Genomic DNA, 47,721 nt, shown 5'->3' on the forward strand with positions numbered 1-47,721 from the left:
CGATTAACAACTACTCCATTTTAAATTATTCAAAATAATTAGATTTATCAAATTTTAGATCAAGGTTGTCTTGAGTTCTTTTCATTCCATCAATTGAACCAAATATTACTCTTTTTACAACTGATAACTGATAACTGATAACTGATAAATGAAATGGCTGTTTTGTTGCTCATAATATTTGACTGTATTAAAAATAAAGTCTAAAGTTTGTCTGCTTTTTTAGGGTTCATCTCAATCTTTCCAAAAATACTTTTTTCCTCCATACCTTTTGCCAGTTAAGTCTTTCCTATAATTTTTAGGCTTTTTTAAAAATTTAGATGCGCCCGAAACAATTATCAGCAAGGTTTATAAAAACGATTAACAACTACTCCATTTTAAATTATTCAAAATAATTAGATTTATCAAATTTTAGATCAAGGTTGTCTTGAGTTCTTTTCATTCCATCAATTGAAGCAAATATTACTCTTTTTACAACTGATAACTGATAACTGATAAATGATAAATGAAATGGCTGTTTTATTGCTCATAATATTTGACTGTATTAAAAATAAAGTCTAAAGTTTGTCTGCTTTTCTAGGGTTCATTTCAATCTTTCCAAAAATACTTTTTTCCTCCATACCTTTTGCCAGTTAAGTCTTCCCTATAATTTTTAGGCTTTTTTAAAAATTTAGATGCGCCCGAAACAATTATCAGCAAGGTTTATAAAAACGATTAACAACTACTCCATTTTAAATTATTCAAAATAATTAGATTTATCAAATTTTAGATCAAGGTTGTCTTGAGTTCTTTTCATTCCATCAATTGAACCAAATATTACTCTTTTTACAACTGATAATTGAAGCAAATATTACTCTTTTTACAACTGATAACTGATAACTGATAACTGATAAATGAAATGGCTGTTTTATTGCTCATAATATTTGACTGTATTAAAAATAAAGTCTAAAGTTTGTCTGCTTTTTTAGGGTTCATCTCATCTTTGGAAAGAGACTTTTTTCCTCCATACCTGTTCCCAGTTAAGTGTATCCCTAAAAGGGATAATTTTTTGGCTTTATTCAAAATTGAAATGCACCCTTTTTTATAGCGTTTCCCAGAGTCATAATATACATCTATTTTTATTTTTATTCTATTCCCTGTTCCCTGTTCTATCATTTTGAAAAAATAGTTTTACGAATAATAGAAGCGATGAAAATATTTTATAGGATATGTCTTTTTGACAAAAAAGGTAATTTAAAACCTAAAAAATGGTATTTAAACCATTCATTCTGACTCCTGACTCCTGACTCCTGACTCCTAAAAAATTCCCTAGCTATTTGTAGCAAACATTTATCAAATTGGTATTCCCTATTCCCTATTCCCTATTCCCTATTCCCTATTAAAGATATTAACTAAACTGTTTCTGATATAAACGAGTGTAAAGTTCACCCTTTTCCAATAACTCTGTATGAGTACCCGACTCTAAAATTTCACCATTTTCCATAACCAAAATTCGATTAGCACGTCGCACAGTTGCCAATCTATGAGCAATAATAAATACAGTTCTACCTTCCATCAATCTTTCTAAAGCTTCTTGAACTAAAGATTCAGATTCATAATCTAGAGAAGAAGTCGCTTCATCTAATATTAATATCCTCGGATTTTCCAATACCGCACGAGCGATCGCTATCCTTTGTCTTTGCCCCCCAGATAAATTAACACCCCTTTCACCTACCCAAGTTTGATAACCTTTCGGCAACTTAATAATAAACTGATGAGCATTAGCAACTTTAGCTGCTGCTTCTACAGAATCAATTTTATAATCTACTCTACCAAAAGCAATATTTTGTAAGATAGTTCCAGAAAATAAAGTCACCTCTTGAGGAACAATTCCAATTTGTCTTCTCAGAGTTTTAAGAGTAACATCTTGAATATTTATCCCATCAATTAATATTTTCCCAGACTGAGGATCGTAAAACCTAGGAAGCAGATTTACAAGTGTAGTTTTACCAGCTCCAGAAACTCCTACAAAAGCAATTATTTCTCCTGAATTTACTAACAAATTCAGATTTTTTAAAATTGGTTTTTCAGGATAATAAGAAAAACAAACATTCCTATATTCTACCTTTCCCTCTACAGGAGGAAGAGAAATTGCGTCGGGTTTTTCAATAACTAATGGTTGAATTGTTAATAATTCAAAAACTCTGTCGCAAGAAGCTTCCCCTTGTTTAAATTCACTATAATTACTTGTAGTTAAAGAAATCGGATCGATCAACAAAGCAACACCCGTTACATAACTAATAAAACCTTCTCCAGTCAAATTTCCTTGAGATATTTGCCATCCTCCCAGGAAAAACAAAAAAACCACACTCATTGCTTCCAAAAAACCCACCACTACAAACTGGAGTGCCTTAACCTTTTCCGCCATGTATTTTGCTTGTCGGTTTTGTTCAGCTTCCACAGAAAATTGAGAAACTTGATATTCCTCAGCAGCAAAAGCTTGAACTATTCTAATACCATTAAATACTTCAGTTATCAGAGCAGATAAATTAGAAATGCGATGTTGACTTTGGTGAGAAAAAGAAAGTAACAACTCTCCAAACCAACCAATTAATAATGCCAATAAAGGTGCAACTATCATAGTTGCCAGAGTTAATTGCCAGTTGAGATAGACCATATAACCTAATACAACTATTAACTGCAAAATGCAAGGAACAAATTGGTGAAAAAACTTATTAATAACCTCTCCAGTTCGGTCAATATCTTCCGTAATCCGATAGGAAAGATCCCCAGTTTTTGAGTTTTCAAAGTAACTAATATGAAGTCTTTGTAGGTGAGAATAAACTTGTTTGCGCAAATCTAAAGCAATAGTTAAAGCTGCTTTTGCCATTAGGGTATCTTGACCATATTGTACAGTACCCTTAATCAGAAAAATAATAGCTGCTAGACCCGCAAGTTGAGTAATTGCTCCTACATCTCCCCTGCCGATATAACCAGCCATTTCACCCATTAACCAAGCCAAAATAGGCCAGAAAATAGTAAAAACTAATGTACAGGTCAATGCCTTGACAATTGTTGGCCAATAGTCATAAATATAGGGTAAGAGTTTCCAATAATTAGAGCTAGATTTCCAGATCCCAAGCTTAATTTGATTTTTCAAAATATTCTAAAATTTTCTATATTAAAGATAAAAAAACTTGCTTTTAGTGATTTAGCATGATAAAACCATTTTAAGTCATGTCTGATGAAAGTTTAGTCAAGTCTGATAGTCCATATTTTTGTGGAGTAAAGGCCAATCAAACTTTCTTTGACAGTTTTACCGACAAATAGGGTTTAAAGCCTTAGTAATTGCTGATGTCTTTGACCAAGGAACAAAGGGTTTGCCCTTTAACCCTGTAGTGGTTGATCCACTGCGAATAACTAAGCTATCAGGTTTTTGAGTAAGTTTGAGTAAGTTTACTTGAGCGGTAGTAAATCTACTAAATCTAAATCCGGAAAATAATTTTTACATCTGAATTAATTTAATGTCCCGCTGCAGAGACATCTTAATTTTTAAAGATGTAACTATTCATCAGGTAAAATCGTGTTTTGTGGTAGTTCATTTAATTTGACTAAACAGAGGAATTTATGGAAACATTAGCATTTTCCCACTTAGCCTACAACGCAGAAAACACTGAGAATCAAGAGCTTAGTGTTTGTGTAGACTTCAAAAAACTATCTAGTGTTGGCGCAATGGGTTTACTATCTGCTGCTACTGTAGTTGGAGCAATGAGCTTCACTGCTGATTCTGCTTCTGCTTATGGTGGTTATAGCTATGGTAGCTCTGGTGGCTATGGTAATTATGGTCGTTATGGTCGCTATGGTCGTAGCTCTGGTCACTACTATAAAAAAGTTAAAGTTGTTAGTCGTTCCTACAACCGTTCTTATGGTAACTATGGTGGCTACGGTCGCTACGGTCGCTACGGTCGCTATGGTAGTGGCTACGGTGGTGGCTACGGTGGCTATGACTGCTACTAAATTGACTAACCAGAAATCTAATCAAAGCGCTCAAGTCGCTTAAATGGTTAGTCCAGCCTACTTTTTTAAAGTAAACGTCCCAATCGGTCAAATCAATTCAAAATTCAAAATTATCAATTCAAAATTATTACCTCTGTCCAAAGTCAAAGCCTTGAAACAAAGAAAATCTTTTTTGATTTTTTTCGTTCTCAAGAATGAGGCTTTAATCCTTGATTAAACAATTATTCAATAACTTGGCAGCCCAAATTTTTGAACTTGGAATTTTGAATTTTGAATTCAAAAATGGTCATAATACCTTGGGGTGCGCCGCCAGTCCTGGAGCTTCTGTTGTTCGGCATTAAACAGGTAAAGAGATTTGAAAAACCAGTGTGTCGAGCAGCTCTCTAAAAAGCCAAAATAACTGGGCGAGGCCAACTTTACACATTTTGTGCAAAACGGGACCCACCGAAGTCCAAATTTTTGCATAGCCAGATTTTTTGAGGTGTATTAATATACCTCAAAAACATCTTATTTTCTTTAGGAAATATAGACAATTACTTGTTTTAAGCACATTTTTTCTAAGAGTTATGGAAACACTAGCATATTCTCATCTAGCTACGGCTGAAGAAAGTTCTACAATTGAACCCACTTTTGAAGCAATCAACTGGAAAAAGTTTTCCAGTCTAGGTATGATGGGTCTCCTATCAGTCGCTACTATTTTAGGTGCCCTGAGCGCAACTGCTAATAGTGCTGCTGCTTGCCACCATACCTGTCGTGGTGGTTATGGTTATGGTCGTGGCTCACACGGTAAGAACTATCATCGTCCCAAATATCGCCATGCTTCTTATCGTCATGGTCGTCGCCGTCGTGGATCTTATCTTCACTATGGTAGCCGTGGACATAAAGTAGCTAAGTTGCAACACGAACTAGGACTTATGGGATATTTCCATCATCATCGTGCAACTGGTTATTTTGGTCCTAAAACTAAGCGTGCAGTTAAAGCATTCCAACGGGATGTAGGCTTAAGACCGGATGGTATTGTTGGACCGCGTACTATGGAAGCTTTAGGTTTTTAACTTCCCTGGCGGGAAGTCCCGCGCTCTCCCGTTGGCAGAGCCTAGCGGCAGCTATTAGGGGAGCGTCGGGATGAAAGCCAGGGTCAACGCTTAGACGTCTCCACAAATAAAATGTTCCGCTCCCCTTGACAAGCAGGAGGTATTTTATTATGATACTTATAGTTAGTCTCAGATCAACGAACACAGGGGGAGGACATCACCTCTGTCAAAACAGCGGTCAGGGTTTCCCAGGCTGAAGAATCCCTATTTTTCCCGTAAGGGCAACGTCGGGAGTATGTCAAGATTCCTGATTGGAAGTCCTAATCTTGAACTATCGCAGACAAACTCAGAAACCGGGTTTTTTCGTAGATTTCTATTATAAAAACAAGGATCTATGATCAAAACCCGGTTTCTTTGCATACTCTCTTTACTGTCGCAGGACTAAAACAGGACAATGGGAATATCGGACAACTCTTTCAGCAACCGATCCTAATAAAAATCGACCAATACCAGTATGTCCGTGGGAAGGAATGACAATTAACTCCACTTTTTTTTCCTGAGCATAGTCTAAAATTTCTGGACCAGGAGTTCCGATCGCCACACTGAAATTAATACCCTTATATTGAGGTCCTGAGAATTTTTCTTGAAATACCTTTTCAACGTGCTGTTTGCGACTCGGATCGTCTACAGTATCCCACCTTACTCCTGGTTCGACAGGGTTAAGACGAGGCAAAACATGAAGCACCCATAAATGAGAAGTATTTGTAACAAATTCTAGAGCAACATTAATTGCCTCAATAGATTCGTCGGAAAAATCTATTGGTACAAGTACGGAGTTTTTAGGAAATATACTCATGGCATTTATTTATGTAGCAGGGAACAGGGAACAGGGAACAGGGAACAGGGAACAAGGAACAGGGAATAGGGAATAGGGAATAGGGAATAGGGTTTGAGGATTTAGAAATGTCCTAATCATTGCTTCGACTGCTATATATCAATTAACAAGTATAGTAGTCGCTATTACTATTAGGACATTCTCAAGCCTCTCAAATTTAATCACAGCAAGAATTTAATTTTTAACTTCTGACTTTTGACTTCTGACTTCTGACTTCAGCTAGGACATTATTAAGCCTCTCAAATTTAATCACAGCAAGAATTTAATTTTTAACTTCTGACTTTTGACTTCTGACTTCTGACTTCAGTTATACCATTTCTCCTTTACTCAGACGCTCCATATAATTTTGTAAATCTTTTGCTACCTGACCACATAAAAAATAACCACCCAAAATATTTGGAAAAGCCATTGAAAGTAAAGTAGCATCACTAAAATTAATTACAGAAGATGGGTTCGATACCGAACCGATAAAAGCAGCAACCAAAAACAAGATTTTGTAAATAATTAATCCCTTACCACCAGACAAATAATCCCAACAACGTTCGCCATAGTAACTCCAAGAAATCATGGTGGAAAAGGCAAAACAGAAAACAGCGATCGCTAATAAAATAGGAAACCATCCCAAAACAGTACCAAAAGCTGCAGAAGTTAACTCCGCTCCTTTCTTCGCTTCCCGCAAAGCAGCAAACTCTTCAGCATTATATACCTTAGTAATGACAATCACCAAAGCCGTCATATTGCAGACAACAATAGTATCAATAAACGGTTCTAACAAGGCAACCAAACCCTCACGAATAGGTTCATCAGTTCTAGCAGCAGAATGAGCGATCGCTGCCGAACCTACACCAGCTTCATTAGAAAAAGCGGAACGTTGAAACCCTTGAATAATCACACCAATAATCCCACCTTCTACTGCTTGAGGAGCAAAAGCACCAGAAATAATAGTAGCGATCGCCCCTGGAATTTCGGTAATATTAGCCAAGAGAATAAATAGAGAAGCTAAAACATAAAGTAGACACATTAAAGGTACAAGAGTACCTGCTACCATACCAATACGCTGAATACCTCCAATAATTACTAACCCGACTAAAACTACCAGCACTAAACCATAAACCCAACTAGGCAAACTTGGTAAGACAGTAGCAACTGCACCGTAAGACTGATTTGCCTGAAACATATTAGCGCCACCGAAAGCAGCAAAAATACACAAGACAGAGAATATTACAGCGAGAACTCTGCCTAAAGTTCCCTGCCCCATTTCTGCTAAACCTGTGGATAGGTAGCGCATTGGTCCGCCAGAAATAGTGCCATCAGATTGAATAATGCGATATTTTTGAGCCAGGGTACATTCTACAAATTTACTGGTCATGCCAAAAAAACCAGCGATCGTCATCCATAAGACAGCACCAGGTCCGCCGACACTCACAGCTAAAGCTACACCTGCTATATTTCCTAATCCTACTGTTCCCGATAATGCTGTTGCCAAAGCTTGAAAGTGAGAAACTTCTCCTCGATCTTCGGGGTTATCGTATTTACCTCTAACTATATCGATGGCGTGTTTAAAAGCACGAAGATTGATAAATTGCATCTTGATAGTAAAGAAAATTGCACCAATAAGCAGCCATAAAACGATTAAAGGAAAACCACCGATACTAAAGAAGAGGATGTTAAATATTACATCTACAAAATTTGAAAAAGTTTGATCGATGCTATTGATGAAACTATCTCCTATTTCTGGTTCTTGTGCTAAAGTAACAGTTGGTATTGATATAAATAGGAATATATACAACCAAGTTGGTATTTTCATTTTTAATTCTACCTACTAATTATTTTTTTCAACTAAATACTTATAACATGAAACTCTAAATTTTTCAGACTTGTAGTTCCACTGAATCAGTTTGAAGATGAAGGAAAAGGTTAAAACGTTTTTGGAAAGATGAGACATCTCCAGAAAAGAGGGAATAGGGAATAGGCAATGGGCAATAGGGATAAGTAATTCATAATTTATGGATAATAATTGATTTTATTTTTAATTTTTGAAGATGTTTATTCATGCTGAAGAGTTGGAAAGTTTAGGAGAAGATTTGTTATATCATGTCCGGTTGAATATTGATAATTAGAAGCTCTCGTAGTTTTGCTCTAGCAAGAAGATAGATATTTCATATCATGTCCGCTGGTATCGTTGGTGTAAACTCAAGGGTGAATTTTGCCGGAAATTTAAGTTTTTTTCTGGCTCTTAAGTATTCCTGCCAGTTAAGTGTTCCCTCCTCCCTCCTCCCTGTTCCCTCCTCCCTGTTCCCTGTTCCCTGTTCCCTGTTCCCTGTTCCCTGTTCCCTGTTCCCTACCTTTGCTATACAATACCGATGCTACTGGACATGATATCAATTGTTCAGAGGTATACTACAAACAAAAACTTTTTTATAACTAATTATCTGTACATGATATAGCAATCAGGAATGATATCATGTCTGCTGGTATCGGAGAGTGTAAACCAAAGGGTAAATATCTACAGGAAATTTAAGTTGTTTCAGGGTTAATACCCTTAATTACTCGATAACTAAAGCTTTCATCCCAAATTTCTGAATTCTAAATTTTAAATTCTAAATTCTAAATTCTGAATTCTTATCCTTTTACAATACTGATGCTACCGGACATGATATGAGATGCGAGAAAAAAGGTTGTATTAATTAACCACAATACAAAAAGACGGTGTAGATAATTTAGTCATCTATATAGATGACTAAAGGTAGCTGATTATTATAGTTAATTAATGAGACTTGATATAATACCATTTCTCAGGTATTCTTGCTACATCTCCTTGAGCAGAGGGAGTAGTAGGGATGTTACAAAAGAGCATCCGTACAGAGTAGGGAGTATGGTCCAAAAATATCTTATATCTTCATTTAATGGCAACAAATTGTTAAAAACATCGCTCTTACTGATTTATTAGTTAATAACTGAAGTTTTGAGCAACTTCTTGCATTATTTTTGTGAATTGATACAAGATGGGGTTTGGAGACCAAACCCCTACGATAAAATAGACTTGTCGCTTTATAACTTAAAAAATCCTCAAAACCATTGATATGTAAGGATTATAGCTATAAATGAAATAAAAAACCTGAAATTATTACTCTACCTGAGTTTGAGCGATTTTTTCCCTCTATTTAGTGACAAGTCTAATATTCAAATTCTTATAAATCAGATCAAATCCTTTTAATTGGACATAAAAAAAATCTCATATCTTCATAACTACGTTCATCTTTATGATTCTTTCTCCTCCTGAGGACCTACGGACGTTGCTTGAGCATTAATGCGTTACATGTCGCGTAGCGTTAGCGGAGCGAAAGCGTCAGCAATACGTCCCTACCTCCTGACTCCTAAAGACTTAAGGAATCTATAACTGTTTAAGCGGATTTGATATCACAACTGATTGCTATATTAGATGTCAATAGTCTGGAAGATGTGGAAAGTTGGTTAAATTAATAATTAATTTGCTGAAATCATTTCTCCTGTTTGTAAACGTTTCATATAATTTTCTAGATCGGTTCCCACTTTCCCACAGAGGAAATAAGCACCGAGCAAACAAGGAAAAGCAAGAGTTATTTTCACAGCATCAGCGAATTGAATTACTGCTTCTGGTTTAGTAACTGTACCAACAAAAATAGCTATTAAGAACAAGATTTTATATATAATTAGACTCCGGTCTCCAAATAAATATTGCCAGCTAACTTGACCATAATAACTACTAGAAATCATAGTAGAGAAGGCAAACAAAAATATACATAGTGTCAAAATAGAAGGAAACCAGGGAATGACAGAAGTAAAAGCAGCTAAAGTCAGTTCAGAACCACCAAAATTAGCAAATTCTGGATTATTGTAAGCTCCAGTAATAATCACCACTAAAGCAGTCATGTTGCAGATAATAATAGTATCAATAAATGGTTCTAGTAACGCGACAATACCTTCCCGAATAGGTTCATCAGTTTTCGCTGTAGCATGAGCGATCGCAGACAAACCCAATCCCGCTTCATTAGAAAAAGCAGCACGACGGAATCCCTGGACTAACGCCCCAACAAAACCACCTGCCATAGCTTCGGGAGCGAAAGCACCGTGAATAATACTAGCTAAGGCATTAGGAATAGCGGTAAAGTTAGCCAAAATCACCCACAGAGCAGCCAAAAAGTAGATGCCACACATTGCAGGTACGATAGCAGCAGCAACTCCAGCAATACGTTGGATACCTCCAATAATTACTAATCCCACTATTAATACTAGAACCAATCCATAGCTCCAAGTTTTTTCGGCAACAAATGGTAGCATATTAGCAACGACGACTTGAGACTGGTTAGACTGAAATATACTAGAACTACCCAATGCCACCAAAATATTGAAAAATGCGAACATTCCTGCTAAAACTTGACCTAATTTTTTTTGCCCTATATCTGCCAAACCTGTTGACAGGTAATACATCGGCCCTCCAGCGATCGTACCATCTGGGTTAACAATACGATATTTTTGAGCTAGGGTACACTCAATAAACTTGGTACTCATCCCTAAGAAACCGGCGATCGTCATCCAAAAAACTGCACCCGGTCCTCCTAAACTAATAGCAACGGTAACTCCGGCAATATTTCCTAGTCCCACGGTTGCAGATAGGGCAGTAGCGAGAGCTTGAAAATGGGAAACTTCACCTGCGTCATTTGGGTCATCGTATTTGCCCAAAATAACATCAATGGCGTGTTTAAAGGCTCGAATATTAATAAACTGCATTCGGATAGTAAAAAAGAGACCACCACTAATTAGCCACAGTACAATAAGTGGTATGCCTCGATCGCCTCCAATACTATAAAAAATGATCGCATCTATATTTTTTAATAAATCAGAAAAATTAGCAGAAATCCAATCTAACATTTAGTTTAGTCGTTCCTATTTTCAAGAAGCAGTTAGCGGTTAGCATATTGCTCTACAAGACTACCGTCTACAGCAGAATTTTTTTTGAGACGCCCTTGTTTGCGGAGCATTTTGGAATGGAGAGGAGATTTCAACTCCGAAACCATCCAGCGCTTGGGGTATAAGGGGATTTTAACTCAGAGCTGCTAAAAGTTGATAGCCAGTTAAAGTCAAGTATTAGTTGATTTTAGCACTTAAAGATTGTTGTTAAAGTTGATTTTAAAGACTTTTTTTAAGGTTCATATTCTAGAGTAATGGGCATAGTTAATATCGCTAGGGAATAGGGAATAGGGAGTAGGGAATAGGGGGAAATAATTGATGTTATTTTTTTTGCGCTCACCATTGGGATTGAAATAATGAACCAAATTTCAATCCCAATGGTGAATTAGACATCTCCAAAAATTAAAATTCAAATCAATTCTCACCCATAAATTATCTATTACTCCCCTCCTGGGAGGGGTTAGGGGTGGGTTCTTCCTGTTCCCAGTTAAGTGTTCCCTGTTCCCTCTTTTCTGGAGATGTTTATTGATATCAAATCCGTTTAATTGCACATACAATAATCCCATCTACAGGATTCGAGAATAGTCTAGGCAGTTGAGTTTCTTTCTGATTGACACGCCCTAGAAATAAGTGGTTGAGTATTTTCTACTAACTGGACTTAAACAAAATCAACCCAAAAAAAAACGATCAAATATAGACAGGCAAAGGCTTTTATGTCAAAAAGGCATAAATCTTGAATTACCAACGGTTCTAGCCATTTTCAGGGCAGCGACGTAATTCCCTTATCTAGAGAGACTTTGAGGCATTTTTCCGACCAGAAAATGTTGAAGTACCACTAACTACTGACTACTGACTATTGACTACTAAATTGATAGTGAGGTTATTTAACCGACTTTGATATGATATCAGACCTAAAAAATAGATACTTGTAATCATGTTATAATATAATTATGTACGCATCCACATTCTATTTCTAAAGTTCACTGTAATTTATACAGCATCAATAGGATCATAAAGCAGTTAACTTTGTTACAAATTCTCATAATTATAGTTATTTTAATTATTTTCATTGAAGAAAATTAAAATAAAAAACTCAGGAAGAAACCATCTAATTTTGTATTAAGCAATACAGCCAATTAGAGAGTAAAGCTTTGAAATGGATATTGTTGTTTGTCTTTAAACGAATAACTAAATGTTAATTAATTATTAAATAATTATTTAGTTATGTAAATACTTAAAGATAAATCTTAAGGAATTAAATGTAATTTAGGACTGCAATCTTTCTGAATTATTGGTTGACAAAAAGTGTAAAATATGGTATATAACCAATACTAGGTGCTTTGTTAATATTGAATTAAATTGTTAGTAAATTGAGGAATTCTGGTATAAAATAACACGTGCATTGTATCTCATCAACCATTTACAGCCGACAAACTATATAATAGAAAAAAACACTATGAAAATTCTACTTCCAGAGAATTCAGGTAAGCATCAACTCGAATTATCAGTCCCCATTAATAAATCAGAGATGTCAGATAAAATGCAACAAATGAGTTTAACAATTGCTGAATCCCTACATGAAGAAGCTCAAAATCAAGAGGATTATAGTACGAATATATCGGCTGTAACTATTCCAGTATCAGAAAATCAACAAGATGTAGATGATGCAGTGGGAGCATTATTTAAACAAATGTCTCGTTATCCTCTTCTAAGTCAAAAAGAAGAAATAGAATTAGCCAGGCAGATCCAAGAGTTAGTCATATTTGAACAACTGCCAGAGCGACTGGCAAATGACTTAGGGCGAGTGCCTACAAAAGCTGAAGTAGCAGCAGCGGCAGGTTTGACAGAAGTACAACTAGAGAGTCGCTTACATCAGTGTCGGGCAGCCAAACGTCGAATGATTAGCTCTAATCTCCGTCTAGTGGTTTCCATTGCCAAGCGTTATCTAAACCGAGGGGTGCCTTTTCTAGACTTGATTCAAGAAGGAGCATTAGGACTAAATCGTGCCACGGAAAAATTTGACCCAGAAAAGGGTTATAAGTTTTCTACTTACGCCTATTGGTGGATTCGTCAAGGAATAACACGCACCATTGCTAATCAAGGACGTACTATTCGTCTACCAGTTCATGTAGTTGAACAGATTAACAAACTTAAACGAGTTTACCGCGACTTAAGACGGAGTTTAAATCGTATTCCTAGTGACACAGAAATTGCTAAAGCGCTAGAAATTTCTCTCCAACAACTGCGTAACCTCCAGCAAATTCGTCGGAAAACTCTCTCTCTCAATCATCGTTTGGGTACTGACGAAAATACTGAACTTTTAGATTTCTTAGAAGACAATGAAAATACTACTCCTGAAGCGCAAATGAATGATATGATGATGCGCCAGGATATCTTGGAGGTATTAAATCATGTTTTAAGCGATCGCGAGCAAGATGTCATCACTCTCCGGTATGGTTTAATGACAGGAGAACCTCATACTTTAGATGAAGTAAGTCGGATGATTAATCTCTCCCGCGAACGAGTACGACAAATTCAAGCTAAGGCAATGCGAAAGTTGCGTCGTCCTCAAGTAGCTGAACGTTTAAAAGGATGGTTAAATCGTTTTTAATCGAATTAAGATAATATAGCTTTAAGCATTCAGCTATCAGCTATCAGCTAAAGTTAAAAGTATTAGCTGTAAAGGATTTCAATTTTATCAATAGACATCTTTAGAAAAGAGGCAGTAGTGGAAATAATTGATTTGGTTTTTGATTATTGGAGATGTCTAATGTCCTAACACTTTTTGTAGTGCTATAGTAGTTAAATTATGTCCCTAGATGAATTAAAGCTGCGTGCTGCGACGCCAGCAGATGTACCTGTACTGTTTGAGTTAATTAAAGCTCTAGCTGAGTATGAAAAATTATCTCATGCTGTTACAGGTAATGCTGCTTCTTTGGAAGCTCATTTATTTGGTGAACCTGGTAGTGATAAGTCTAATTATCGTCCTATTGTTGAAGCTATTATTGCTGAATTGGCAGATAAACCCGTCGGTTTTGCTCTATTCTTTCATAACTATTCAACTTTTCTCACCCAACCCGGAATTTATATAGAAGATTTATTTGTGTTACCTGAGTACAGGGGGCGGGGTATAGGGAAACGACTGGTAAGTTATGTGGCACAGTTGGCAGTATCTCGAAACTGTGGGCGTTTGGAGTGGAGTGTTTTAGATTGGAATGAACCAGCGATCGGATTTTATAAACATATTGGTGCGTCAATTTTAGAGGAGTGGCGTATATGTCGTGTTACTGATAATTCTCTGAGTAATTTAGCATCTGGACTTTCTTGAGTAGGGAATTTAATAATTAATAATTAATAATTAACAATTAATAATTACCTCTTGTGTAATAGAGGGATTGGTTAAAAGGATTTTTTTTCTTCTCTTGGTTGATTGGATATGGTTAGGTAACCCATCCCTCGACTGCTCATTGCTATAAAAGTATGAATAATTAACACGCTCCTGAAGTGCTAATTATCAAAAAGGTAATTCTGCTAATTATTTAATCAGGACTAAAGCGATGCGAACCCAGAAACCCGGTTTCTCGTAGATGTTTATTGTCAAAAATAACAATTTCTCGTAGAAACCGGGTTTCTTTGCGTAAGTCCTATTAATAATTGATGTTTCACCTAAAATCATAGTAATAGCAACTGCTATATAAGATTTCAGAGCAAAATTCAAAATTTAGTACCGCTATAAAAATCTGAATTCTCAGGGAATTCAGATTTTTTTGTGTGTAGTGGTTAAATCTATTCAACTTGACTATTGTTAAGAAAATAGGTGAAAATGTAATGAGATAAAGTTAGTAAAAGAATATGGCACGCGGAGAACAAATATATACTCTTAGAGAATTTCTAAATATAGATGGTGTGTACGAACATCATGGTATTGACTATGGCGATGGAACAGTTATTCATTATCGCAAAGGAACAGAAACTATTGAACGAACTTCTAAAGCATATTTTACTGATGGGAGAAAAGTTTATGTTAAGCGTTACCCACTTCGTTATATTGCCGATACAGTTATTCAAAGAGCAGAAAGTAGATTAGGAGAAAAAAAATATAATATTCTTTTTAATAATTGTGAACACTTTGCCACTTGGTGTATTACTGGAGTTAGCTATAGTCAACAAGTAAAAAACTTTATTCCTCTACTGGATAATATTAATGTCGAGCAAATATCAGAACCAATTAAGGAAGCAATTTTAGGAGTAAAAACTCAGGTAGATACTAATGAATTGGTAAGTCAAGCTTTAGCAGATATTAAAGTAGCTTGGGAAAATATTCAACCTGAATATAAACAAACTTTAGAGGAAATAGATAACTGGCAAAAAGTTGCAGTGGCATCCCTCAAAAAAAACCGGGAAGATTTAGCTCGTGCTGCCTTAATTCGGAAGCGAAAACATCAAGAATATGCTGATGAATTAGCAGCTAGTTTGCAGAAATTGGCAACTATGACAGAAACACTTTTGCGCAGTCAAAATTTAATTGGTAAAAATTAGACATCTCCGAAAAAGAGGGAACAGGGAACAGGGAACAGGGAACAGGGGGGAATAAGTGATAAATTATCAATTATCAATTATAGTGCTACGCATTAAGGTTAGGACATTTATAAATCCTCAAATCCTTTGACAGTTTACTATTCCCTTTTCCCTTTTCCCTTTTCAAGTAGCGCTATACTACTGCAGAATTTCCTGAACTTTCTCAACCGTCAAACCAAGAGTTTCAGAAACTTCCTCCAGACTTAAACCCATTGCCAACAACCGAGAAATAGCATTCCTTTGCACAAGCAACCCCATTTCAACTTCAGATTCAGCACGTTCAGCTCTGACTTTTTGAATTTCTGCTTCAGATTCAGCACGTTCAAGTTGAGATTCAGCACGTTCAGCTCTGACTTTTTGAATTTTCTCACCTTCTTTTCCTGTTAACAGCAGATTACCTTCTGCATCCCACCAACGCAACCACAACATATATTGATTTTCGTAATTACCTTCCCAAAGTCCTAACTCTACTCCCAATTCTTCAATGGGATAGTGACCTCGTTCATTTGGTGACATTTGCTGATAACGCCCATTTACTAAGCGATAAACCTCTAGACGACCGCTAATAATTTCGTAAATCCCGTAATAAGGAATTTGGATTCTCTGTTCGTACACCCAAAACTTTCCTGGTTTAATTTTCTTTCCTTCAGATGTTTGGGATAGAGGGGTTCGATCTCTTTCTTCTGCACCATCTCCTGATGCCAGTTCTAATGCAATAAATGGTGGCACTTTTTCTCTGGGGAGAACGTAAGAGCGACGATATTCACCATCCAGTAGAGGGGGTACATTGGGAACATAAAACCAATCTGGGCAGACTGCACCTTGTTCGGGAGGCTCGGTTTTCCGCCAATAGATGCCACAGTCTTGTCCGATCGCGTATTGTCCGTCAGGATGAATGCGCTGCAAAACAGGAGTAATGGAGTCTGTCAGAATAATGCTTTGGGGATGCTCTTGAAAGTTTTTCACAAATGTACCGTCTGACTCTGGCAGTTGGGTATGATCGGGGAAATCAATTTGATTATTGGTTTCCGTTGTACTATCTGACTTTGGCAGTTGGGTGTCAGGAAAAGACTGTAGTAGTTCAGTTGGAATTTTTGTTTCTGTCATTACTAACTTATTTTTATTTGATATGTTGTTTGATTATAGTAAAAATTTAGCTGTCAGTAGCAATATCGCTTTTATGGTTTATCCTTGAAGCATCCACCAGTTTTTGACGAGATTAAACAAATCCTAAAACTTTTATAGACAGCTATTCACCATGATATGATGCTCGACATGACAACAAAATTTTTCAATGAAAACAGACAGTATATTTTACAGACTATTTTTAGAGATGCCTGGTGTTTACTTTCAACTCATTGGTAAATCTCCGACTCTAGCAAATTCTTACAAGTTTCGCTCAGTCGAAATCAAACAAACAGCTTTTCGTTTGGATGGTGTATTAGTTCCTAACACTCAGTCTTCTGATACTCCCATCCATTTCGGTGAAGTACAAATGCAAAAGGATGAAGCATTTTACCGTCGATTTTTTGGTGAAATATTTCTGTATTTGAGTCAATACGAAGATGCCAAGTATTGGCACGGATTAGTAGTGTTCCTCAACCGCAATATTGAACCAAAAGATACCCAACCCTATCAAGCTCTATTAAATAGCAGTAACGTTACTGTAGTTTACCTGGAAGATTTGGGAGAGGAAGCTTACGATAACTTGGGTTTGGGTATAGTCAAGTTAATAGTAGAGGATGAGACAAAGGCAGTACAACAGGCAAAAATTTTAGCTGCCAAAGTAACGACAGAACTAGCACAAGAGACTGAACGGGAAAAAGTGCTAGAATTAGTCAAAACAGTTATTTTGTACAAATTTCAAAATTTAGCACCAGAGGAGGTAATAGAAATGTTAGGGATGGATGATTTTAAAAAATCTCGACTTTATCTAGGAATTAAGCAGGAGGGGAGAGAAGAAGGTAGACAAGAAGGCAAACTTTTAACAGTTCCTATGTTTTTAGAACTGGGGTTGACTATTGAAGAGATAGCACAACGGTTGGATTTAACTGTGGAGCAAGTTCAACAAGCTGCTCAAAGTCAGTCTAATTAATAGGAGGTATATAGAAATGTTCAGTATAGAGGAATTTCAAAAATCTCGACTTTATCTAGGAATTAAGCAGGAGGGGAGAGAAGAAGGTATAGAAGAGGGGACATTATTAACTAAGTTGCAAGTAGTTCCCATGTTTTTAGAACTGGGGTTGACTATTGAAGAAATAGCACAACGTTTGGATTTAACTGTGGAACAAGTTCAACAAGCTGCTCAAAATAATGAATAATTAGAGACAGTTTTGATTGGTTAGAATTAACGATCGCTCCTTTCCTCTTAGAAAAAAAGCGTCGCTCCTCAAACTTGGTTGGTTTGACAGGAGCGATAATGCTCCGCACCGCTTGCGCGATCGCTCTCAGAGAAAGATTATTTGAACGGAAAAGCAAAAAAAAGGCTTTTTTCCTATTGTCGCCTAACTTTATACACAAAATAATTTCAATTCAACTTTTCCATTGGTTCTATTTTCGGGTTAATAATTTTTGTCATCTTACCAAATTTGATACCTAAACTAATCTTCTTTCCTTCACCAAAAACATTTGTTACCAACCCCACGCCAAAATTTTCGTGCATCACTTTATCCCCAATTTGCCAACTTTCTGTTTGATTACTTACCGCTTTTTTCACAACACTATTTTGAGTCTTTTTACTCTGACGTTTTGACCGATAAATTGCCTTTTTCATAGCATTAGTATTAACTAAATCTGCCGGTAATTCTCCCAAAAATTGAGATGGAATTGTGGCATCTCGCGCTCCCCAAAGTTGTCGTCTTTCAGTGGCGTAAGAAAGAAATAATTGTTCTTGCGCTCTGGTAATTCCTACATAACAAAGTCGTCTTTCTTCTTCTAAAGATAAAGGGTCATCTATACTCCGAAAATGAGGTAATAAACCCTGTTCTAAACCCACCATAAATAACACCGGAAATTCTAAACCTTTAGCCGAATGTAAGGTCATTAATGAGACAGCTTCTTGCCCATCTTGGAGGTTATCTAAATCGGAAGCTAAAGAAGCATTTGCCAAAAAACTTCCTAAAGTTGTATCTTCATTATCTTCTTGAAACTGAGCCACAGCACTACATAACTCCCCTAAATTTTCCAGTCTATTATCTGCTTCTTCCGTACCCTGTTTTTTCAAGTCTTCAGTATAACCAGAAGTCTCCAAAATTCCCTCAACAATTTCCAGAGCAGTCAAATTTTCTACCTCATCTTGCAAATGTTGAATTATCTCAGCAAATTTATTGACAGCTTTTGATGAACGACCTGCCAAAGCATTAACTGAAGCTTTATCATTAATAATTTCCCACAAAGGTATTCCCATCTGGGAACTAGCATTTAATAAACTATCAATAGTCGTCTTGCCAATTCCCCTTCTCGGAGTATTAATAATTCTGAGCAAACTAACAGTATCGGCAGGATTCGCAATGACTCGTAAATAAGCCAAAGCATCCTTAATTTCTTTCCGGTCATAAAATCTTAAACCGCCAATTATCACATATTTAATATCATAATGAATCAAAGCTTCTTCCAAGGGGCGTGACTGAGAATTCGTCCGATAAAGTACAGCAAAACTGCCTAAATCTAACTCTGGGTTTTGGTCTGTAATTTCCTGAATTTTACTACAAACGAATTCAGCTTCTTCTCGCTCACTTTCTGCCTCATAACAATAAATTTCTTCCCCTAAACCCCTGGTTGGTTTGAGAACTTTATCAATACGTTGAGTATTATTTTCAATCAATTTATTTGCCACTTCCAGAATATTTTCCCGCGACCGATAATTTTCCTCCAACTTAATCATTGTCCGGGTATCTTCATCAGGCAAACCATCACCAAAATCATTCTGAAATTCCAGCAAAATTGTATAATCTGCCATGCGGAAAGAATAAATAGATTGGTCTACATCTCCCACTACAAAAACAGAACGATTTTTCCAGTTATTAAAATATCTAGGGTCTTCACCATTAGTAGCTAAATATCTAATAAAATTATATTGAGTCCGATTAGTATCTTGATATTCATCCACTAAAATATGATTAAAATGTTGATGCCAATAAGCTAATACTTGCTCATTTTGCCGAAATAATTCCACAGGTATTCTGATTAAATCGTCAAAATCTAGAGCATTATTCGCAGCCAAATTATCTTGATAAATTCCATAAACTTCAGCAATTACCCTACCCCGATAATCTGGCTCCGCTCTTTGATATTCTAGAGGAGACATTCCTTTATTTTTAGCATTACCAATAGCATATCTAACAGAACGTGGATTAAATTTTTTATCATCCAAATTTAGCTGTTTAGTAACAATTTGCTTGACTAAACTTTGAGCATCACTTTCATCAAAAATAGAAAAATTTTTATCCCAACGACGTTTTTTTTCATCCTGATATTTATTAATATCAAACCGCAAAATCCGAGCGCAAAGACTATGAAAAGTTCCCATCCATAAATGCTTAGTAATATTTTTGTAGACTTGCGATCGCAACCTGGTTTGTTCTTCCTGTGTCAATGCAGAAAAAGGTTTACCATATTTAGTTTCCGCCTGTTGTTGAGCAAAAAGTCTCTCAATGCGATCCTTCATTTCCCGTGCAGCTTTATTTGTAAACGTCACCGCCAGAATATTTTCCGGGTGTACCCGATGATGACGAATCAGATGGGCCACACGATAAGTCAACGCCCTAGTTTTGCCCGAACCAGCACCCGCCACAACCAACATTGGTCCGCAGAAATGTTCTACTGCTTGGCGTTGAGATAAATTTAGCTGAGTCAGAAAATCAGTAGTTTGCATAGTTGGATGTTATTATAGATCGGTTGATATATTGCATATTATCACCAAATAGTAAAGGAGTAATGAGTAAGGAGTAATGAGTAAGGAGTAAGGAGTTAGGAGTAGGGAGTTAGGAGTCGTAGGGGCGAACGGCCGTTCGCCCGTACAGGAGTTAGGAGTAAGAAAGGAAATGAAAATGCATAAATTTTTAAATTCGTATTCATGCTTAATATCATGTCCGGATAAGAACGTGATAGAACTCCGTTCCGCTTTCGCTGCGCGACATGTTTGCGTAGCATTCCCTATAAGAAAACGCGACCAAAAAACTTTCTCCTCCTTATAACTTACAGCGCTTTTCTTTCTTGATGAACCACATCGTCACAACCAAAACCCCGTAGGGACGTTCCATGGAACGTCCCTACTGTGGTCTACCGTGCGGGAAAACTGCTGTAAAATTCCCTCCTCTTCCCTCATTTCTCCTGTACGGACGTTGCTTGAACATTAATGCGTTACATGTCGCGCAGCGTTAGCGGAGCGAAAGCGTCAGCAATACGTCCCTACCTCCTGACTCCTCCATTTTTATTTATAACTATTCAACCGGACATAATATAACATATTTTAGTTGAGGATTTTTGAGCGCGATTACTGTATAACCGGATTTTATATAATTTACGGCTAAAAAAACCAAACTACAAACAAACATTTTATGGTAGTGGTGTACAAGTAGTGATATCCTAAAAAAAGTCAAATTTTCAAGGGAATATGATTTCTTTGAAACTAAGAATTGAAGCTACTTTACTGTTCCCAGTTAAGAGTTAAGTGTTCCCTTTCTCGACAATAAATCACAATCATCAAAGGACTACCCATTTTATCGATCGCGCTATTATTCGGAAATTTTGGAGATAGGTATAGCACTACGCATTAAGGGCGCGGACATTTCTAAATCTTGTTTGCGCAGCATGACCTAGGAAAAGCCTTTAAAAGTCTGCTGTTCTTAGTTTTGTGTTCCCTGTTCCCTTTTCAAGTAGCGCTATATTTTTTTGGAAAAGCTGAAAGCTTAAAAGAAAAGCGTAGTCAAATCTCAAATAATGATTGACTACGCTAAAGATTTAATTTTTAACTTAAACCTCAGTTTTTACCCTGAGTTCTGGTGTTACCTAAATACTAGATAAATCTAGATATTATACACGGGTACTACCAAAGTTCACATTAGGAACATTTTGACCACCAAATGTGGCAATCACAGCTGTGTCACCAGGAGCAGGAAAAGTTTGAGTAAATATTCCTGCCTGCTCTGGGTTTAGGTCTTGCCGCACTGTGTAAGCATTATCTGCTAAGTTTGAGAAACTGTAATTACCGTTGATATCACTAGCAACAAATATTTCATCAGCATCTCGAACAGAGTTGTTATTCTGATCGAAGTAAACAACTATACCACCAATACCAGGTTCACCAGCATCTAGGAAACCATTAGCATTGAGGTCTTCAAAAGTTATCCCACTAATACCACCAGTACCTGTAGGTGGTGCTATTGGTGGTACTGGTTGCGGGTTAGTGCTATTACCAAAGTTGATAAAGTTAGCATCATCTCCTGCAAACAGCGTGACAGTTGGGTCTGGAGTCGTTTGGAATAGACCAGGTGGTGGCACTTGTAGAACTGTGTAAGTACCTGGTGGCAAATCATTAAAGTCGTATACTCCCAACGAATCTGTGATTGCAGTACGTTCCTCATTATCAAGGATTAAGTTACTGTTGCGGTCAAGGAATACAGTAACACCAGGAATACCATTATCTCCTGGATCTATGAGACCATTACCATTAATATCGTTGAAAACAAGACCACCGAGATCGACAACAGGAAGCACAGCTTTTGGCAGATTTGTGGGATTGTTGGCAAAGTTAACAAAGTCAGCGTTATCCCCTGCTGCCAAGGTAACTACAACAGGAGCTGGAGTAGTAGAGTCAGTAAAACCAGGTCGTGCTTCCTGACGAACAACATAAGTTCCTGGATCTACATTAGGGATCTCATAGCGACCAAATTGGTCAGTTAAACCAAATCGTTCGCCAGCATCTCGTTCGCCGTTTTCATTAGCATCTATGTAGATGGTAGCATCAGACAATTGAAGTTCACCTGGATCTGCCACACCATTGCCATTACCGTCTACAAATGCAATACCAGAAATATTACCACGGCCAGCAGGAGGAAGTACCGGAGACTGACCAAAATCAATTACTAAATTAGAGTTCTCAAACTGGTCAACAGTAATTGTCAGATCCGTTGGGGTTGTACCAATAAAACCTTGTGAAACTGCAGTTGGATTTGTTGGATCTGTAATAACTTCTCGTGGAATTAGTCGTAATGTGTAAGTACCAGGCAACAAACCAACAATTGCATAGTCTCCGTTGGTATCTGTAAAGGTATTAGGTTCAATATCTGGGTTATCAAGAATGCCATTTTCATTCAGATCCACATAGATTTGGAAACCAGGTATACCCCTTTCTACAAATTCATCAGGGTCAAAGATACCATTACCATTAGTATCGCTAAAGTTTTGGATGCCATCACTGTTAAAGTCTTCAAAGACATTTCCAGTAATTATAGTTTGTGGTTGGTTTCCAAAGTTGTAAACAACACTGCTACCACTACCAACTGTTACCACTGCTGGTGGAGTAGTTTGAGTGAACCCTGTGCGATCGAGAATTTGTAGGAGCGGAAATGTGCCTGAGATATCAGATGTATCTAAACCAAAAGTACCACCAGGACCACTAATTTGATTCGGTTCAAAACCTTGTATTTGTCCGTCTGTGTGTACATCTAGGAAAACCTCAACACCAGGTAAACCAACTTCTCCTTGTAGTGGTTCAAATAATCCGTTACCGTTGTTGTCAGCAAATACAATACCACTAACAGTATCTCCTTCTGGAGATGTGACGTTAACACCTACATCAACATTATTAGTTAGACTTTGACCAAAGGGAAGATTAATTGGAGTTGGTGAGATATTGGGATCAGGTAGCACCTGACCTACAGTAACACTAATAGTTGGACGAGTGGCAGTTAGGAATAAGTTCTCTTGGAGAACAACGTCAACTGTGTAATTACCAGGAAGTACACCATTAAATGTATAACGACCATTAGGATCTGTGAAGGTTTCAGGTTCGTCTATATCGAGTACACCGTCGCCATCTACATCTTCGCCTTCATCTAGTACTCCGTTAACATTGAGGTCTTCACTGCTATCTAGTCGCCCATCACCATCTATATCTAAGAAAACTTGAGCAGTTGGAATACCTGCTTCTCCAGAATCTAGAACTCCACTGTTATTACTATCAGTGAAGATGAAACCACTAATAACGGTGTTCGGGTCAAAGGTACTGGTATCAGCAAAGTTATAGACGACAGTCTGACCAGGAACAACTGGAATTAGGGGAGTAGGAGTAGTGTTAACAAAACCAGGAGGTGGTGTTTCTAATACTCTGAAGTTTCCTGGTGGCAATGTAAACCGATATTCCCCGTGAGTATCTGTTCGGGTAACTGGTTCATTAGCTTCTGCGAAACCATTACCATTGAGGTCTACAAAAATTTCGACATCTATGAGTCTTGGTTCGTCAGGACCTGCTAAACCGTCAGCATTGTTGTCAGTAAATACAACTCCAGTAATTGTACCTCTGCTATCAGTATTTACTACAGAAAGTGGTGGAGGGACTGGAGTTGGTGGAGGATTTATTCCTGGTGCTGGTTGGTTACCAATATTAACGAACTCAAAATTTTCACCCCCAATTATTGTGATTATTGGATCTGGAGTGATTTGTGTGAATCCTGCTTGCTGAACTTCTTTGACTGTATAAGTCGCAGGTGGTAAACCTACAAAGCTATAGCTACCATCGGGAGCACTAATAGATGTAGGTTCATCTGAGTCTAAAACATTATTATTATTAAGGTCTAGATAGATAGTGAATCCAGGTAGACCAGGTTCATTAGGTTCGACTTGGTTGTTACCATTGATGTCACTAAATTTAATACCACTGATTGTGCCCGATCCTGTTACTTGACTAGCAGTGAGAGTCTCATCTGTTGTACCTGCATCAGTATCAGTTGTAACATCTGTTGTACCTGCATCAGTATCAGTTGTACCATCTGTTGTACCTGCATCAGTGTCAGTCGTACCATCTGTTGTGCCTGCATCGCCACCATCTGTAGCAGGATCTGTAGCTGGAGCAGGATCTGTAACTGGAGCAGGATCTGTAACTGGAGCAGGAGCAACTGGGGCAACTGGGGGAACTGGGGCGATCGCAGCATTACCCACATTCAATACAATAGGTGGATCACCTTGTAGAACGCTAATCGGTTGAACTATAGTAACTTCCTGATCTGGAGTAGTTCGAACAAAACCAGCTTGAGGTATTTCCCGCAAAAAGTAAGTTCCTACTGGAGGATTATTAAAGCTAAAGTCACCAGCAGCATTTGATATTGAAGCTGGTTCATTAGGGTCTAGTATATTGTTGCCATTCAAGTCTAAATAGAGAGTGAAGTTAGCTAAACCTGGTTCTCCTGGATCTAAGATTCCATTGGAATTAAAGTCGTTAAACTTGTTACCTATCAAGTCACCCTGAAGCAAGGGAGTAGTAGGAGCTTGACCTATATTAATAAAGTTCGCATTTTCTCCACTGGTGACAGCAATAACTGGATCTGGTGTTGTTTGAATAAAACCAGGTTGGGCTACTATTCTCACAACGTAAGTATCTGGAGGCAAGGTCTCAAAACCATATTGACCTTCATTGTCAGTAACTCTGAAAGGTTCATTTGGGTCAAAGATACCATTTTCATTCAGGTCTAGATATACAGTGGAGTTAGATAAACCTGTATCTCCTGGATCGACAGCACCATTAGAATTATTATCTAAGAAAACAACTCCTCCGATCGCATTAACTTCAGCATTACCAAAGTCAACGTTGAATAAAGTGCCCCCACTAGGTACATCAACAGTCTCAGATTGGGGGTTAGTTAAATTAAATCCTAGTTGTTGTTCTGCTTCCCGAATAGTAAGACGGGTTGCTGGCAAATTAGCTAAGAAGTAACTACCATTTTGGCTAGTGATATTAAATGGTTCTCCTGGATCTAAAATCTGATTACTATTAAGGTCTGCATAGATAGTAAAGTTTGGTATCCCTGGTTCATCAGGATCTAAGATGCCATTAGCGTTAGTGTCTAGGTATTTAACTCCGGCAACATTACCTGTACCACCAGGAGTAACTAGACCAATATCTACAGCGACGCTTGGTATTTCTTCTTCTGTTCCTGTGAAGATGATGACTGGGTTAGGAGTTGTTCTTGCTTCGTCTAAGTCACGGATGACATCAACGTTGAATAGACCAGGTGTAACCCCTATGAATGAGTAAAAACCGAATTGATCGGTTACACTGACAATCTCCCCTTCATCTAAAATTCCATTTCTATTCTGATCAAGAAATACTTCGCCACCAGGAATGACTGGTTCATTAGAATCTCGGACACCATTAATATTTAGATCTTCAAATAATACACCACTAATATCACCTGTACCTGGGCCAATTGTAGCGTTACCAAATGGAACATCTGAAGCAGTAGGTTGTTCTGCACTCAGACTCACAAATATAGGGTCTGGGATAGTTTGCTCGAAACCTGGTTGCTGGATTTCCCGAATAGTGTAAGTTGAATTTAAGGGTAAGCCAGTAAAACTAAAGCTACCATCCTGTGCACTAATTGATGTTAGTTCTCCAGGGTCTAACAGACCATTATTATTTTGGTCTAAATATATAGTAAATCCTGGTAAGCCTGGTTCTGCGGGGTCGCGAAAGCCGTTCCGGTTAAAGTCGTTGTATTTTATACCAAATATGCTTCCTAGGCCAGGACCAGGAGCAGGACCAGGAGCAGGACTAGGGCCACCTATAGTGCTACCAAAAGCTATCCTATCCTCTCTGACCGAAGTCCCACCGACTATATTAACCACAACAGGCTCTGGTGTACTTGAAACAGTACCAATTGGTGGGATCTGTCTTACGAAATATTCACCATCTAATAATCCCGAAAAGTCGTAGACACCACCTGAATTACTAATACTGGATAATTCATTTGGATCTAGAGTCCCATTGTTATTCTGATCCAAATAGACTGTAACACCAGATATTAATTGGTCTTCTGACTCAAAGAGACCATCACCATCTACATCATTAAATGTGACACCTACTATATCGCCACTGCCGCCTAATTGGCTGGCCCGTAGCGTATTATCATTATCGCTCACGTTCTAACTCCTCCACCAAAAAATCTATAGCTAATAGTGATTTGTATTTAACTAATGGCTAAAAACCACTAAATGCAAGAATACAGATATACATTATTGAATCAATATGATGCTTATCACCGCTCAACTAAACTTACTCAAACTTACTCAAAGGTCTGAAGGTATAGTCATTCGTAGTGGATCGACCACCACAGGGTTAAACGGCAAACCCTTTATTCCTTGGTCAAAGACATCAGGAATTACTTTTTTAATTATATTCAATGACCCATTTACATCGGCATTTAATAATTTATTTTCCCTGGTTTTATACAACCCTCTTGTTACTCTTTTTCCACTAAATTTCGTTTTTTTATCTCCATAACTCGGTAAATTATCCCCATCTAAACAGCTTGATTGAGATGTATAAGATTCTTCGGTAACTCTTACTTTTATTCCTCTTAATCTGGCTTTATACGTTAACATTTCTATTAACCTATAATGAGGGATGTCCACAAATTGTTGATTGTTCTTTTTCCCTAATTTTATCTCTTGTTTCCATGTCTGGTTATGTCCAATAATTAAGATTCCTATTTCATGGTTGACACACCAATCTATTACTCTTTTACTGGCTGTATGCAGATAGTTTTCTACTCGACAATTTCGTTTCTGAGTTAATTTTTTTAACCGATGAGAATTAGTTTTATTGTGGTTAGTTTTTAACTGAGATTGTAAATAAGAGCGCTGTTTATTATAAAATGTATTAATTGCTTTTAATGGTCTGCCTTTAATCAATAGAGGTGAATAACCTATTTGATTTGTAGTTACAGCTATTAAATTATTTACTCCTAAATCTACTCCTGCTATTTGTTGATTTTCTGTTGTTTCCTCCGATTTTTCATAGACTATTTCTATTATGTAACAGCTACTTTTGGGGACAATTCTGGCCTCTATTATTTCTGTCTGTGAGGTGGGAATTTTGATTTCACTCATAGACAGATGACAAATTCCTTTTTTTAAGGCTTTTTTGTAGATTGATTCATCTGGATAGGGCAGAATATTTCTGCCTTTTATCTTATGTTTATATTTGGGAATTTTTGGCTTTCCTAGAAATTTATTTGGCTGTTTTTTCCACTCTCTTAAAGCGGCAAAATAACTTTTCCAACTTTGATCTAATCTCCTAATGATTTGCTTACTTACCTTAGTAGGTAAAGCTTGATAATCGTCACTTTTAGATACCTGCTGATAAAGTTCAGTAAAATTTAATTTCTTTTGATTAGTAAAGAAATATTGACGATAATAATAGTTAGCTAAATTAAACAGATTTTTCGACAAAAAAGCCTTGTGGTCACAAGCTGACCACAAATAATGAGATTTGCTGATAACATGACGTTCAACTAGCTTCATATCTTAATTCTAGGTGATAACGACTCAATGGGGCAACAACTAAGAAAACTTATTCATTTTAGCTTGATAGCTATATTTATGAGTAACTTTGATAAACTTTAGACAAGTTTTCCCTTTCTGTATTTACCCCATAACGAGTCAAGCTAAAGCGTAGACGCTGAGGATTATATCAGGTTGACAACAATGTGACAATTATATTGGAAAATATATTGGAATAATTTACTCTTAAGGTCATAAGCAAAATTTAAGTATTAAATCTAGTAAACCAGGTCTTGATAACACATCAATTAAAAAAATCTCAAAGTCTTAAGAATCATTTTGACTTTTGAATTTTCAGTTCCACTATGGGTAACTAGCTACTAATATTAAGCAGATACATCAAGCCCGGCAATTCCTGTTAAAACTAGGAAAAGCCGTTCATAGCAGTGTGACAGCAGAACTATCAACACAGGCGGTATCTCGCAATGCTTTGAGAAAAATTCCCAAAGCGCCATTCCAATCTCTCGGCATTGAATGACCGCAATTTGGACATTTAAAATGCTTTGAGCCTCATTCGTTTTGATGAATATGACCGCCAGATCGTACAAGTTTTAGATGTATATTCTTCGGTCACATCTATTACGGTTGCGCCTCGTTTTAAAGCGTGGAACTTAAGAGTTTGTTTGAAACGTGATTTTTGCCCAATTTAGCATTTGGCGAACTGACGCATGAGTTAAGTTGGCGTTTTTTCTTTCCTGACTTGGCAACCTTATGGGATGACTCAAAAGTTAGGAGAAAAATGATAGGATACTCAGTCGTTAACCATTTTGCTACTTTTTTATGAACTTCATCTATATAAATTTATTATCCTAATAAACAAGCCGTTAATTTTATTTTGCACCCACCCAAAAGAATAGGGGGGGTACTATCTGGTGTCGGGACGTTACTTATCCCTGACAAGTTCCAATTCCAGAAAAAATTTATTCTATTTTCTTAAAATGCAGAAAATAGCTAGAATTTAACATTTTAAATCTTAAGTCAAAAGTATTTTCTGTATATAATTACCGAATAATTAATTATTAATTATTCAGGGTTATTAGCTTCCCCATTAACGAAGTTAGAACTCAGAAGTCAGAAGTCAGAAGTTAACCCACCCCTAACCATTCCCAGGAGAGGAAGTAGGGGATTTGAGAAAAGCTCCAAAAATATTTCGCCGATCAAGGGGGGGGTTTTAGACCCAATTATTTTGATAAAAGGGAAAAAAAGCGGTCGTTTTGCTACGCATAACTACGTTAAAGGCTGTCGCCGACATGAAAAACGTTTGCGGAGCATGACAAACGGAAAGTTTCCCGTAGGGTGGGATGGATGGGTTACCTAACCAGATCCAATCTCCCCTTGATAAAATAAATTTTTTCCTTGAGCGTCAATCCTCTCCCTTTTAGGGAGAGGTAATTATCCATTATCCATTAATGAATTACAACCTATGCATGATTATTTAGGTTTAAACTTTGACCTAAATTTTAATAGTTAAACTAAGCCAGTTTGTTACCAAACCGACTCGTCTTCAGAACCGGACGTGAGACTTTCACCTCATCCTGGCTCCTCTCTTAAACGTCCTTTTTCATAGGTACATCCTGTTTCAGAGTTAACATATCGTCAATCCATATATAATTTTCAGGTAAGTCCTGTGGCTTAAATTTTAGATATGCCTTTTTGTCTGATGCAGTTTTACTGTCGTGGCAATGTCGGTGCAACAGTTGTTTATTCTTAATTGTGTTGTCACCACCCTTAGACCTTGGTTTTATATGGTCAATTTCCATAAGGTCAATCGGCCTAAAAGTTAGTCCACAAAATGCGCATTTATTCTTTTGCCGTTTTAGCAGCGTCGCGACTTCTTTCCTTACGCCTGGATATTTCCCGATTTTACTACTCCAATAAGTCCAATCACCATCATAAGGGGATTTATTACCTTTCACCTTGATGTGCCTTATAATTGGTACTTCTGAGTGTAGTTTTAGTATATATTCGCCGTCGTTAAGTATCCAATTCCTGGTTCCTTTCACGTTAGGAAAATACTTTTTCTTTACCCAGGTTGCTGACTTATTTGGATGCCTCCTACTTGCCCATCGACCTAGTCTTTTCCATAAGAGGCTATCTATTTTATTGAATATCTCTTTACTGACTACGGCTGAGAAGTAATTGGCCCATCCTCTGATTATCGGATTTAATTTGGCTATTACGGCCTTGGTAGAGGCATTTTTGTGAGAATCACATATATCCGCCAATTTCCGATAGTGAGTTTTGATACTCTTGGAAGATGGTTTAATCAGCGTTTTAAATCCTTGTCTGGTTGACTTGACCTTATATTGCCTAATGTTAAATCCTAAGAAGTCAAATCCAGGTTTGTTCCCTTTATACTCCTCCAAGGTGTGAGCAATTTTGGTCTTTTCTGGCTTTAGTTCTAATCCTATCTGGTTTAACCATTCCTGTATTACGGTTTTAGCTTGTAGCACTACTTTGACGTCTTCATGTAGGACAACAAAGTCATCAGCGTAGCGTATTATGGAGAGACTTTTACACTTAACCTGCCAACTTTTTTGATTTCCATCGGCTTTTTTCATGTCAATGGTCTTGGCAAATTCCATTAGTCTCTCTTCCATACCGTGTAAGGCGATGTTTGCTAGAAGGGGACTAATTACTCCTCCCTGTGGTGTACCTTCCACAGTGTTTGAGAATTGTTTATTGTCGAGTACCCCAGATTTTAACCATTGCTTGATCAATCTTCTGTAAGGTGTTCGACCCACTTTTCCCAACAGTGCATCATGGTTAATTCGGTCAAAACATTTGGATATGTCAGCATCAAGTGCATATTTGGGTTGACGATTGATGCTGTCAAAGATTGCTTGGGTAGCATCATGTGTTGACCGTCCTGGTCTAAAGCCATAGCTATTAGGTTCAAAACGTGCTTCCCACTCTGGCTCCATACCTAGCTTCACCAGGGCTTGTAATGCACGGTCGTACATTGTGGGGATTCCAAGCGGGCGCTTTTCGTCCTTTCCTGGTTTTGGTATCCAAACTCTGCGGGTTGGGCTTGCTTTGAGGTAGGGTGAATTTAAAAGATTCACCAGGTTAAATCGCTGCATTGGATGGAGGTTTTTAATTCCATCCATCCCTGCGGTCTTTTTGCCCTGGTTATCCTGTGTCACGCGTCTAACAGCTAGCAACAAGGCGTAATAACTTTTGGTCAGAAGTCTTTGGTATTTACGCATCTTGCGGATTTCGCCACGGCTGGATGTTCTGTAAATTAATTTTTGCAACTTAAATACATATTTTTCCACCTTCTTCCAGTTGATATCTTTCCATTTGAGGTTTGGATTGATACTAACTTGATTTGGTATATCGTCTGTATCCCATGCCACGCTTAAAAAGGGTTTGGGGTTTCCCAAACGTCTTTTTAGTGTTTTAGCCTTGTTCATCGCTAATTATTACCTTACATTACGTCTAACAGTGGGTACGTCTGCTTGATAGCTTCTTACCCAATCCTACTCTCCCTAAAACCTGCAACTGTTGTGCAGATTGACCTTGAATGGCTTCCTGAGATTTCGACCTATATGCTCAGGCGTCTTAGAGAGGTTTCCTCGTTCCCTTATTCCTTTATTACGACTGATTTAGTGGGGCAAATTCTCCCGGAGGGTTCGTTATGGTTGTTGATATTACCAACGCCATAGTAATATCCAATGACCCCCTGACTTTTCGTCCTACATTCCATAGCTACCTTCGGAATGGTCAATACTAACGAGAGTTTAATTACCTTTCTCTTCGTCCACTTGTCAGCCTTTGCTTGCGGTATCGTTCCTTGGTAACTGGTACGCATCCCGCTTTTAGACCAGCTTCGGAGATTGATGTTCAGTCGCTACTCCGTGGCCTATGCTGTCAACCCAACAACAGGGCGAATGGAATTTCACCATTAAGGTTATAAGAGTTTTCCAGGCCGAAGTTATTCCCTCCATGTAGTGACCTGGAAGGCTAGGTATATCTGCCTTTTAGCAGCCTTGACTAGCCAGCGAGTCGCACGGCATCTTGTAATTCGTAGAATTCTGGGGAAATATAATCCTTACGCAACGGCCAACCTACCCAGTCTTCCGGCATCAAAATTCGTTTGAGATTAGGATGTCCTTCATAAATAATGCCGTACATATCATAAGATTCTCGCTCTTGAAAATCTGCTGACTTCCAAATCCAGTAAACGGAAGGAAGTCTAGGATCGTCTCTAGGCACAAATACCTTTAACCGTAGTTCTTCTGGTTGGTCTACATCGTCACTGACTTTGACCAAGTGATACATACTTACCAAGTCTTCCCCTGGTCCAGCATCATAAGCACATTGACATTGTAGATAGTTAAACCCGTAAGCATACACAGCTGTGGCTAAGGGGATTAAAAAATCCCTATTAACTTTGATAATTTCTACTCCCTGATGATCGGGTTCTAAGAATTCATGCTCGAAGCCATTCTCTGTGAGCCATTTTGAAACTTTTCCTGCTTCAATGATTGGAGCTTCTTCTTCAGCCACGACTTACCTCCTCTTTTTGTGCAGCTTGCAGTGCAGGTGGTACTGGCATACCTATTGCTTCTGTTAGCTCTTTTGGCGCTGTTTGACGGTCAGATGTTTGTAGGTATTGACCAGTTAGGATTGGTTCAACTACTTTCATATTGTGCTTAACGCTATAGTAGCGATGTGCTTGCTGTAGTTGACCCCGTTCTTGCAAGGATTCATTAGAAATTTTTTTCCTCAGCTTGATGACAGCATCAATAATTGCTTCTGGACGTGGTGGACAACCAGGAATGTAGACATCTACTGGAATTAATTTGTCTACCCCACGAACTGCTGTTGGTGAGTCCATGCTGAACATTCCGCCTGTAATTGTACAAGCACCCATGGCAATGACATATTTAGGTTCTGGCATTTGCTCATAAAGACGTACTAAGGTAGGAGCGTACTTCATGGTGATTGTACCAGCAGTAATTAGTAGGTCTGCTTGTCTTGGACTAGACCGTGGAACTAAACCAAAGCGGTCAAAGTCAAATCTGGAGCCGATGAGTGCTGCAAATTCAATAAAGCAACAGGCTGTACCATATAATAGGGGCCATAAACTGGAAAGTTTTGCCCAGTTGTAAAGATCGTCAATTGTAGTTAATACTACATTTTCTGAAAGTGCTTGAGTAACTTCGGGAGTTTGCTCAACAGGATTGATAATTTTTTGGTTTTGATTAGGACTTAAGACCATTCCAAAGCTCCTTTGCGCCATGCGTATACTAAAGCAATCACTAAGATTGTGATGAAAATCAGGGCTTCTATAAAGGCCAAGAGTCCCAACTGATGAAAGGCTACTGCCCAAGGATACAGAAATACTGTCTCTACATCAAAGATGACGAAGACAAGGGCAAACATATAATAACGGATATTGAATTGTATCCAAGCTCCACCAATTGGTTCTACCCCTGATTCATATGTACTTCGTCGCTCTGGACCACGAGTTTTTGGCCGCAGTAGCTTAGATGCAGTTAAGGCAAGGATTGGTACTAGGCTACTAATTATTAGAAAGCCTAGAAAATACTCGTAACCACTAAGAACAAACACGATTAACGATATTTCCTAAATAACTAAGATTCTTCTCTGTGAACATTATGAGCATAAGAGCTTTTCTAATGCCAATCTAAATATAAGTCACCAGTCAAATTTAATCTGTCAAGAGTAATATAGCAATCCTCAAATGATTAGAGAGGGAACAGGGAACAGGGAACAGGGAACAGGGAACAGGGAATAGGGGGAGAGTAATTGATAATTTCTGGATAATAATTGATTTTATTTTTGATTTTTGGAGAAGTCTATTGGTGAAAAAAAACTTTAGGGGTTTGGTCTCGAAATCCGACAGTCAGTCATGGGAGATGGATAGTGGAATTTCTCTTTTATTGCGTATGGAGCAATAGTCGATACATTTTCTGAAGCACCCGGCTATGGGAGATGGATGGTGAAATTTCTCTTTTATTGCGTATGGAGCAATAGTCGATACATTTTCTGAAGCACCCGGCTATGGGAGATGGATGGTGAAATTTCTCTTTTATTGCGTATGGAGCAATAGTCGATACATTTTCTGAAGCACCCGGCTATGGGAGATGGATGGTGAAATTTCTCTTTTATTGCGTATGGAGCAATAGTCGATACATTTTCTGAAGCACCCAGCTATGGGAGATGGGTGGTGAAATTTCTCTTTTATTGCGTATGGAGCAATAGTCGATACATTTTCTGAAGCACCCGGCTATGGGAGATGGGTGGTGAAATTTCTCTTTTATTGCGTATGGAGCAATAGTCGATACATTTTCTTAAGCACCCGGCTATGGGAGATGGATGATGGAATTTCTCCTTTATTGCGTATGGAGCAATAGTCAATACATTTTCTGAAGCACCCGGCTATGGGAGATGGATGATGGAATTTCTCCTTTATTGCGTATGGAGCAATAGTCGATACATTTTCTTAAGCACCCGGCTATGGGAGATGGATGATGGAATTTCTCCTTTATTGCGTCAAGAGCCAGAGTAAATTCTAAATTCTAAATTCTAAATTCTAAATTCTGATTACACCAATTCTGATTACACCAATTCTGTAATAATAGTTAAAGATATTCTCATAATCGCTGATTCAATCTCTTAGAACTATGAGCGAGGAAACCACTGAGGTAAATACACAGGAACTGGATCGTTATGAATGCCGAGCTTGTGGCTACATATATGAACCTAAGAAGGGAAGCTCTAGTAGCAAAGTTCCTCCAGGAACGGCCTTTGCCGATTTGCCGATCCGTTGGCGCTGCCCCGTTTGTGGAGCGTCTACAACCCAATTTGTGAATGTTGGACCGACTGAAGGACCTTCGGGATTTAAGGAAAACCTTGGTTATGGTTTTGGTGTCAATAATCTTACTCCAAGCCAGAAAAATATCCTGATTTTTGGTGGATTAGCTCTTGGATTTCTATTTTTCCTGAGCTTGTATGGTTTACAATAAGATGGCCATAAGGATAATTAATAATTAATAATTAATTATTAATAATTAATTATTAATCCCCAGAGGTTTTTACCAATGGATAATTGATAATTAGACAATTAGACAAAGTTTTCATTATCCATTAAAGAATAATTAAATGTGATGCACTCAATAGTAAAATTCTGGAAAAAATTTTTCATAATACTGGCAGTAGTTATAGTTTGTAGCGGTTGCAAAAATGCTTTTTTACCACCAATTAGTTACAATCCCTGGGAAGTAATTCAACTGCCCACTGAGGCTACATTGTTTGATATTGGATTTACCGATAATCTTGACCATGGTTGGATTGTGGGTGCTGATGCGACTCTCCTGGAAACTAATGATGGTGGTGAAACTTGGCAACCTAAAACTATCGATCTGGAAGAAAAAGCTCGCTTGACATCAGTAAGCTTTAATGGTAAAGAAGGATGGATCGTGGGACAGCCGTCTGTACTTTTACATACTGATGATGGAGGAGAGTCTTGGAGTCGTATTGCTCTAAGTTCTAAACTGCCTGGCGCTCCTAATACAATTACTGCCTTGGGGCTAAATTCTGCGGAAATGACTACTGATGTGGGAGCTATCTATCGAACTGAAGATGGAGGCCAAAATTGGCACGCTCAAGTAGAGGATGCTGTGGGAGTAGTGAGAAATATTTCTCGTTCCTCTGATGGTAAGTATATTGCTGTTTCAGCAAAGGGGAATTTTTATTCTACTTGGGAACCGGGGCAGCAATCTTGGGTTCCTCATAACCGTCAAAACTCCCGCCGTTTGGAAAATATGGGTTTTAGTGATGATGGTCGTTTATGGCTATTAGCGCGAGGTGGTCAACTGCGGTTTAGCGATGCGGAAAACCCTGAAGAGTGGGGAGAGGCTATTAATCCTGAGTATGCTACAAGTTGGGGTCTTTTGGATTTGGCTTATAGAACTCCTGATGAAATTTGGGTTTCTGGGGGTAGTGGTAATTTGCTTCGCAGTACCGATGGTGGTCAGACTTGGGAAAAAGACCGTGAGGTAGAGAATGTTCCAGAAAATTTCTACAATATTCTATTTTTGAATTCAGAAACAGGTTTTATTCTGGGTCAAAGAGGAACTATGCTCAAATATAATAGTTCGCTGGGTTCAGAGGAGGCTTAGAAATATAGGGGGAGTGGGGGAGTGTTTACAAGGGTATGTTTTTTAGAATTATGCCATTGGGTGTGGGAGGGGTGGGGAGTCTGGGGAGTCTGGGGAGTCTGGGGAGAAATTTAGATCCATTTATTGTATAAAAAGGCATAGTATTTTGTGGATTTTATACTGAATAAAGGTGATGACTCGCCTCTTTGTTAAAAACATACCTTTGTCAGGTGGGGAAGTGGGGAAGTATTTTTCAACCTTTTTCTCGTATTGCCTAATTCCCATGGAGGACTCCTGACTCAAAAATTTAATCGCGGGCAAAGATGCTAAATAGCTTCTATTATTTATCCCACTCTAACAATAGAGAAATATCATTTTTGATAATTAAATTGGGTACTATTACTCAGATGGTAAAATTTGATTTCTCTATATTTATTAATGTGGTAAAAATTAGAGTGGATGTGTTAAGATTGATCCCGTCTGATTTAAGAGATAAAATGGCAAATGTAAAGAAGGCAAAATAGTCTATCTTTACTCTTAACAAAGGCAAAAAACTCATACCATTAATAACTATGGGATGAGCTAATTTAGAAAATTTTTAAGACTGTCTGAAATGATGGTTTAAGATTATTTGGAGGATAAAATAAGATGGCTGGTGGCAACACAGGTGAACGCCCATTTGGAGATATTATTACCAGCGTTCGTTATTGGGTGATTCATAGTATTACTATTCCTGCTCTATTTGTTGCAGGTTGGTTATTTGTGAGTACCGGATTAGCTTATGATGTTTTCGGTACACCTAGACCTAATGAGTATTACACTGAACAAAGACAAGAATTACCAATTTTGTCAGACCGTTTTGAAGCTAAACAACAAATTGATGAGTTTATCAAATAAATAAAAATTTAGGAGATTTAAAATAATGACTAGCCAAAATCCAAATCAACCGGTTAGCTATCCAATTTTTACAGTTAGATGGTTAGCTGTTCACACTCTTGGTGTACCTACAGTTTTCTTTTTGGGCGCGATCGCCGCTATGCAGTTTATTCAAAGATAAAAAATAGGAGCATAAGATAATGCCTTTAGATCGTAGTTCTAATCCTAATAAGCAACCAGTAGAATTAAATCGTACTTCTCTCTATCTTGGTTTGTTGTTAGTGTTTGTTCTTGGTATTCTTTTTTCTAGTTATTTCTTTAACTAATTTGGGAAACGGAATCAAGTAATTTCTGCCTATGCAAGTCATCCTATTTGGGTAGTTTATAGGTAGTAGAATTAACTAAAAAGTTAACAAGTAGATTGTTTACAAATTTCTTTGAAATAGTAGTTAGTTTTGAAATAATGAGGTGAAGTATTATGATGTCTGAACCAGGAAGAATTCCTTTATGGTTGGTTGCTGTTGTAGCAGGAACTGGTGTACTTGTAGTTGTCGGTCTTTTCTTTTATGGTTCCTATGTTGGTGTAGGTTCTTCTTTATAAGAAAGGCTTTAGTTTTGAGTTAGTTAATACTCAGATTTTAAAAAAAAATCTCACTCTTTTTTGGGGTGGGATTATTTTTTTGTTTATAAAGGAGTAGGGATTAGGGTTCTTATACCAATTTGAAAAAAGAATCTTACAAATAACGAAAGCGATTTGCTGACGCAACGCTTACAGCAGTTTTCATTTCAGTAAACCACAGTAGGGACGTTCCATGGAACGTCCCTACGGAGTTTTGGTTCTGATGATGTGGTTCATCAATCTGAAAAGCGCTATAATTTTTCAGGCATCTGCAGAAATTAAATAACAAAAACAGAGGAAGCAATTGAGTTATCATTGTGAAAATAACAAGTAACTTTTTTGGAGATTAAACTAATGAGTCCTTTATTAACAAAAATATTACAGGAAATTGAACAGCTTACTATAGAAGAGAAGTTTCAAATCATTACCTATACTATAGAACAATTGAAGGGTCAGACAATTACTCCAAAAACCTCTAAATATAGTTTGTGCGATTTACGAGGAATATTGCCTAATCTGTTGGAGGGAAAAGATGCTCAAGAATGGGTTAGGGAATTACGTCAAGAATGGCAACAATGAGAACAATAAATTGTTTAAATTATATGAAAATTGAGACAATTTTAGAATAGCTAAAAAGGAGGTACATTATGTCTCAAGAATTATTAAATGAGTTAATGAGTAAATCAGAAGAGTTAAATGTTGAAGAAAAACTTCAATTAATGGGTTATTTATCAAGTTGTCTTAAAAGAGATGATAATTCAATCCCTAAACCTCGGCGTAAATGGCGTGAGATTCAAGGAAAAGCGACTTATCCTTTAGTGGGGGAAGATGCTCAAGAATGGGTTTCTCGAACTCGTCAAGAAGCGACAGAAAACCGCGAATAAATTATCCGTAATAATTATGAAAGTTAATAATGCTATTCAAGGGGTAAGGCGACTATTTTTAGATACTGCGCCTATTATTTACTATGTAGAAAATCACCCGAATTATTATGGACTAACTCAAGTTATTTTTGATGGAATAGATGAGGGTTTACTTTTGGGAGTTACTTCTCCAATCAGTTTGTCTGAGTGTTTAGTATATCCTTACAAGTTAGGGTTAATAGCACTTGTTCAGGATTTTATTGATTTAATTGTTGATGGAGACAATATTAATTTTATTATCATTGATGAGGATATCGGAAAATTAGCAGCACAAATGAGAGCTAGGTATAATTTATCGTTACCTGATGCTTTACAAATTGCAACAGCAATTCAGTCTAATTGTGATGCTTTTTTAACTAATGATTTACAGTTAAAACGAGTCAATGAGTTATCTATTTTAGTAATCAATGAATTAACATTATGATTCTATTTACTACCAATTTTTCAGCAGAATTCACAAAGGAATTAAGCAATTTGAAGCTTATCATGTTGCTTGTGCAGAAATAAAACAAACTGATTATTTTCTTACCTGCGATAAAAGATTGATTAGTCGTTGTCAAAACCTTTCTTTAAAAATTCTCAATCCTGTTAATTTTATTTTAGAGGTATGTGATGAAAACCAACTTAAACCATAAGGATAAAATTATCCAAGAAGCGTTATTAATTCTTTTTAATCAATTAGAACCTGCTAATTTTTTAGATATTGTTACTACTTTAAATTTAGGAAGTAAAGGAGATCATGTAAAACTTAAAGAGCAATTATTTAAAAATGAAACTATTGATAGCATTTATGAAGAGGCTATGAAAGAACGAGAAAATAAAGATATACAGGAACAAACTCAAACAACTTTCCCAAATGATGAAGAGTTAATCGAGAAAGCTTTATTTATTTTACAAAAAGAATTAGCTCCTAGTGATCTTTTGCGCTTTGTAGCAACTTTTAATCTAGGAAAAGGTGATTATTTAGCTTTTAAAGATCGACTACAAGAAAACGAAACTTTAGAAGGTTTATGTCAAAAAATAGATAAATATGAAAATAAGCGAAATTAATGTCGGGGGGAGATAAGAGTTAAGGAAACAGAGACAATGATTTAGGAGGTAGCTTAATGATCAATGATAATCCTTTTTTATTTTCAAAGAATGAAACTATTTTTGATTTTCTTAGCCATAGGAAAAAAGAGCTAGAAAATGAATTAATGGAACTTGATGGCAAGCGTTTATTAAATAAAAGTCTTGAGGATTGGTGTAATTATTTTGAAAGTAAATATAAATCTGATATTTGTAAAATACTACAAGAGAATATTTACATTAGTGAGCCTGAATAAGTCACTTTAACAAAATATGATTTTGGAAGAAATACATCAGTAAAAGGTACTAAAATTACTTACTATGTTCCCTTTCAAGGAGACTCAGATTTTTTATTTTATCAACCTTCTACTTATATTATCCCACGTCCTCGTGGTAGAGTGAAAGGAAACAAAATAGTAATAAGTTATGAAATACATGATTCTAATGAAAAATCTGCTGTAAAACTAGAATTTGAGAGATTTTTAAGTCAGATTAATAGTTATTTAGAGCAAATGTCAAAAGATTTAGCTTCTTTTGAAACATCAATCAAAGAAAAAGTAATATCTATATTAGAAAGTCGCCGTAAAAAATTGTTAAATGACCAAAAACTTGTTGAGTCTTTAGGCTATCCTGTGAGGCATAACCCTGATGTTTCTAAAACTTATTCTGTGCCTCTTGTTAAAAGAAAAACTAAAGTTTACCCTCCCTTACCAAATAAAGAAACCTTTGAATCAGAGCCATCTTTAGACATAAAAGATTACGAGAATATTCTTTCTATAATTTCTAATATGGGATTGGCAATGGAAACAAGTCCTAAGACTTTCAAAAATATGAAGGAAGAAGATATTAGACACCTGTTTTTAGTTCAACTGAATGGTCAATATAAATATAAAGGAAAAGCATCTGGTGAAACATTCAATAACAAAGGGAAAACAGATATTTTAATCAGAGAAAATGGTCAAAATATTTTTATTGCTGAATGTAAATTTTGGCGTGGAGAAAAGGAGTTTAAAGATGCTATAAATCAATTTTTGGGTTACGTTTCATGCCGAGACACCAAAACAGCTATCTTAATATTCAATAAAAATAAAGGGTTTACTTCTGTTGTTAAAAAGATTAAGGAAATTACAAAGCATCATCCGAACTATGTAAAAGATTTACATTATGACAATGAAACAGGTTGTCGCTTTATTTTTCATCACCAAGATGATGATGATAGTAAACTAATTTTAACAATCTTAGCTTTTAACATACCTCAGTAAATATAGTTAAATACTGGTTAATAACTCATGGCTATTAACAAAGTTTTAACTTAGGAGGCTAGCTGATAGCTGACGGCTGAATGCTTAGATCACAATTATTGGTATTTATTATGAACTTCGTGACAATTTTAGGACTAATAGCAGGCATTTTCACAACTATTTCATTTTTACCTCAAGTTATCAAAACTTGGCGTACTCGTTCCACAAAAGATATCTCTTTGGAAATGTTTGCTATTTTTTGCTTTGGCATATTGCTGTGGATAATTTATGGCATGATTATTAACAACTTACCGATAATTTTTACGAATGTTGCTACCTTGAGTTTAGCCTTACCAATTTTATTGTTTAAAATTAAATATAAATAGGTAATAATTAATAATTAATAATTAATAATTAATTATTAACTAGACAGTACAAAGTTCTGGAAGTAACTATTACTAGCTAAGGCTTTCAGCGCTCACTCGGTTAGAAACTCTCGACTCAGAGCTGTAGGTGCTGTAAGTCTTTACCAGTAATACTTTCACTCAGATCAGTAAATCGTTTTTTATAAGAACAGGACTTACGCAAAGGCACTACATATAGGGTATTGGTGCCTTACGGTGGCGCTAACACACCCTACCCATAGCGTTCATGCGTAAGTCCTTAAGAACTTTGTACTCTCCAGTAATTAATAATTGATAATTGATAATTAATAATTGATAACTACAGGACTTACGCGGGGGAAATCCAGAAACCCGGTTTCTCGTAGAAACCGGGTTTCTTTGCGTACTGATAACTGATAACTTTTTAAAGCTGATAACTGTTTAAGAATGTCTAATAATCTATTTAATACTGAAAATTTACTCTTTACTCCAGCTATCCCTGAATCTAATGCTATTCCAATTATTTTTGCTTTTCCCAATGAATATACTGTGGGAATAACGAGTCTTGGTTATCAGATTGTTTGGGCAACTTTAGCTATGCGTTCCGATCTACAAGTTAGTCGCTTATTTACTGATATTAATGAACCTCTCCCACAACAACCAGAATTATTCGGTTTTTCTCTTTCTTGGGAACTTGATTATGTCAATATTTTCAATATTCTGGAGTCTCTGGAAATTCCGATTAGAGCTAAAAATCGTTTGGCAAAAAGTTATCCGATAATATTTGGTGGCGGACCTGTTTTAACTGCTAATCCAGAACCTTTTGCTGATTTTTTTGATGTAATTTTATTGGGGGATGGGGAAAATTTATTGGGAGATTTTATTGACGCTTATAAAGAAATTCGGCGAGCTGAAAAACCAGAACAATTAAAACATTTATCTCAAGTACCTGGGGTTTATATTCCTAGTCTTTATGAAGTAACTTATCAAAGTAGGGATGGTGCGATTAAATCTATTGAACCTATAGATAAAGATGTTCCTCCTGTTGTGCAAAAACAAACTTATCGAGGTAATACTTTATCTGCTTCTACTGTTGTTACTGAAAAGGCAGCTTGGGAAAATATTTTTATGGTAGAAGTCGTCAGAAGTTGCCCCGAAATGTGTCGTTTTTGTTTGGCAAGTTATCTGACTTTACCCTTTAGAAGTGCTAATTTAGAAAAGTCTCTGATTCCGGCAATAGAAAGAGGATTAACTGTCACAAAACGTTTGGGTTTATTGGGTGCTTCGGTAACTCAACATCCCGAATTTGAAAGTTTATTAGATTATTTATCCCAGTCAAAATATGATGATATTCGGTTGAGTATTGCATCGGTTAGAACAAATACAGTCACAGAAAAGCTGGCAAAAATTTTAGCGAACCGAGATACAAAATCAATTACAATTGCTGTAGAAAGTGGGAGCGATCGCCTGCGCAGAATTATCAATAAAAAGTTAGAAAATGAGGAAATTATTCAAGCTGCTATTAATGCTAAAGCTGGTGGTTTGAAAGGTATTAAGTTTTATGGAATGGTAGGTTTACCGGGAGAAGAGGAAGAAGATTTAGATGCGACTGTGGAGATGATGTTGACTTTGAAAAAAGCTGTTCCTGGGTTGAGGTTAAGTTTAGGTTGCAGCACTTTTGTGCCGAAATCTCATACTCCTTTTCAATGGTTTGGCGTAAATGCTCAGTCAGAAAAACGGCTGAAATTTTTGGAGAAAAAATTACGCTCAAAGGGAATAGATTTTCGCCCAGAAAGTTATAAATGGTCGGTAATTCAAGGGTTAATTTCTAGAGGGGATCGAAGGGTATCTCATTTATTAGAATTGGTGAGAAATTATGGAGATTCTTTAGGTAGTTATAAGAGAGCTTTTAAGGAGTTGCGTGGAAAGTTGCCAGAGTTAGATTTTTATGTTTTTAATGATTGGGAATTAGAACAAGTTTTGCCTTGGAATCATATTCAAGGTCCTCTACCTGTAGCAACTTTGAAAAAGCATTTAGCTGAGGCGAAGGAAGAAGGAAGAAGTTAAGAAGGAAGAAGGAAGAAGGAAGAAGAAGGAAGGAAACTTTATTGTTGTAATTGATCAATTTTTATCTGCTTTTTCTGAGATTGATGTGAGATTTATCTATTGTTCAATAGTAACAGCAGTTTTCCCTAGGCAACTTCATCCTTCTGTTTCCCGATTATTGATGTGAGATTTATCTATTGTTCAATAGTAATACCATTTTCAAAAAATATTGTTACAGTCAAACAGGTATAAAATTATTGAGTGATCATCTAATAGCAGTAGCGATCGCTAAACGAACTATGTAAATCCTTGTTCTCATTTCATTTAACTACTTTTTTTAGTTAATACCTTTAGACATATTTCACTGTAACAGTATTTTTTGAAATTGGTATAACAGCAGTTTTCCCAGGCAACTTCATCCTTCTGTTTCCCGATTATTGATGTGAGATTTATCTATTGTTCAATAGTAATAGCAGTTTCCCCAGGCAACTTCATCCTTCTGTTTCCCGATTATTGATGTGAAATTTATCTATTGTTCAATAGTAACAGCAGTTTCCCCAGGCAACTTCATCCTTCTGTTTCCCGATTATTGATGTGAGATTTATCTATTGTTCAATAGTAATAGCAGTTTCCCCAGGCAACTTCATCCTTCTGTTTCCCGATTATTGATGTGAGATTTATCTATTGTTCAATAGTAATAGCAGTTTCCCCAGGCAACTTCATCCTTCTGTTTCCCGATTATTGATGTACTAAAACATACCCTAAGACTGAAAAGCCAGAGAAATCTTAATACTAGGGGCTTGTTTTGTTGGTTATTTTGGTGATCGCTTTAGAGACAATTCTTATTTTACCGAAATAATTAATAATTAAACAATTAAATAATTAGATAATTCAGGTTTAAAGCCTCCCCTTTCAAGGGAAAAAAAATAAATCTTTTCCTTTTAATCAATCCTCTCCCTTTTAGGGAGAGGTAATTATCCATTATCCATTATCCATTAATGAACATTCCCACACTTCCTTGGAGCACCACCTATATTTCTATTTCTTACTTTTGACTTTTAACTTTTTAATTCCTTCTATTTCTAGTTGATTCGCTCTGTTTTTAATTGATTCATTGACATACTCCCGACGTTGCCCTTACGGGACTCATAGAGATTCTTCAGTCTGGGAAACCCTGACCGCTGCGCATGACAGAGGTGATGTCCTCCCCCTGTTTTGACTTTTACAATAACAAAATGCTCTTAGCTTGTGTCTTGGGCATATAAACGTTTAGCTTATGAAGGGATCCGAATCCTGGCCCTGGCTTTCATCCCGACGCTCCCCCTCCCCCCTATGCACGGGGGGTTAGGGGGGATGGAGAGCGCGGGACTTCCCGCCAGGAAAGTTAAAATTGGATTGTTTAAGATACTCATTAACTGCATTTCGCTTTCCTAGTGTAGGATGCTTTTGGTTTTCATATTCTAGGACAAATGAATTAACTGATTGGATTTTTTTCATTTCAATTAGATTTAAAATACTAATTGTAGCTTGCATTTCTAAAAAAATGTTTACCTGATTTTTATCGTCATAAAGGCGATTATAAATACTGGTATCTAAATAAACCCTAATCACATTATGCTACCTCTTTAATCATTTTCTCTACTTTTATAAAGTAAGAAGACGATATAATAATCTAGGTTCTATCATATCAAAAGCATAAATAATCATAAATTTTGCTCTTAAGGAAACGGTTTAAATATGTTGCATTTTCACTATTCAACTTTAATCAATGCTCCACTTGAGGTGGTTTGGAAATTCCACGAACGTTCCGATATTCTCCAAATACTTACCCCACCTTGGCAACCAGTCCAAATTATGCGTCGTCAAGGTGGACTGGAAATAGGGGCAAGATCAGAATTTATCATTTGGCTAGGTCCAATTCCTGTGAAGTGGGTGGCCGTACATACAGAGTATAAACAATATAGTCTGTTTACTGACGAACAGAAAGAAGGCCCAATGGCAAGCTGGACTCATCGTCATCAGTTTAGCCTGGAAGATGGTCAGACTAGGTTAACCGATGCGATCGCATTTTCTTTGCCTGGGGGATGGTTAACAGAATCTTTTTTAGGTTGGTGGGTAGACTCTCGACTGAAGGATATGTTTAGGTACAGACATGATGTAACAAAACGGGAATGTGAAAAAAGTTAGGTGGTTTTGTATATGTAGTGATAAAATTAGAGTGAAGCGATATAGCTACCGCTAGGCTCTGCCTTTTCCTAGGTCATGCTCCGCAAACATGTCGTGCAGCGAAACGCTTCATTATTATCAATTATATCATGTCCGGATAATTAGTGATCAAAAAACTTTCTCTTCATTTATAGCTTAAAATTCCCTCCTCATTACTCATTACTCATTACTCATTACTCCTCCATTTTTATTTATAACTATTCAACCGGACATGATATTACTCCTTCCCAGTTAAGTGTTTTCTCTTGATCTGGAGATGTCTAATAGAAAGAGTGATTTAAAGCGTAAAGATTCAGTGGGAAATTGTACGGAAAATTAATAGACTAAATAGTAGTAGTATAGATATAGGGCATTTTTCTGGAGCAATAGTATAATAGTGGCCATTACTCTTAGGAGATTCTCAAATTCTCAAACTTAGTCATGGGAATAATTTAACTTTGGTTAAAAAACTTCTTGACATACTCTCAAATTCCTAACTCAAAATTTTGATCGAATCCTGGAAAATTTTTCTAAAAAAAATGTTGACAAAGTTGCGATCGAGAAGTTAAGATTATATTAAAAGCAAAAGACAGTCAGCCTAATCTGGCAAGAAAAGCACAGCAAGAGTGCTGCTGGAGCGGAGGAACCAAAAATAAGGGGCTTATCTCTGAATAGAAATCTTTAAGGTTGAAAAATAAAGATGTAGAGAAGGGCATCTCTCAGCCCTAGCCCGTCAGCTAACTTCGTAGGCATTGAGAGGAGAATGAAGAGTCAACTTTCTATAACAATTAGACAGATTGTCGATTCAGAATCCTTGGTAGGTATAGGTCTGATTTGTTGCGCCCGATAAACTTGACTCTGACGATCTAGAAAAATGGTAGAAAAACTGAATAATTCCCTTTTTGCGACGCTTGCCGTAGTTATTACAATACCTCAACAAGCTATATGGAAGCGCATCAGTCGCTTCGTCATGCCTGACTTAATTTTATTGCCGGCATTAGGATTTTTTTGGACGCTCATATTGTTGTCTATGGTTAATACCTTTTTTACAACATTAATGCCTAGTCCTTGTTTACCAACAGTCATCAACACAGCTATAAGTGTTTCTAAGGCTTCCAGAGGATACTTAGGAGTAGCGCAAGCTCTCTGGAGTTCTGATGAAAGTCACTATATAAGTAGTTTGTCTGTTCCTGAAGTTGTTCTTTCCCGAGAACAAACCTATGCATCCGTCTAACTGATGTTTACTATCTCAATATTTAATAAGTGATACCTTGTTAGATTATATCATCACAAGGTAGCACTTATTATTGAAAGATTGCCAGAAGACTGAAGTTAAGTTCTCCTGAAAGCAAGTGTAGGGGGTAGTTCTGCTGAAGTATAGAATCCGGGTAATTAGTTATCGTATTACTGAGGAGTAATGAGTAATGAGTAATGAGTAATGAGTAAGAAGTAAGAAGTAAGAAGTAAGAAGTAAGAAGTAAGAAGTAAGAAGTAAGAAGTAAGAAGTAAGAAGTAAGAAGGTAGGGACGTTGCATAACAAAAATGCGAAGGTCTGTACGGAGTAAGAAAGGAAATGAAAAGGCATAAAATTTTAAATTCGTGCTTCTAGCTTAACATATTTTTTTAGTTGAGGATTTTTCAATGCGATTACTGTATAACCGGATTTTATATAATGGTATATGGTATACAGGAACAAGGAATGCCTGGCACGGGAGCATTTTGCTCCCACTGTTCTCGTAACAAAAATAATGACAATGCACCAGCACCGTGTAGGGATGGAGCTTTTCAAACTGGAGAAGTAATTCATCTGTGTAAAACCTGGAGAAGTATCTACCCTAGGTTGAAGGTTTTGCCTTTGTAGTGGTTTTCACAAAGATAGACTACAAAACTTTTCCTCAGCATAAGTGCCTTCTATTCTGCCTTTAAGCCAAAATCTCTGTATTGTATGTTAATGAAAACCGCTATCAAACTTCTGACTTCTGACTTCTGATATAAAATCCGGTTATACAGTAATCGCAAAATTACTTCCTCAACTAAAATATGTTAAGCATGAATACGAATTTAAAAATTTATGCACTTTCATTTCCTTTCTTATATAGAATCCGGTTATATAGTATATGTTCATTATTAAATCGGACAATCGGACCATCTCCCCCAACAATACACTCTTGTATTCAACTGGATTTGATATTACTCCTTACTCCTTACTCCTTACTCCTT

39 protein-coding genes, 1 pseudogene and 1 riboswitch are annotated in these 47,721 nt (G+C 36.9%); of the genes and pseudogenes, 25 read left to right on the forward strand and 15 right to left on the reverse strand.

All coding sequences use genetic code 11. From position 1 onward, the window contains the following. Window positions 1–942: 942 nt before the first annotated feature. Both F6K40_RS13865 and F6K40_RS13870 read right to left on the reverse strand, forming a co-directional pair. Window positions 943–1,152 carry a hypothetical protein gene (locus F6K40_RS13865; protein ID WP_293136759.1) on the reverse strand — a complete coding sequence of 70 codons (210 nt, stop codon included), beginning with the start codon at window positions 1,150–1,152 and terminating at the stop codon, window positions 943–945. Window positions 1,153–1,384: 232 nt separating this feature from the next. Further along, on the reverse strand, window positions 1,385–3,136 hold the full coding sequence (locus F6K40_RS13870; protein WP_293136761.1) for an ABC transporter ATP-binding protein: 1,752 nt from the start codon (window positions 3,134–3,136) through the stop codon (window positions 1,385–1,387). A gap of 467 nt (window positions 3,137–3,603) precedes the next feature. Between F6K40_RS13870 and F6K40_RS13875 the strand changes: the two genes are divergently transcribed. Both F6K40_RS13875 and F6K40_RS13880 read left to right on the forward strand, forming a co-directional pair. Beyond that, complete coding sequence (locus F6K40_RS13875) at window positions 3,604–3,993, forward strand: hypothetical protein (protein WP_293136763.1); 390 nt, start codon at window positions 3,604–3,606, stop codon at window positions 3,991–3,993. A 566-nt stretch (window positions 3,994–4,559) separates the two neighbouring features. After that, window positions 4,560–5,048 (forward strand): peptidoglycan-binding domain-containing protein, encoded by a 489-nt coding sequence (locus F6K40_RS13880; RefSeq protein WP_293136765.1) that lies wholly within the window; start codon window positions 4,560–4,562, stop codon window positions 5,046–5,048. 406 nt (window positions 5,049–5,454) lie between these two features. On the opposite strand, the gene F6K40_RS13885 is transcribed toward F6K40_RS13880, so the two are convergent. The 3 genes from F6K40_RS13885 to F6K40_RS13895 form a co-directional block, all read right to left on the reverse strand. Further along, a complete protein-coding gene (locus F6K40_RS13885) occupies window positions 5,455–5,883 on the reverse strand; it encodes a universal stress protein (protein WP_293136767.1) in 429 nt (142 codons plus the stop codon). A 346-nt stretch (window positions 5,884–6,229) separates the two neighbouring features. Further along, window positions 6,230–7,729, reverse strand: coding sequence for an alanine/glycine:cation symporter family protein (locus F6K40_RS13890; RefSeq protein WP_293136769.1), 1,500 nt, complete (start codon window positions 7,727–7,729; stop codon window positions 6,230–6,232). 1,679 nt (window positions 7,730–9,408) lie between these two features. Continuing rightward, window positions 9,409–10,833, reverse strand: coding sequence for an alanine/glycine:cation symporter family protein (locus F6K40_RS13895; protein ID WP_293136771.1), 1,425 nt, complete (start codon window positions 10,831–10,833; stop codon window positions 9,409–9,411). A 1,495-nt stretch (window positions 10,834–12,328) separates the two neighbouring features. Here F6K40_RS13895 and F6K40_RS13900 point away from each other — a divergent pair. From F6K40_RS13900 to F6K40_RS13910, 3 genes are all read left to right on the forward strand, one after another. After that, a complete protein-coding gene (locus F6K40_RS13900) occupies window positions 12,329–13,483 on the forward strand; it encodes an RNA polymerase sigma factor, RpoD/SigA family (RefSeq protein ID WP_293136773.1) in 1,155 nt (384 codons plus the stop codon). Between the two features lie 198 nt (window positions 13,484–13,681). Beyond that, entirely contained in the window at window positions 13,682–14,200 is a 519-nt protein-coding gene (locus tag F6K40_RS13905) for a GNAT family N-acetyltransferase (RefSeq protein WP_293136775.1), read from the forward strand. A 524-nt stretch (window positions 14,201–14,724) separates the two neighbouring features. Next, window positions 14,725–15,411, forward strand: a complete 687-nt coding sequence (locus F6K40_RS13910) for a lecithin retinol acyltransferase family protein (protein ID WP_293136777.1) — start codon at window positions 14,725–14,727, stop codon at window positions 15,409–15,411. Between the two features lie 177 nt (window positions 15,412–15,588). On the opposite strand, the gene F6K40_RS13915 is transcribed toward F6K40_RS13910, so the two are convergent. Beyond that, window positions 15,589–16,557 (reverse strand): Uma2 family endonuclease, encoded by a 969-nt coding sequence (locus tag F6K40_RS13915; protein ID WP_293136779.1) that lies wholly within the window; start codon window positions 16,555–16,557, stop codon window positions 15,589–15,591. A 187-nt stretch (window positions 16,558–16,744) separates the two neighbouring features. Here F6K40_RS13915 and F6K40_RS13920 point away from each other — a divergent pair, with 187 nt between their 5' ends. From F6K40_RS13920 to F6K40_RS13930, 3 genes are read left to right on the forward strand one after another with little or no spacing between them, the layout of a single operon-like run. Next, window positions 16,745–17,545, forward strand: a complete 801-nt coding sequence (locus tag F6K40_RS13920) for an Rpn family recombination-promoting nuclease/putative transposase (protein WP_293136781.1) — start codon at window positions 16,745–16,747, stop codon at window positions 17,543–17,545. A gap of 16 nt (window positions 17,546–17,561) precedes the next feature. Next, window positions 17,562–17,771, forward strand: coding sequence for a hypothetical protein (locus F6K40_RS13925; RefSeq protein WP_293136783.1), 210 nt, complete (start codon window positions 17,562–17,564; stop codon window positions 17,769–17,771). Window positions 17,772–17,787: 16 nt separating this feature from the next. Further along, window positions 17,788–17,916, forward strand: a complete 129-nt coding sequence (locus F6K40_RS13930) for a hypothetical protein (protein ID WP_293136785.1) — start codon at window positions 17,788–17,790, stop codon at window positions 17,914–17,916. 61 nt (window positions 17,917–17,977) lie between these two features. Here the strand turns inward: F6K40_RS13930 and pcrA are convergent, their stop codons facing one another. From pcrA to ndhC, 8 genes and pseudogenes are all read right to left on the reverse strand, one after another. Further along, window positions 17,978–20,323, reverse strand: a complete 2,346-nt coding sequence (gene pcrA, locus F6K40_RS13935; RefSeq protein ID WP_293136787.1) for a DNA helicase PcrA — start codon at window positions 20,321–20,323, stop codon at window positions 17,978–17,980. Between the two features lie 1,160 nt (window positions 20,324–21,483). Further along, window positions 21,484–26,586: an SdrD B-like domain-containing protein gene (locus F6K40_RS13940; RefSeq protein ID WP_293136789.1), complete on the reverse strand. Its 5,103-nt coding sequence runs from the start codon at window positions 26,584–26,586 to the stop codon at window positions 21,484–21,486. Between the two features lie 147 nt (window positions 26,587–26,733). Continuing rightward, window positions 26,734–27,969, reverse strand: a complete 1,236-nt coding sequence (locus F6K40_RS13945; protein WP_293136791.1) for an RNA-guided endonuclease InsQ/TnpB family protein — start codon at window positions 27,967–27,969, stop codon at window positions 26,734–26,736. 417 nt (window positions 27,970–28,386) lie between these two features. Continuing rightward, window positions 28,387–28,803: pseudogene (locus F6K40_RS13950) on the reverse strand (zinc ribbon domain-containing protein); the annotation flags it as partial. A gap of 752 nt (window positions 28,804–29,555) precedes the next feature. Next, on the reverse strand, window positions 29,556–31,424 hold the full coding sequence (gene ltrA, locus F6K40_RS13955) for a group II intron reverse transcriptase/maturase (protein ID WP_365671387.1): 1,869 nt from the start codon (window positions 31,422–31,424) through the stop codon (window positions 29,556–29,558). A 580-nt stretch (window positions 31,425–32,004) separates the two neighbouring features. Then, window positions 32,005–32,520 carry an NAD(P)H-quinone oxidoreductase subunit J gene (locus tag F6K40_RS13960; protein ID WP_293136793.1) on the reverse strand — a complete coding sequence of 172 codons (516 nt, stop codon included), beginning with the start codon at window positions 32,518–32,520 and terminating at the stop codon, window positions 32,005–32,007. Continuing rightward, window positions 32,513–33,235, reverse strand: coding sequence for an NADH dehydrogenase subunit K (locus F6K40_RS13965; RefSeq protein WP_293136795.1), 723 nt, complete (start codon window positions 33,233–33,235; stop codon window positions 32,513–32,515). Before F6K40_RS13965 ends, F6K40_RS13960 begins: the two co-directional genes overlap by 8 nt. Beyond that, the gene (ndhC, locus tag F6K40_RS13970; RefSeq protein ID WP_293136797.1) at window positions 33,226–33,588 is read right to left on the reverse strand and encodes a photosynthetic/respiratory NAD(P)H-quinone oxidoreductase subunit C; all 363 of its coding nucleotides are present in this window, start codon (window positions 33,586–33,588) and stop codon (window positions 33,226–33,228) included. Before ndhC ends, F6K40_RS13965 begins: the two co-directional genes overlap by 10 nt. 1,076 nt (window positions 33,589–34,664) lie before the next feature. On the opposite strand from ndhC, the gene F6K40_RS13975 reads away from it, so the two are divergent. The 14 genes from F6K40_RS13975 (at window position 34,665) to F6K40_RS14040 (ending at window position 43,317) form a co-directional block, all read left to right on the forward strand. Then, on the forward strand, window positions 34,665–35,006 hold the full coding sequence (locus F6K40_RS13975) for a rubredoxin (RefSeq protein WP_293136799.1): 342 nt from the start codon (window positions 34,665–34,667) through the stop codon (window positions 35,004–35,006). A gap of 141 nt (window positions 35,007–35,147) precedes the next feature. Beyond that, window positions 35,148–36,161 carry a photosynthesis system II assembly factor Ycf48 gene (locus F6K40_RS13980; protein ID WP_293136828.1) on the forward strand — a complete coding sequence of 338 codons (1,014 nt, stop codon included), beginning with the start codon at window positions 35,148–35,150 and terminating at the stop codon, window positions 36,159–36,161. A gap of 627 nt (window positions 36,162–36,788) precedes the next feature. Then, on the forward strand, window positions 36,789–37,037 hold the full coding sequence (psbE, locus tag F6K40_RS13985) for a cytochrome b559 subunit alpha (RefSeq protein WP_293136801.1): 249 nt from the start codon (window positions 36,789–36,791) through the stop codon (window positions 37,035–37,037). A gap of 25 nt (window positions 37,038–37,062) precedes the next feature. Then, window positions 37,063–37,197 carry a cytochrome b559 subunit beta gene (psbF, locus tag F6K40_RS13990; RefSeq protein ID WP_293136803.1) on the forward strand — a complete coding sequence of 45 codons (135 nt, stop codon included), beginning with the start codon at window positions 37,063–37,065 and terminating at the stop codon, window positions 37,195–37,197. A 19-nt stretch (window positions 37,198–37,216) separates the two neighbouring features. Then, window positions 37,217–37,342: a photosystem II reaction center protein PsbL gene (gene psbL, locus F6K40_RS13995; RefSeq protein ID WP_293104183.1), complete on the forward strand. Its 126-nt coding sequence runs from the start codon at window positions 37,217–37,219 to the stop codon at window positions 37,340–37,342. Window positions 37,343–37,494: 152 nt separating this feature from the next. Beyond that, on the forward strand, window positions 37,495–37,617 hold the full coding sequence (locus F6K40_RS14000) for a photosystem II reaction center protein J (protein WP_375340567.1): 123 nt from the start codon (window positions 37,495–37,497) through the stop codon (window positions 37,615–37,617). Between the two features lie 372 nt (window positions 37,618–37,989). Continuing rightward, window positions 37,990–38,214, forward strand: coding sequence for a hypothetical protein (locus F6K40_RS14005; RefSeq protein WP_293136804.1), 225 nt, complete (start codon window positions 37,990–37,992; stop codon window positions 38,212–38,214). A gap of 68 nt (window positions 38,215–38,282) precedes the next feature. Next, window positions 38,283–38,519 carry a hypothetical protein gene (locus F6K40_RS14010; RefSeq protein ID WP_293136806.1) on the forward strand — a complete coding sequence of 79 codons (237 nt, stop codon included), beginning with the start codon at window positions 38,283–38,285 and terminating at the stop codon, window positions 38,517–38,519. Window positions 38,520–38,535: 16 nt separating this feature from the next. Further along, window positions 38,536–38,982 carry a type II toxin-antitoxin system VapC family toxin gene (locus tag F6K40_RS14015; protein WP_293136808.1) on the forward strand — a complete coding sequence of 149 codons (447 nt, stop codon included), beginning with the start codon at window positions 38,536–38,538 and terminating at the stop codon, window positions 38,980–38,982. Window positions 38,983–39,170: 188 nt separating this feature from the next. After that, on the forward strand, window positions 39,171–39,608 hold the full coding sequence (locus F6K40_RS14020) for a hypothetical protein (protein ID WP_293136810.1): 438 nt from the start codon (window positions 39,171–39,173) through the stop codon (window positions 39,606–39,608). Between the two features lie 56 nt (window positions 39,609–39,664). After that, window positions 39,665–39,883, forward strand: coding sequence for a hypothetical protein (locus F6K40_RS14025; RefSeq protein WP_293136812.1), 219 nt, complete (start codon window positions 39,665–39,667; stop codon window positions 39,881–39,883). Window positions 39,884–40,024: 141 nt separating this feature from the next. Continuing rightward, window positions 40,025–40,888 carry a hypothetical protein gene (locus tag F6K40_RS14030; protein ID WP_293136814.1) on the forward strand — a complete coding sequence of 288 codons (864 nt, stop codon included), beginning with the start codon at window positions 40,025–40,027 and terminating at the stop codon, window positions 40,886–40,888. A 110-nt stretch (window positions 40,889–40,998) separates the two neighbouring features. Beyond that, entirely contained in the window at window positions 40,999–41,253 is a 255-nt protein-coding gene (locus F6K40_RS14035) for a SemiSWEET family sugar transporter (RefSeq protein WP_293136816.1), read from the forward strand. A gap of 444 nt (window positions 41,254–41,697) precedes the next feature. Next, window positions 41,698–43,317: a B12-binding domain-containing radical SAM protein gene (locus F6K40_RS14040; protein WP_293136818.1), complete on the forward strand. Its 1,620-nt coding sequence runs from the start codon at window positions 41,698–41,700 to the stop codon at window positions 43,315–43,317. 1,323 nt (window positions 43,318–44,640) lie between these two features. On the opposite strand, the gene F6K40_RS14045 is transcribed toward F6K40_RS14040, so the two are convergent. Beyond that, window positions 44,641–44,907: a hypothetical protein gene (locus F6K40_RS14045; protein WP_293136820.1), complete on the reverse strand. Its 267-nt coding sequence runs from the start codon at window positions 44,905–44,907 to the stop codon at window positions 44,641–44,643. Between the two features lie 126 nt (window positions 44,908–45,033). Here F6K40_RS14045 and F6K40_RS14050 point away from each other — a divergent pair, with 126 nt between their 5' ends. The 3 genes from F6K40_RS14050 to F6K40_RS14060 all read left to right on the forward strand — a co-directional run bounded on the left by F6K40_RS14050 (window position 45,034) and on the right by F6K40_RS14060 (window position 47,362). Then, window positions 45,034–45,483 (forward strand): SRPBCC family protein, encoded by a 450-nt coding sequence (locus F6K40_RS14050; protein WP_293136822.1) that lies wholly within the window; start codon window positions 45,034–45,036, stop codon window positions 45,481–45,483. A 603-nt stretch (window positions 45,484–46,086) separates the two neighbouring features. After that, a riboswitch (cyclic di-AMP (ydaO/yuaA leader) is annotated at window positions 46,087–46,268 on the forward strand. A 107-nt stretch (window positions 46,269–46,375) separates the two neighbouring features. Continuing rightward, window positions 46,376–46,735: a hypothetical protein gene (locus tag F6K40_RS14055; RefSeq protein ID WP_293136824.1), complete on the forward strand. Its 360-nt coding sequence runs from the start codon at window positions 46,376–46,378 to the stop codon at window positions 46,733–46,735. 438 nt (window positions 46,736–47,173) lie between these two features. Then, entirely contained in the window at window positions 47,174–47,362 is a 189-nt protein-coding gene (locus F6K40_RS14060; RefSeq protein WP_293136826.1) for a hypothetical protein, read from the forward strand. Window positions 47,363–47,721: the final 359 nt, after the last annotated feature.

Origin of the sequence: Okeania sp. SIO3I5, from assembly GCF_010672085.1 — a bacterium.
In the GTDB taxonomy this organism is placed as follows: Bacteria; Cyanobacteriota; Cyanobacteriia; order Cyanobacteriales; family Microcoleaceae; genus Trichodesmium.

Excerpts from the sequence above, each read along its gene's own strand:
- F6K40_RS13905 (WP_293136775.1), top strand. The coding sequence starts at position 13,682 with ATGTCCCTAGATGAATTAAAGCTGCGTGCTGCGACGCCAGCAGATGTA.
- F6K40_RS13900 (WP_293136773.1), top strand. The coding sequence starts at position 12,329 with ATGAAAATTCTACTTCCAGAGAATTCAGGTAAGCATCAACTCGAATTA.
- F6K40_RS14055 (WP_293136824.1), top strand. The coding sequence starts at position 46,376 with ATGGTAGAAAAACTGAATAATTCCCTTTTTGCGACGCTTGCCGTAGTT.
- psbE (WP_293136801.1), top strand. The coding sequence starts at position 36,789 with ATGGCTGGTGGCAACACAGGTGAACGCCCATTTGGAGATATTATTACC.
- F6K40_RS14015 (WP_293136808.1), top strand. The coding sequence starts at position 38,536 with ATGAAAGTTAATAATGCTATTCAAGGGGTAAGGCGACTATTTTTAGAT.
- F6K40_RS14040 (WP_293136818.1), top strand. The coding sequence starts at position 41,698 with ATGTCTAATAATCTATTTAATACTGAAAATTTACTCTTTACTCCAGCT.
- F6K40_RS13890 (WP_293136769.1), bottom strand. The coding sequence starts at position 7,729 with ATGAAAATACCAACTTGGTTGTATATATTCCTATTTATATCAATACCA.
- F6K40_RS13885 (WP_293136767.1), bottom strand. The coding sequence starts at position 5,883 with ATGAGTATATTTCCTAAAAACTCCGTACTTGTACCAATAGATTTTTCC.
- psbF (WP_293136803.1), top strand. The coding sequence starts at position 37,063 with ATGACTAGCCAAAATCCAAATCAACCGGTTAGCTATCCAATTTTTACA.
- F6K40_RS14035 (WP_293136816.1), top strand. The coding sequence starts at position 40,999 with ATGAACTTCGTGACAATTTTAGGACTAATAGCAGGCATTTTCACAACT.
- F6K40_RS13910 (WP_293136777.1), top strand. The coding sequence starts at position 14,725 with ATGGCACGCGGAGAACAAATATATACTCTTAGAGAATTTCTAAATATA.
- F6K40_RS13965 (WP_293136795.1), bottom strand. The coding sequence starts at position 33,235 with ATGGTCTTAAGTCCTAATCAAAACCAAAAAATTATCAATCCTGTTGAG.
- pcrA (WP_293136787.1), bottom strand. The coding sequence starts at position 20,323 with ATGCAAACTACTGATTTTCTGACTCAGCTAAATTTATCTCAACGCCAA.
- F6K40_RS14005 (WP_293136804.1), top strand. The coding sequence starts at position 37,990 with ATGAGTCCTTTATTAACAAAAATATTACAGGAAATTGAACAGCTTACT.
- F6K40_RS14060 (WP_293136826.1), top strand. The coding sequence starts at position 47,174 with ATGGTATATGGTATACAGGAACAAGGAATGCCTGGCACGGGAGCATTT.
- F6K40_RS13975 (WP_293136799.1), top strand. The coding sequence starts at position 34,665 with ATGAGCGAGGAAACCACTGAGGTAAATACACAGGAACTGGATCGTTAT.
- F6K40_RS13895 (WP_293136771.1), bottom strand. The coding sequence starts at position 10,833 with ATGTTAGATTGGATTTCTGCTAATTTTTCTGATTTATTAAAAAATATA.
- F6K40_RS13920 (WP_293136781.1), top strand. The coding sequence starts at position 16,745 with ATGAAAACAGACAGTATATTTTACAGACTATTTTTAGAGATGCCTGGT.
- F6K40_RS14025 (WP_293136812.1), top strand. The coding sequence starts at position 39,665 with ATGATCAATGATAATCCTTTTTTATTTTCAAAGAATGAAACTATTTTT.
- F6K40_RS13875 (WP_293136763.1), top strand. The coding sequence starts at position 3,604 with ATGGAAACATTAGCATTTTCCCACTTAGCCTACAACGCAGAAAACACT.
- F6K40_RS13945 (WP_293136791.1), bottom strand. The coding sequence starts at position 27,969 with ATGAAGCTAGTTGAACGTCATGTTATCAGCAAATCTCATTATTTGTGG.
- psbL (WP_293104183.1), top strand. The coding sequence starts at position 37,217 with ATGCCTTTAGATCGTAGTTCTAATCCTAATAAGCAACCAGTAGAATTA.
- F6K40_RS14000 (WP_375340567.1), top strand. The coding sequence starts at position 37,495 with ATGATGTCTGAACCAGGAAGAATTCCTTTATGGTTGGTTGCTGTTGTA.
- F6K40_RS14050 (WP_293136822.1), top strand. The coding sequence starts at position 45,034 with ATGTTGCATTTTCACTATTCAACTTTAATCAATGCTCCACTTGAGGTG.
- F6K40_RS14020 (WP_293136810.1), top strand. The coding sequence starts at position 39,171 with ATGAAAACCAACTTAAACCATAAGGATAAAATTATCCAAGAAGCGTTA.
- F6K40_RS13880 (WP_293136765.1), top strand. The coding sequence starts at position 4,560 with ATGGAAACACTAGCATATTCTCATCTAGCTACGGCTGAAGAAAGTTCT.
- F6K40_RS13980 (WP_293136828.1), top strand. The coding sequence starts at position 35,148 with ATGCACTCAATAGTAAAATTCTGGAAAAAATTTTTCATAATACTGGCA.
- F6K40_RS13915 (WP_293136779.1), bottom strand. The coding sequence starts at position 16,557 with ATGACAGAAACAAAAATTCCAACTGAACTACTACAGTCTTTTCCTGAC.
- F6K40_RS14010 (WP_293136806.1), top strand. The coding sequence starts at position 38,283 with ATGTCTCAAGAATTATTAAATGAGTTAATGAGTAAATCAGAAGAGTTA.
- F6K40_RS13865 (WP_293136759.1), bottom strand. The coding sequence starts at position 1,152 with ATGATAGAACAGGGAACAGGGAATAGAATAAAAATAAAAATAGATGTA.
- ltrA (WP_365671387.1), bottom strand. The coding sequence starts at position 31,424 with ATGAACAAGGCTAAAACACTAAAAAGACGTTTGGGAAACCCCAAACCC.
- F6K40_RS13925 (WP_293136783.1), top strand. The coding sequence starts at position 17,562 with ATGTTCAGTATAGAGGAATTTCAAAAATCTCGACTTTATCTAGGAATT.